The 57,671-nt window shown below is 33.5% G+C and carries 58 protein-coding genes (2 of these 58 cut by a window edge); 36 read left to right on the top strand and 22 right to left on the bottom strand.

Annotation, left to right across the window (positions count from 1 at the left end; translation table 11 throughout):
* A protein-coding gene (locus tag ACTU6T_RS05670; RefSeq protein WP_460220288.1) for a UvrD-helicase domain-containing protein crosses the window boundary here: on the bottom strand, positions 1-2,612 show its 5' portion. It extends 541 nt beyond the left edge of the window; the window shows 2,612 of its 3,153 coding nt (coding positions 1-2,612); it begins with the start codon at positions 2,610-2,612; its stop codon lies beyond the left edge, outside the window.
* Positions 2,613-2,725: 113 nt separating this feature from the next.
* Between ACTU6T_RS05670 and ACTU6T_RS05665 the strand changes: the two genes are divergently transcribed.
* The gene (locus ACTU6T_RS05665; protein ID WP_460220287.1) at positions 2,726-3,334 is read left to right on the top strand and encodes a superoxide dismutase; all 609 of its coding nucleotides are present in this window, start codon (positions 2,726-2,728) and stop codon (positions 3,332-3,334) included.
* A 583-nt stretch (positions 3,335-3,917) separates the two neighbouring features.
* On the opposite strand, the gene ACTU6T_RS05660 is transcribed toward ACTU6T_RS05665, so the two are convergent.
* From ACTU6T_RS05660 to purN, 5 genes are all read right to left on the bottom strand, one after another.
* Complete coding sequence (locus ACTU6T_RS05660; RefSeq protein ID WP_460220286.1) at positions 3,918-5,816, bottom strand: amidophosphoribosyltransferase; 1,899 nt, start codon at positions 5,814-5,816, stop codon at positions 3,918-3,920.
* 88 nt (positions 5,817-5,904) lie between these two features.
* Positions 5,905-6,831 carry a PfkB family carbohydrate kinase gene (locus ACTU6T_RS05655; RefSeq protein ID WP_460220285.1) on the bottom strand — a complete coding sequence of 309 codons (927 nt, stop codon included), beginning with the start codon at positions 6,829-6,831 and terminating at the stop codon, positions 5,905-5,907.
* A gap of 74 nt (positions 6,832-6,905) precedes the next feature.
* The gene (locus ACTU6T_RS05650) at positions 6,906-7,505 is read right to left on the bottom strand and encodes an START domain-containing protein (RefSeq protein ID WP_460220284.1); all 600 of its coding nucleotides are present in this window, start codon (positions 7,503-7,505) and stop codon (positions 6,906-6,908) included.
* 69 nt (positions 7,506-7,574) lie between these two features.
* Positions 7,575-8,216 carry a ribonuclease H1 domain-containing protein gene (locus tag ACTU6T_RS05645; RefSeq protein ID WP_460220283.1) on the bottom strand — a complete coding sequence of 214 codons (642 nt, stop codon included), beginning with the start codon at positions 8,214-8,216 and terminating at the stop codon, positions 7,575-7,577.
* Positions 8,209-8,775: a phosphoribosylglycinamide formyltransferase gene (gene purN / locus ACTU6T_RS05640; RefSeq protein ID WP_460220282.1), complete on the bottom strand. Its 567-nt coding sequence runs from the start codon at positions 8,773-8,775 to the stop codon at positions 8,209-8,211. Before purN ends, ACTU6T_RS05645 begins: the two co-directional genes overlap by 8 nt.
* 186 nt (positions 8,776-8,961) lie before the next feature.
* Between purN and ACTU6T_RS05635 the strand changes: the two genes are divergently transcribed.
* The 9 genes from ACTU6T_RS05635 to ACTU6T_RS05595 all read left to right on the top strand — a co-directional run bounded on the left by ACTU6T_RS05635 (position 8,962) and on the right by ACTU6T_RS05595 (position 17,884).
* Positions 8,962-9,195, top strand: coding sequence for an acyl carrier protein (locus tag ACTU6T_RS05635; RefSeq protein ID WP_013750595.1), 234 nt, complete (start codon positions 8,962-8,964; stop codon positions 9,193-9,195).
* Between the two features lie 14 nt (positions 9,196-9,209).
* On the top strand, positions 9,210-10,460 hold the full coding sequence (gene fabF, locus ACTU6T_RS05630; protein WP_460220281.1) for a beta-ketoacyl-ACP synthase II: 1,251 nt from the start codon (positions 9,210-9,212) through the stop codon (positions 10,458-10,460).
* A 7-nt stretch (positions 10,461-10,467) separates the two neighbouring features.
* Positions 10,468-11,211, top strand: a complete 744-nt coding sequence (gene rnc, locus ACTU6T_RS05625) for a ribonuclease III (RefSeq protein WP_460220280.1) — start codon at positions 10,468-10,470, stop codon at positions 11,209-11,211.
* Between the two features lie 111 nt (positions 11,212-11,322).
* Positions 11,323-11,805: an IPExxxVDY family protein gene (locus ACTU6T_RS05620; RefSeq protein ID WP_460220279.1), complete on the top strand. Its 483-nt coding sequence runs from the start codon at positions 11,323-11,325 to the stop codon at positions 11,803-11,805.
* Complete coding sequence (pyk, locus tag ACTU6T_RS05615; RefSeq protein WP_460220278.1) at positions 11,805-13,247, top strand: pyruvate kinase; 1,443 nt, start codon at positions 11,805-11,807, stop codon at positions 13,245-13,247. The genes ACTU6T_RS05620 and pyk overlap by 1 nt, the downstream gene beginning before the upstream one ends.
* A 358-nt stretch (positions 13,248-13,605) precedes the next feature.
* Positions 13,606-15,873, top strand: a complete 2,268-nt coding sequence (locus tag ACTU6T_RS05610; RefSeq protein ID WP_460220277.1) for an HET-C-related protein — start codon at positions 13,606-13,608, stop codon at positions 15,871-15,873.
* A complete protein-coding gene (locus ACTU6T_RS05605; protein ID WP_460220276.1) occupies positions 15,830-16,504 on the top strand; it encodes a hypothetical protein in 675 nt (224 codons plus the stop codon). Before ACTU6T_RS05610 ends, ACTU6T_RS05605 begins: the two co-directional genes overlap by 44 nt.
* A 22-nt stretch (positions 16,505-16,526) precedes the next feature.
* Positions 16,527-17,186: a hypothetical protein gene (locus tag ACTU6T_RS05600; protein ID WP_460220275.1), complete on the top strand. Its 660-nt coding sequence runs from the start codon at positions 16,527-16,529 to the stop codon at positions 17,184-17,186.
* A gap of 20 nt (positions 17,187-17,206) precedes the next feature.
* Entirely contained in the window at positions 17,207-17,884 is a 678-nt protein-coding gene (locus tag ACTU6T_RS05595; protein ID WP_460220274.1) for a hypothetical protein, read from the top strand.
* On the opposite strand, the gene dinB is transcribed toward ACTU6T_RS05595, so the two are convergent.
* The gene (dinB, locus tag ACTU6T_RS05590) at positions 17,881-18,990 is read right to left on the bottom strand and encodes a DNA polymerase IV (protein WP_460220745.1); all 1,110 of its coding nucleotides are present in this window, start codon (positions 18,988-18,990) and stop codon (positions 17,881-17,883) included. The genes ACTU6T_RS05595 and dinB overlap by 4 nt on opposite strands.
* 33 nt (positions 18,991-19,023) lie before the next feature.
* On the opposite strand from dinB, the gene ACTU6T_RS05585 reads away from it, so the two are divergent.
* Positions 19,024-19,494, top strand: coding sequence for a CYTH domain-containing protein (locus ACTU6T_RS05585; RefSeq protein ID WP_460220273.1), 471 nt, complete (start codon positions 19,024-19,026; stop codon positions 19,492-19,494).
* A gap of 45 nt (positions 19,495-19,539) precedes the next feature.
* Here ACTU6T_RS05585 and ACTU6T_RS05580 read toward each other — a convergent pair whose 3' ends face one another.
* A complete protein-coding gene (locus ACTU6T_RS05580) occupies positions 19,540-20,052 on the bottom strand; it encodes a heavy-metal-associated domain-containing protein (RefSeq protein WP_460220272.1) in 513 nt (170 codons plus the stop codon).
* A gap of 93 nt (positions 20,053-20,145) precedes the next feature.
* Between ACTU6T_RS05580 and ACTU6T_RS05575 the strand changes: the two genes are divergently transcribed.
* Entirely contained in the window at positions 20,146-21,024 is an 879-nt protein-coding gene (locus ACTU6T_RS05575) for a DMT family transporter (protein ID WP_460220271.1), read from the top strand.
* A gap of 57 nt (positions 21,025-21,081) precedes the next feature.
* Here ACTU6T_RS05575 and ACTU6T_RS05570 read toward each other — a convergent pair whose 3' ends face one another.
* Complete coding sequence (locus ACTU6T_RS05570; RefSeq protein ID WP_460220270.1) at positions 21,082-23,160, bottom strand: M16 family metallopeptidase; 2,079 nt, start codon at positions 23,158-23,160, stop codon at positions 21,082-21,084.
* 10 nt (positions 23,161-23,170) lie between these two features.
* Positions 23,171-24,505, bottom strand: a complete 1,335-nt coding sequence (locus ACTU6T_RS05565; RefSeq protein WP_460220269.1) for a M16 family metallopeptidase — start codon at positions 24,503-24,505, stop codon at positions 23,171-23,173.
* 218 nt (positions 24,506-24,723) lie between these two features.
* On the opposite strand from ACTU6T_RS05565, the gene ACTU6T_RS05560 reads away from it, so the two are divergent.
* The 3 genes from ACTU6T_RS05560 to rpmA all read left to right on the top strand — a co-directional run bounded on the left by ACTU6T_RS05560 (position 24,724) and on the right by rpmA (position 26,204).
* Positions 24,724-25,179: a DUF4199 family protein gene (locus ACTU6T_RS05560; RefSeq protein ID WP_460220268.1), complete on the top strand. Its 456-nt coding sequence runs from the start codon at positions 24,724-24,726 to the stop codon at positions 25,177-25,179.
* A gap of 77 nt (positions 25,180-25,256) precedes the next feature.
* The gene (gene rplU, locus ACTU6T_RS05555) at positions 25,257-25,904 is read left to right on the top strand and encodes a 50S ribosomal protein L21 (RefSeq protein ID WP_460220267.1); all 648 of its coding nucleotides are present in this window, start codon (positions 25,257-25,259) and stop codon (positions 25,902-25,904) included.
* Between the two features lie 39 nt (positions 25,905-25,943).
* Positions 25,944-26,204, top strand: a complete 261-nt coding sequence (gene rpmA / locus ACTU6T_RS05550; RefSeq protein ID WP_425076291.1) for a 50S ribosomal protein L27 — start codon at positions 25,944-25,946, stop codon at positions 26,202-26,204.
* Between the two features lie 68 nt (positions 26,205-26,272).
* On the opposite strand, the gene ACTU6T_RS05545 is transcribed toward rpmA, so the two are convergent.
* The 9 genes from ACTU6T_RS05545 to ACTU6T_RS05505 all read right to left on the bottom strand — a co-directional run bounded on the left by ACTU6T_RS05545 (position 26,273) and on the right by ACTU6T_RS05505 (position 38,135).
* Complete coding sequence (locus tag ACTU6T_RS05545; protein WP_460220266.1) at positions 26,273-28,042, bottom strand: MutS-related protein; 1,770 nt, start codon at positions 28,040-28,042, stop codon at positions 26,273-26,275.
* Between the two features lie 70 nt (positions 28,043-28,112).
* Positions 28,113-29,807, bottom strand: a complete 1,695-nt coding sequence (locus ACTU6T_RS05540; protein WP_460220265.1) for a hypothetical protein — start codon at positions 29,805-29,807, stop codon at positions 28,113-28,115.
* Positions 29,808-29,923: 116 nt separating this feature from the next.
* Positions 29,924-30,670 carry a succinate dehydrogenase/fumarate reductase iron-sulfur subunit gene (locus ACTU6T_RS05535; RefSeq protein ID WP_460220264.1) on the bottom strand — a complete coding sequence of 249 codons (747 nt, stop codon included), beginning with the start codon at positions 30,668-30,670 and terminating at the stop codon, positions 29,924-29,926.
* Between the two features lie 12 nt (positions 30,671-30,682).
* Positions 30,683-31,045 (bottom strand): hypothetical protein, encoded by a 363-nt coding sequence (locus tag ACTU6T_RS05530; RefSeq protein WP_460220263.1) that lies wholly within the window; start codon positions 31,043-31,045, stop codon positions 30,683-30,685.
* A gap of 2 nt (positions 31,046-31,047) precedes the next feature.
* Complete coding sequence (locus tag ACTU6T_RS05525) at positions 31,048-31,542, bottom strand: hypothetical protein (RefSeq protein ID WP_460220262.1); 495 nt, start codon at positions 31,540-31,542, stop codon at positions 31,048-31,050.
* A gap of 51 nt (positions 31,543-31,593) precedes the next feature.
* Complete coding sequence (locus ACTU6T_RS05520; RefSeq protein WP_460220261.1) at positions 31,594-33,591, bottom strand: fumarate reductase/succinate dehydrogenase flavoprotein subunit; 1,998 nt, start codon at positions 33,589-33,591, stop codon at positions 31,594-31,596.
* A gap of 14 nt (positions 33,592-33,605) precedes the next feature.
* Positions 33,606-34,292, bottom strand: a complete 687-nt coding sequence (locus ACTU6T_RS05515; RefSeq protein ID WP_460220260.1) for a succinate dehydrogenase cytochrome b subunit — start codon at positions 34,290-34,292, stop codon at positions 33,606-33,608.
* 93 nt (positions 34,293-34,385) lie between these two features.
* The gene (locus ACTU6T_RS05510) at positions 34,386-35,255 is read right to left on the bottom strand and encodes a hypothetical protein (RefSeq protein ID WP_460220259.1); all 870 of its coding nucleotides are present in this window, start codon (positions 35,253-35,255) and stop codon (positions 34,386-34,388) included.
* Between the two features lie 39 nt (positions 35,256-35,294).
* On the bottom strand, positions 35,295-38,135 hold the full coding sequence (locus ACTU6T_RS05505; RefSeq protein ID WP_460220258.1) for a WD40/YVTN/BNR-like repeat-containing protein: 2,841 nt from the start codon (positions 38,133-38,135) through the stop codon (positions 35,295-35,297).
* Positions 38,136-38,322: 187 nt separating this feature from the next.
* On the opposite strand from ACTU6T_RS05505, the gene ACTU6T_RS05500 reads away from it, so the two are divergent.
* From ACTU6T_RS05500 to ACTU6T_RS05490, 3 genes are all read left to right on the top strand, one after another.
* Entirely contained in the window at positions 38,323-38,622 is a 300-nt protein-coding gene (locus tag ACTU6T_RS05500; protein WP_321233721.1) for a hypothetical protein, read from the top strand.
* Positions 38,623-38,716: 94 nt separating this feature from the next.
* Entirely contained in the window at positions 38,717-39,301 is a 585-nt protein-coding gene (locus tag ACTU6T_RS05495) for a Crp/Fnr family transcriptional regulator (RefSeq protein ID WP_460220257.1), read from the top strand.
* A gap of 76 nt (positions 39,302-39,377) precedes the next feature.
* The gene (locus tag ACTU6T_RS05490; RefSeq protein WP_460220256.1) at positions 39,378-40,670 is read left to right on the top strand and encodes an aminopeptidase P family protein; all 1,293 of its coding nucleotides are present in this window, start codon (positions 39,378-39,380) and stop codon (positions 40,668-40,670) included.
* A 40-nt stretch (positions 40,671-40,710) separates the two neighbouring features.
* Here the strand turns inward: ACTU6T_RS05490 and brnQ are convergent, their stop codons facing one another.
* Positions 40,711-42,006 carry a branched-chain amino acid transport system II carrier protein gene (gene brnQ, locus ACTU6T_RS05485; protein WP_460220255.1) on the bottom strand — a complete coding sequence of 432 codons (1,296 nt, stop codon included), beginning with the start codon at positions 42,004-42,006 and terminating at the stop codon, positions 40,711-40,713.
* Between the two features lie 89 nt (positions 42,007-42,095).
* On the opposite strand from brnQ, the gene ACTU6T_RS05480 reads away from it, so the two are divergent.
* From ACTU6T_RS05480 to ACTU6T_RS05470, 3 genes are all read left to right on the top strand, one after another.
* Positions 42,096-42,869, top strand: coding sequence for an alpha/beta fold hydrolase (locus ACTU6T_RS05480; RefSeq protein ID WP_460220254.1), 774 nt, complete (start codon positions 42,096-42,098; stop codon positions 42,867-42,869).
* Positions 42,870-42,933: 64 nt separating this feature from the next.
* Positions 42,934-43,200, top strand: a complete 267-nt coding sequence (locus ACTU6T_RS05475; protein ID WP_460220253.1) for a hypothetical protein — start codon at positions 42,934-42,936, stop codon at positions 43,198-43,200.
* A 79-nt stretch (positions 43,201-43,279) separates the two neighbouring features.
* The gene (locus tag ACTU6T_RS05470) at positions 43,280-43,552 is read left to right on the top strand and encodes a hypothetical protein (protein ID WP_460220252.1); all 273 of its coding nucleotides are present in this window, start codon (positions 43,280-43,282) and stop codon (positions 43,550-43,552) included.
* Here the strand turns inward: ACTU6T_RS05470 and thiL are convergent.
* Complete coding sequence (thiL, locus tag ACTU6T_RS05465; RefSeq protein ID WP_460220251.1) at positions 43,533-44,585, bottom strand: thiamine-phosphate kinase; 1,053 nt, start codon at positions 44,583-44,585, stop codon at positions 43,533-43,535. The two genes, ACTU6T_RS05470 and thiL, sit on opposite strands and share 20 nt — an antisense overlap.
* 167 nt (positions 44,586-44,752) lie before the next feature.
* Between thiL and ACTU6T_RS05460 the strand changes: the two genes are divergently transcribed.
* The 13 genes from ACTU6T_RS05460 to ACTU6T_RS05400 all read left to right on the top strand — a co-directional run bounded on the left by ACTU6T_RS05460 (position 44,753) and on the right by ACTU6T_RS05400 (position 54,942).
* On the top strand, positions 44,753-44,986 hold the full coding sequence (locus ACTU6T_RS05460; RefSeq protein WP_460220250.1) for a hypothetical protein: 234 nt from the start codon (positions 44,753-44,755) through the stop codon (positions 44,984-44,986).
* 158 nt (positions 44,987-45,144) lie between these two features.
* Positions 45,145-45,474, top strand: a complete 330-nt coding sequence (locus tag ACTU6T_RS05455) for a HesB/IscA family protein (protein WP_460220249.1) — start codon at positions 45,145-45,147, stop codon at positions 45,472-45,474.
* A gap of 9 nt (positions 45,475-45,483) precedes the next feature.
* Entirely contained in the window at positions 45,484-46,935 is a 1,452-nt protein-coding gene (sufB, locus tag ACTU6T_RS05450) for a Fe-S cluster assembly protein SufB (protein WP_460220248.1), read from the top strand.
* A 13-nt stretch (positions 46,936-46,948) separates the two neighbouring features.
* The gene (locus tag ACTU6T_RS05445; RefSeq protein ID WP_460220247.1) at positions 46,949-47,380 is read left to right on the top strand and encodes a hypothetical protein; all 432 of its coding nucleotides are present in this window, start codon (positions 46,949-46,951) and stop codon (positions 47,378-47,380) included.
* A 1-nt stretch (position 47,381) separates the two neighbouring features.
* Positions 47,382-48,134, top strand: a complete 753-nt coding sequence (gene sufC, locus ACTU6T_RS05440) for a Fe-S cluster assembly ATPase SufC (protein ID WP_460220246.1) — start codon at positions 47,382-47,384, stop codon at positions 48,132-48,134.
* A 5-nt stretch (positions 48,135-48,139) separates the two neighbouring features.
* A complete protein-coding gene (gene sufD, locus ACTU6T_RS05435; RefSeq protein WP_460220245.1) occupies positions 48,140-49,453 on the top strand; it encodes a Fe-S cluster assembly protein SufD in 1,314 nt (437 codons plus the stop codon).
* 20 nt (positions 49,454-49,473) lie between these two features.
* Positions 49,474-50,691, top strand: a complete 1,218-nt coding sequence (locus ACTU6T_RS05430) for an aminotransferase class V-fold PLP-dependent enzyme (RefSeq protein WP_460220244.1) — start codon at positions 49,474-49,476, stop codon at positions 50,689-50,691.
* A 161-nt stretch (positions 50,692-50,852) separates the two neighbouring features.
* Positions 50,853-51,923, top strand: coding sequence for a zinc metalloprotease (locus ACTU6T_RS05425; RefSeq protein WP_460220243.1), 1,071 nt, complete (start codon positions 50,853-50,855; stop codon positions 51,921-51,923).
* Positions 51,924-52,044: 121 nt separating this feature from the next.
* Positions 52,045-52,524, top strand: coding sequence for a hypothetical protein (locus ACTU6T_RS05420; RefSeq protein WP_460220242.1), 480 nt, complete (start codon positions 52,045-52,047; stop codon positions 52,522-52,524).
* A 66-nt stretch (positions 52,525-52,590) separates the two neighbouring features.
* A complete protein-coding gene (locus ACTU6T_RS05415) occupies positions 52,591-53,013 on the top strand; it encodes a SufE family protein (RefSeq protein ID WP_460220241.1) in 423 nt (140 codons plus the stop codon).
* A gap of 6 nt (positions 53,014-53,019) precedes the next feature.
* Entirely contained in the window at positions 53,020-53,346 is a 327-nt protein-coding gene (locus ACTU6T_RS05410; protein ID WP_460220240.1) for a DUF59 domain-containing protein, read from the top strand.
* Between the two features lies 1 nt (position 53,347).
* Positions 53,348-53,857 carry a DUF2480 family protein gene (locus ACTU6T_RS05405; RefSeq protein ID WP_460220239.1) on the top strand — a complete coding sequence of 170 codons (510 nt, stop codon included), beginning with the start codon at positions 53,348-53,350 and terminating at the stop codon, positions 53,855-53,857.
* Between the two features lie 146 nt (positions 53,858-54,003).
* The gene (locus ACTU6T_RS05400) at positions 54,004-54,942 is read left to right on the top strand and encodes a DUF3078 domain-containing protein (RefSeq protein ID WP_460220238.1); all 939 of its coding nucleotides are present in this window, start codon (positions 54,004-54,006) and stop codon (positions 54,940-54,942) included.
* A gap of 51 nt (positions 54,943-54,993) precedes the next feature.
* On the opposite strand, the gene hflX is transcribed toward ACTU6T_RS05400, so the two are convergent.
* On the bottom strand, positions 54,994-56,208 hold the full coding sequence (hflX, locus tag ACTU6T_RS05395) for a GTPase HflX (protein WP_460220237.1): 1,215 nt from the start codon (positions 56,206-56,208) through the stop codon (positions 54,994-54,996).
* 92 nt (positions 56,209-56,300) lie between these two features.
* Here hflX and ACTU6T_RS05390 point away from each other — a divergent pair, with 92 nt between their 5' ends.
* Both ACTU6T_RS05390 and ACTU6T_RS05385 read left to right on the top strand, forming a co-directional pair.
* The gene (locus ACTU6T_RS05390) at positions 56,301-57,245 is read left to right on the top strand and encodes an endonuclease/exonuclease/phosphatase family protein (protein ID WP_460220236.1); all 945 of its coding nucleotides are present in this window, start codon (positions 56,301-56,303) and stop codon (positions 57,243-57,245) included.
* Positions 57,246-57,458: 213 nt separating this feature from the next.
* Positions 57,459-57,671, top strand: partial view of a T9SS type B sorting domain-containing protein gene (locus ACTU6T_RS05385; protein ID WP_460220235.1) — the beginning only. Its footprint extends 4,395 nt past the window's final position; the window shows 213 of its 4,608 coding nt (coding positions 1-213); its start codon is at positions 57,459-57,461; its stop codon lies off the right edge, out of view.

Here is a 57,671-nt window from a genome sequence, read left to right as displayed (position 1 = left end):
GTATTTTCGGAAGGTCTTCTAAGAGTTCCAAAATTATAGGTCATAGTGTTGTCGTCCCATTCTCCGAGTGACTTTAGATAGCTTATGAGTAAACCTGAATAACGGTTAGGTTTTTCATTTTTAGTTTTTTTGTCGATATCATATTCTGAAATCACATATAGCTGCGTAATTGCTCTAGTTAACACAACATATAATAAATTAATACTATCTAATTCTAACTGTGATTTATATTCATTATAAATTTCGGCTCCTTTCTCATTAAACACTTCAAGATCTTTATTTATATTTAGATATAAATATGAAAACCCATTAAATTGTGTTTCATCTACAGGAAACCAAACTTTCGGATTTATATCTGCATAAATATCTTGATTGGCATAAGGAAATATAACCACTGGAAATTCTAAGCCTTTCGATTTGTGAATGGTCATTATTTGAATGGCATCTTTATCTGTAGGAGATACAATACTTAGTTTGTCTTTTTTGCGATCCCAATACTCTAAAAATCCTGAAAAACTCGCATTGTATTTTTGTGAGTAATCAAATACTTCGTCTAAATAAAACTGAATATATGCATTGGAAGTCTTATTTAATTGGAAGCCTCTAATAATACTTTCAACAGCCTCATAAATAGGGATTTGTAAAAACGCTCTGTAGTTAAAATTGAAACCATAAGTGTTTAGAGTTTCGAAAATAGCATGTGGTTTTTTATGAACCATTTGCTTAAAAAATGCATGAGTATCGGTAAGCTGTAATTTATGTTCAGCAATAAAAGTCAGTAAATGTATTTTGACCTCATCATTTTCAGGTTGCAGGCTTAAGGTAATGAGTTGATTTATAAATTGTACTTCAGGAGCATTTTTGAGTAATAGAGTTTCCGAAGAAATAATATCTATATCCAATGCACTTAAGTATTCGGCAATAGCGATACCTTCTTTTGTTTTTCTAACAATGATACAGATGTCTTTTCTCTTGTAACCCAGTTGTTTTACTTTTTTTATGATCTTTAATACGGCATCACAATGCAGCATGTTTTTATCCTCATTTTCAGTATTTAGAAAAGACAATTCTACATAGCCTGATGTATCAATAGTAACAGTTTGTTTGGCATTTTTATAGATGAGTTTGTGTTCTGGATTACTAAAGGCAAAATCGGCTATATGGTGAAAAAGCATATTATTAAAGTTGACAATAGTTTTGTGACTTCTGTAATTTGCTGGAAGATCTTTGACTGTTTTCTCTGTGTGAAATGGGTTTCCATCAGAATATAGGTCTATAAATTGTTCTGCACGTCCACCACGCCATCTGTAAATAGCTTGTTTTGCATCGCCAACTAGCATAGCAGTGCCATGTTCTCCCTTTAAATTTTCTCCAGAAACAGCATTACTAATTAATGGGATTAAATTCTGCCATTGCAACTCAGAGGTATCTTGAAACTCATCGATGAAGTAATGTTTAAATTTTTCACCAATTCGCTCATAGATAAAAGGTGCAGGCTGCGCTTTGATTTCGTTGTGAATAATAGAGTTAAACTCTGAAATAAGTAATATATCATCTTCGTCTTTGATGTCTTGAAGACTTTTTGCTAGGGCACTTAAAATTGACAAAGGTGTTACATTTTTCAAAACATTTTTCAAAAATTTTGAAGTGTAAACCAATCGTTTTACGGATAAATAACTAGTTTCTATTTCTGGTAACATAGAATCAATTGTTGCCGCTTTAATAGGATCTAATGTCTTGTTGTAAATTGATGTTCCGTTTGCTAGATTTTCTTGTAATTTATTATCGTAAAGTTTATTTAAATCTAAATGGCTTACCTTTTTAAAATGTTTAGGTAATGTTTGTCTGGTAAAGTCTTCAAAGTCTAAACCATTTAATCTGATTAAATTCAATGTTGATTGTGCTAAATCAACAATTTGTTCTTCAACGTCTTTTAGTTGCTTTTTTAGGTTACTCTTGAGTCCTTTGAAATCTTCAAGTGATTTGTCCTTTAATGTATTTAGATAAGGAATCTCATTTTCGTGAACTAGTAATTGTGCAATAGCATTAAAGTCATATGAAATATCCCAACTTTTATCGTCATCTGTTTTTTCAATGGCAAAATCGACGAGTACTTTTGTAAGCTCTTTATCTTCTCCTGTCTTATCTATTAGCTTATCTACAGCTTTACCTAATATGGTTGTGGTATCTAATTCGACTTCAAAATTCATAGGAAGCTTTAGATCATAAGCAAAGGTCCTTATGAGTTTGTGGTTAAACTTATCTATGGTTGAAATATCAAAAGCAGCATAATTATGAACGATGGTTTGTAGTACAACTTTTGAGCGTAGATGTAGCTGTCGAGGTTCAATATCTAGTTCTTTACTTAAAGTCTCAAACATTGGGTTTGGATGTTCTAGTATATGAACTTCGGAAAATGCCTTAAGCATTTCAATAACACGAATTTTCATTTCACCGACAGCCTTGTTAGTGAAGGTAAGTGCTAAAACATTTCTAAAAGCAAGCTTACTACTAGATTTAAATAAAATTTTAAGATATTCTTTAACCAATGTAAAGGTTTTTCCACTTCCAGCAGAGGCATTATAAATTGTAAATGGCGATTGGTTTTGCACGCTTAAAATTATAAAAACTATCTATGAGTTCATAGGTATTTAATATTTTTAATTGCGCTGTTTTATACGTAATTTTGGTATCATTACATATTAACATTAAAAAACAAAATATTATGGCTTTCGAATTACCGAAATTAAAATATGCATATGACGCATTAGAACCACATATTGATGCGCGAACAATGGAAATACATCACTCTAAACATCATAATGGGTATACAACAAAATTAAATGCTGCGATTGAAGGAACAGATTTAGAAGGACAATCGATTGAGTCTATCTTAGGAAACTTAGACATGAACAATAAAGGTGTGAGAAATAATGGAGGAGGATTTTATAACCATTCTTTGTTTTGGGATGTCATGAACCCAGAAGATAGAGGTTATTTATCTGGTGATTTAAAAGATGCTATTGAGGCAGAGTTCGGATCTAAAGAGGCTTTTATTGAAGCTTTTAGTAAAGCAGCTGCAACTCAATTTGGATCTGGATGGGCTTGGCTATGTGTTCATAAAGGAGGAAAAGTTGAAGTATGCTCAACACCAAATCAGGATAACCCATTAATGCCAGGCGTAACTTGTGGAGGGACTCCAATTTTAGGTCTAGATGTTTGGGAACACGCCTATTACTTAAACTATCAAAACAGAAGACCTGATTACATTGATGCATTTTTTAAAGTAATCAATTGGAACGAAGTAGAACGACGTTACGCAGAAGCTAAGTAATAAGCTGTTTATATAAAATAAAGAAGCAAACTATATTAGGTTTGCTTTTTTTTGTGCTTCGGAAATAGATTATGAATGTTGTAGGATGAATTAAAAATGAAAAAAGGTGAACGAGAGTTCACCTTTTTTGCCCCAAATCTACCATAAACTTAACCTACTTATGTTATGGTGAAACAAATATAACAGCACTTTTATTTAATATGTTAATTTTTTAGACCAACGACGAATAAATTGGCTTAAACGGAAAAATCAGTGTTTCTGAGTGTTTAATAGCTTGAAATAAACTTCAACTATAAGTAACCTTACAAATGGTTTGATAATCAAAGGGTTGCTTAGAATCGAAAAAAAAACATGAATGTTTGGGTTTAAGTTGCTGAAGATGTTGACATTAAAGAAATAAAAAAAGGTGAACGAGAGTTCACCTTTTTTTGCCCCAAATCTACCATGAACTTAACCTACTTATGTTATGGTGATACCAATGTATGTGATTATTGGATAAGAGTTATTAAATATTAGACGAAATGCATTTTTTTCAGATAAAAAGCCTTTTTTTAGGATAAAATACCAAATATAAACCGTTTATCTAGTACGCTCTTTCTTTGTTTCCTTCATAAAAATTAACAAAAGCCCTGTTAACCACACGATTACCTCCAGCAGTAGGATAGTTACCAGTGAAATACCAATCTCCTAAATTTTTTGGACAGGCCTCATGCAAGTTTTCTATAGGTTGAAAAATAGTTTTTACTTTAGCCTTTACAGTATCATCAGAAATCAATTCAGCAATCTTATCTGAAATTTCGTCTGCTGTGAATTGACTATATAAATCTTTAACAAAATTCTTTACCTCTGTGTCTTTTAACTCAAGTTGAGCTTTACATTTTTGATATACCTCTTCTACCATATGGTATTTATTATGTTCTTTTAATAATTCGAGCATGGCTCTAAATGCGATAAGACTCTCAAGGTTTGCCATATCAATACCATAACAATCTGGGTAACGAATTTGAGGAGCAGAGGATACTACTATGATTTGTTTAGGGTTTAAACGATCCATCATTTTAATAATACTCTTTTTAAGTGTTGTGCCTCTTACAATACTATCGTCAATTATTACCAAATTATCTTCAGGTTGAATTACACCATAGGTAACGTCATAAACGTGGGCTACTAAATCATCACGACTGCTATCTTCTGTAATAAAGGTTCTAAGTTTGACATCTTTAATCGCGATTTTTTCAATCCTAGGTCGTTCTGAGAGAATATCAGTCACATGTTGTGCTGAAAGTTTTCCATTACCATTTAAGATAGCTTTTGTTTTTCGTTCGTTGAGGTGTTGTTCAACGGTTTCTATCATTCCGAAGAAAGAAGTCTCTGCCGTATTTGGAATATAAGAAAACACAGTGTTTTTAGTGTCTTCATCTATAGCCTCCAGTACCTTAGGCATTAACAATTTACCAAGATTTTTTCGTTCTTGATAAATTTCAGCATCACTTCCTCGAGAAAAATAAATACGTTCAAAAGAACATGCTTTACGTTCTAGAGGTTCAATAATTTCTTCAATAAAGACATCACCAGACTTTTTGGTAATTATAGCATGACCAGGATCTAACTCTTTAACATCATCAAAGTTAACATTGAATACAGTTTGTATTACAGGGCGCTCAGAAGCGACCACAACAATTTCATCGTCGTCGTAATAATAAGCTGGACGAATACCAGAAGGGTCACGCAATACAAATGAATCACCATGACCTAATAAACCTGCCATGGCATAACCTCCATCCCAGTTTTTAGAAGCCTTCTTTAAAATTTTTGCCACATTTAAGCGCTCAGCAATTAAAGGAGAGCATTCATTTTTATTATACCCTTCTTTTTTTAATTTCTTATAAATTTTTGCTACCGCATCGTCAAGAAAGTGACCAATCTTTTCCATTATTGTGATAGTATCGGCTTTTTCTTTTGGATGCTGACCAAGTCTTACCAATCCGTCAAATAGTTGATTTACATTGGTCATATTAAAGTTCCCTGCAACAATAAGGTTTCTGTGCATCCAATTATTTTGCCTTAAAAAAGGATGAACACTTTCGACACTATTTTTGCCAAATGTGCCGTAACGCACGTGACCTAATAATAATTCGCCAACATAAGGAATATGTCTTTTTTGTAGGGCTACATCATTTTGATATTCTGGATGTTCTGTTAATTCATCATTAATACGTGCATTTATTTGTGCAAAAATGTCTTGTATGGGTTGTTGAGCTATAGAACGCACGCGGCTTATATAACGTTCGCCAGGTTTTGTGTCTAACTTAATGCTTGCAAAACCAGCACCATCTTGACCACGATTGTGCTGCTTTTCCATCATGAGATACATTTTGTTTACGCCATAAAATGCACTTCCATATTTTTCTTTGTAATACTCTAATGGTTTTTTAAGTCTTATAAGTGCAATTCCGCACTCATGTTTTAAAGCATCGCTCATTATTGTGTTGTTGTTTTAAGTCTACCAAAATTATAAATTTTGGGTTTAGTATTAAATAAAAAACGCGCTCAATTTTGAGCGCGTTGGTTTATGATAATTCAATGTTAAACTGCGTGAGTTGTTTAAATTGCTGCATACGTTTATGAACTTCTTCGTTTTCTAAGTTAACCATTCGTTCGGTTCCAAATTTCTCAACACAAAACGAAGCTAATGTGGATCCGTATATAACTGCATTTTTCATATTTTCAAAAGAATAGTCTTCAGTTTTTGCTAAGTAACCTGCAAAGCCACCAGCAAAAGTGTCACCTGCTCCAGTTGGATCAAAAACTTCTTCTAAAGGTAATGCTGGCGCATAGAACATATAATCATTGTGAAATAACAAAGCACCATGTTCTCCTTTTTTAATGACTACATATTTAGGACCCATTTCATGAATCTTTCTTGCAGCAACGACAAGTGAATACTCTCCTGTTAATTGTCTTGCTTCTTCATCATTAATTGTAATGACATCAATTTTCTTAATAACATTATGTAAATCGTCAAGTGCACAATCCATCCAGAAATTCATAGTATCTAGAATAACTAGTTTAGGTTTGGTTGTCATTTGTTCTAAAACACTCATTTGCACTATAGGGTGTAAGTTTCCTAACATCACAACTTCAGCGTTTTTGTATGCTTCTGGAACAACAGGATTAAAGTCAGCCAAAACGTTTAACTCTGTAGCAAGAGTATCACGAGAATTCATATCATTATGGTATCGACCGCTCCAGAAAAATGTTTTGCCTTCTTTTACAATTTCAATACCATCAATATTGATGTTTTTACTTTCTAGTAAATCTAAATACTCTTTAGGAAAATCTCCACCTACTACAGAAACAGCTGCTGCATCAATGTTAAAATGCGAAGCTGCTAGGCCAATAAAAGTAGCTGCGCCACCTAGAATTTTATCGGTCTTTCCAAAAGGGGTTTCGATAGCATCAAAAGCTACGGTCCCAACAATAACTAATTTGCTCATAAAGCGTTTTAAAAATTTGCTGCAAATATACAGCGATTAATTACAAACTCAATGTTTTTTGTAAGGAATAGAATCTATTTGGTTTTGCTCACAGATTCTTGAAGGTTTTTAAATGTTTTATAAGGCCCTTTTATGAGTAAATTATTAACCACAAATGAAGGGAGATTACCTTCTGGATCGAGAAATAATTGTTGTGTTACCTTGGTGTTATTATCCATTTCTTCTAAGAGCCAATATCCCATCAGTGTTTTGACTCGTATTGTTTTATCTTTTTTTGGTAGTTCATTTGGAAGACTCTCTAAAGTCAATCTTGTTGTTTTTTTGTCAATAATTTCTACAGATAATAATGTCACAATATCACGATCTTTGATGGGCCATGGTAAATCTTTATAGGCATAAAATACATGCTGATTGTTACCTATTTTTTTAACATAATAGCTAATGTTAGATGGACAGTCCTCATAATATTTGGGTGCTTCTAGAAGTTCTTTTAGTATAACTTTTGAAGGTGTGTTGATGGTAGTTACAGCCTTGAATTCTTTTAAATTTGAATTTGAAGTATTTCTCGTATATATTTTAATTTGATGACTTTCTTTTTTAAGATTCCAATACTCTTGTGATAATCCAAAAAACGGGAGACATAAAAAAAGCCGCAGTAAAATTCTCGTGCACATAGCTATTTCAATTTTAACTTTAGTAGTTGAAACCTCTATAGCATTACATATGAGATATAAAATTTTAGGCTATTTTCTACCAAAATCTGCAGGGATTTCACCCCAAGCTTTAGTTTCCCATTTAACAATGGTGGTATTGTAAGTATTATTTTTAAGCCAGATTACGGCTCGATCAACGAGTTCAAAAAGTGCTTTGTTTTTTTTATTGCGCTCTAGTTTTGTATTGCAATTTTTTTTTCTCACCCAACTTATAGCTGTTTTCGAATCGGTATAAATGATTAGATCGCTATTTTTTTTCTTGAGAAAGGCCAATCCATGTACAATTGCTAGAAATTCACCAATATTGTTTGTGCCTTCCTCAAAAGGGCCTTGAATGAAGAGTTGCTTTTTGGTTTTAGTGTCTACACCTCTATATTCCATTTTTCCAGGATTACCAGAAGAAGCTGCATCAACAGATATAGATTTATAATTGGGTTGACCAATTTTTTTAAGCTGAGCTTCGGAAAGTTCACTCTTGAATTTTTTTTGTTTGCCAATATAATCTTTGTAGTTGCCTTTGTAGGCCTTTTTTGCAGCATCAAATGTTGTAAAAGATTTATATTGAGCGCCTTGAAAATCTTTAATTTGAGCTTTACAATCGTCCCAAGATTCAAAAACGCCTGTGTGGTGTCCTTTCCAAACCGTATAGTATTTTTTCTTTTTTTTACTCATTTAGTAGTTGGTTAACAACTTTAGGAAAGTGTTCCATTTCCAATTTGTGAATCTTTTTTGCAACATCTTCAGCGGTATCAGATTTATTGACAGCACATTTCACCTGAAAGATAATAGCTCCTTCATCATAATGTTCATTAACATAATGAATTGTAATTCCCGTTTCGGTTTCATTATTCGCCACAACAGCTTTATGAACATGCATACCATACATGCCTTTTCCTCCATATTTTGGTAAAAGCGCAGGATGTACATTAATAACCTTATTCGGAAATTCGTTTAAAATATGTTGAGGAAACTTCCAAAGGAAGCCAGCTAAGACAATAAGATCTGGCTGCGACGATTTCAGAAGATGTAATACATCATCAGAGTTTGAAAAAGCTATTTTATTGAATGAGAGCGCACTAACTTTGAGAGTTTTGGCACGATCTAAAACTTTGGCATGAGGATTGTTAGTCAATACTTGAATAACAGAAGCATTTTCTCTGTTGTGAAAAAACTTAATTAAATTTTCAGCATTGGTTCCACTTCCGGACGCAAAGATTACAATACGTTTCATTTACAGACAAAATAGGTTAGATTATTCGAAACAAAAAAAAGAATAATAATTAACAATTAGTGCGTAAAAGATAAATTCTTCAAAGTAATTTTAGTAAATTACAAACACATTTTTAAAGTAAAGGTGTGTATTGAAATAAAGTTTTTTTATTTTTGCGACCTAATTAAAACTTAAAATTAAAAAATTATGTCAGACATTGCATCAAGAGTAAAAGCGATTATCGTAGACAAATTAGGAGTTGATGAAAACGAAGTTGTAACTGAAGCAAGCTTCACAAACGATTTAGGAGCAGATTCATTAGACACTGTTGAATTAATCATGGAGTTCGAAAAGGAGTTCGATATCCAAATTCCAGACGATCAAGCTGAAAATATCGCAACAGTTGGTCAAGCTGTATCTTATATAGAAGAAGCAAAATAATCCAATAAATTTTTATGGAATTAAAGCGAGTTGTAGTTACTGGTTTAGGCGCACTTACACCTATTGGCAATACCAAAGATGAATATTGGGATGCATTAGTTAGTGGGAAGAGTGGTGCTGCTCCTATAACATATTTTGATACTGAGAAGTTCAAAACTAAATTCGCTTGCGAATTAAAAAACTTTAACGCTGAGGATTTTCTTAATAGAAAAGACGCTCGTAAAATGGATAGATTTACACAGTATGCTATGGTGGCTTCAGATGAAGCCATCGCAGATGCTAAGTTAGATCTAGATAAAGTAAATAAATTACGAGTAGGTGTTATTTGGGGAGCAGGAATAGGAGGTTTAGAAACGTTTCAAGATGAAGTATTAAACTTTGCTAATGGAGATGGTTCACCTAGATTTAATCCGTTCTTTATTCCTAAAATGATAGCAGACATTGCGCCAGGGAACATATCTATTAAAAATGGATTTATGGGTCCTAATTATACTACAGTATCTGCTTGTGCATCTTCTGCAAACGCAATGATTGATGCTCTAAATTATATACGTTTAGGACATTGTGATGTTGTTGTAACAGGTGGAAGTGAAGCAGCTGTGACTATAGCTGGAATGGGTGGTTTTAATGCCATGCATGCCTTATCAACAAGAAATGAAAGCCCAGAAACAGCATCTAGACCATTTGATGCAACCAGAGATGGTTTTGTATTAGGTGAAGGTGCAGGAGCTATCATTCTTGAAGACTATGAACACGCTAAAGCAAGAGGTGCTAAAATTTATGCTGAAGTGATCGGAGGAGGATTATCCTCTGACGCACATCATATGACAGCCCCTCATCCTGATGGTATAGGTGTTATGGCTGTAATGAGAAATTGTTTAGAAAATGCAGGAATCAAACCTGAAGAAGTTGATCATATCAACACGCACGGAACGTCAACACCTCTTGGAGATGTTGCCGAACTTAAAGCGATTTCAGAAGTGTTTGGAGATCATGCAAAACATATTAATATCAATTCAACGAAGTCCATGACTGGACATTTATTAGGAGCTGCTGGAGCTATTGAATCTATTGCATCAATTTTAGCAATGGAACATGGAATGGTGCCTCCAACCATAAACCACAACGTTGTAGATGAAAATATTGATTCTAGTCTCAATTTAACATTAAACAAAGCACAAAAAAGAGACGTTAAAGTTGCTATGAGTAATACGTTTGGATTTGGCGGTCATAACGCTTGTGTATTATTCAAAAAAATAGACTAAATCCCGAATGAGCTTCATTCGTAACATATTAAAAAATTCCCGTTCTGATAATGACGGGAATTTTTTTTTATTACTGAACGATATTTTAGGCTATAAAGTCAAAAACAAATCCCTATATATTAAAGCATTTACCCATCGTTCTATGAATATAAAGGACATCAAAGGAAATGCGATTAATTATGAGCGTTTAGAGTTTGTAGGTGATGCAATGCTAAGCTCTGTAATTGCAGCATATTTATTTGAAAAAGTACCGCATGGAGATGAAGGATACCTTACTAAAATGCGATCTAAAATCGTAAGTAGAGAGCATCTGAACGAATTGGGCAAAGAGCTAAACCTTATTGATTTAGTAGAAAGTAAAATTCCTAAATCAAACTTTGGAAATAATATTCATGGAAACCTTTTTGAAGCTCTAGTTGGAGCTATTTACTTAGATAAAGGCTATAAATACTGTGAAAAATTTATCTACAAACGTGTCATTAAACCTCATGTAGATATTGAAACTCTTGAAGGGCGTGTAATAAGTTATAAAAGCCTATTAATAGAGTGGTGCCAAAAAGAAAAGAAGACCTTTGATTATAACGTCTATGAGGATACAGGTAATGATGACCTTAAACATTTTTCAGTAAAATTATCTATTGATGAAAAAGTGATCGCAAAAGCCAGAGCAACTTCAAAAAAGAAAGCCGAAGAAAAAGCGTCCAAACGCGCATTTTTTGCATTTCAAAGAGAAATAAGTAAAGCATTTTAAAGCCTTTAAATTTATAGTTGCTAACTATAACGTTTTCGTTGCTATAGTTGATAAACTTTGGCTATAACTTGGTTTTTTTGTGTTATATTTACAATTCGTAGTTGACTAATTATGGCATTACACAAGTTACTTGTTGACGATTTTTATGATGCTTCTTTTTCACTTCTGGCTATACATTGTAGACTAGAAGATTATCGATTGGCTTATCTTCTCAATAAACATTTAGGACTCAATTTAGAACGTAAACCACAAGATTTAGACTACAATTATTTTGCTGCTTCCTTTTCTATTTTTGAATGGGAAAACACAAAGTTTGATACTGTTTGGAATTTGGTATCTAATATTTGTAAAAAAGAAGAAGCGGCATTGCAAAGTTCTGGATCTTTATTTGATAATTCAACTACTGTAACCCGAACGTTTAATCTACTACCAGAATTAAAGACCGTAGATTACCTTCTTAAGGTTTCGAATGAACATCGAAATTTTAATGAGAAACTTATTTTAAGCAAAATTCAATCGATACCTCAAGTCATTACGACTTATAGCGTAAATATCGATCAAATAAAATCTAAAGACCACCTAATTTTTGATTAATGTTAAGAACTAAAAAAACCAAAATAGTAGCAACCCTCGGACCGGCTACAAGCACTAAGGATGTCCTTAAGGGGATGTTAGAAGAAGGCGTAAATGTGTTTAGGATTAATTTCTCTCATGCCGATTATAAAGATGTAGAGGAACGTGTGAAAATGATTAGAGATCTCAATGATGAATTTGATTACAATGCGTCCATACTTGCCGATCTACAAGGCCCAAAATTAAGAGTAGGTGTAATGAAGGGAGAGGTTGTTGTTAGCGAAGGTGATGAAATTATTTTTGCTACTGGAGAACGTTTTGAAGGCACTAAAGAGCGTGTCTATATGACTTATGATAATTTCCCCCAAGATGCCAAAGCAGGTGAGCGTATTCTTCTTGATGATGGTAAATTGATTTTTGAAGTGCTGTCTACCGATAAAAAATCAGAGGTAAAAGCTCGAGTTATTCAAGGTGGTCCCTTACGGTCTAAAAAAGGGGTTAACTTGCCTAATACAAATATTTCACAACCTGCATTAACCGAAAAAGATATTGATGATGCAATTTTTGCTTGTCAATTAAAAGTGGATTGGATTGCTTTATCTTTTGTGCGTCACGCTGAAGATTTAATGCAACTCGAAGAATTAATCAAAAAACATAGTGACCATAAAATTCCAATAATTGCTAAAATTGAAAAACCAGAAGCCGTAGAGAATATCGATAAGATTGTGGCCTATTGCGATGGTTTAATGGTGGCTCGTGGTGATTTAGGAGTTGAAATTCCTGCTGAAGAGGTTCCATTAATCCAAAAGAAATTGGTATTAAGAGCCAAGCGAGCAAGAATTCCTGTAATTATTGCTACCCAAATGATGGAAACAATGATTACGAGTTTGACTCCAACGCGAGCAGAAGTAAATGATGTCGCTAACTCTGTTATGGATGGAGCTGACGCAGTAATGTTATCTGGAGAAACATCTGTAGGTAATTACCCTGTACAAGTAATTAAACAAATGGCAGGAATTATAAGAAGTGTTGAGGACTCTGATTTGATTAAAGTCCCGCAGTCTCCACCACATATTCGTACTAAACGATACATTACCAAATCTATTTGTTATCATGCAGCTAATATGGCCAATGAAATTAGTGCCAAAGCCATTTCTACCTTGACCAACTCAGGATATACCGCTTTTCAAATTTCGGCTTGGAGACCAAGTGCACATATTCTTGTATTTACGTCTAACAAACGTATTTTAACGCAACTTAGTTTACTTTGGGGTGTCGAGGCCTTTTATTATGACAAGTTTGTAAGTACTGATGAAACTATAGAAGACGTGAATGCCATAGCTTGTAAAAAAGGCTATCTTGATGTAGGCGATATGTTAATTAGCTTAGCTGCGATGCCTATACAAGATAAAGGAATGGTAAATACTTTAAGAGTGACCGAAATTACAAGTTGTAGTTTTTAGAATTTGGGCGTTACCCAAAGGGTCGCGCTTTCCGTAGTCGCTCTCTTTGAAGAGCTCCAACAGTACTTCAATCGCTAACGCAAAAACCTTGCTAATTAATTTTAGTGAGGATTTTTTTTATTAAAACTACCTCTGTAAAACAAATGTTTAAAATAATTTTGCTATATTACAAAATAGTTGTATTTTTGTATTCCTATTGAAATGTTCTAGACATTTTAATTCTTTCCGTGTGGTGAATAAATACTTTATGTATTTGGTATTCATCAAAAATTCAAATCAAACATAATCATAAGTTGCATTTAGTAATATGTTATTGTTACAGACATACTTATGCTTAAAATTTAAAACCCATAATATAATGACACAAGAAGAATACAATAAATTAATAGAGCAATGTCAACCTCACCCAGTTTTTAATAGAACATGGAAAAGTTATAGTTCTGTAGATTATGCCGCTACTTTTTTATTTAAAATAGAAGGTCAAATTGACAAAAACACCTATGTTTTTGATGGCGCAAATTTGTTTACAAAACTATCTATAACAAAAAACAAAGTTTTAACTTTTGGGAATTTTCCTGAAGTACTTAATGTGAAGTTCTATTCATATCCGAAAGGAGTTGAAGCAGATACAAAAAGTCAATTAGTTGTACCATTTAAAAATGAAATATGTGTATTTATGAGTACTAATATTGATAATAGCATTTCCTTAAAACTTAAGTTTGGAGACTATTTTAGGATGTTTTTAAAGAATAAAAAGTACAATGCTAATGCTATTGAAAACAAAAGCTTTCCATTTACGATAAACGAAGTACAAGAGAACTTAGAGCCAGAGTTATCACATGATTCTCTAATGCGATTTGTATTAAAAGCGATAGGTGTTAAAGAGACTTATAATTTAAAAGAAAAACTATTACAAGGGCTAAGAGATGCTTTTGATGTAATAAAATTAAAATTCCCAGCAGGTTTTAATCATAGTAAAAAGCATCCCAATGCATTTGGTCATGGCGATATAGAACTAAAAGCATTAACCAAAGCAGGTTATAGTAAAAAGCAAATTTACCAAGTTTATTATGGCAATTGGTTACGTGACTATTCTCAAGTTATTTTGCCTGCTGCTGTTGGTTTAAATCAAAAAGATAGAGCCTATTTAATAAAGAAATACCCTGGAGACACTAGAATTTTAGAAATAATAAATCAAATGTCTAAAAAACCTTCCCAACAAAAATGGGTAGAAGTATTACATATTTTGGCTGTAAAAGAATTTGTCTACAATCTTAAGATGAAGAAAGGTAAGGTTCTTACTCAAAAATTTAGCACTTATAAAGATGAATTTAAAAGACTTTATGGTAATTTCAATCAAGATGTTTTAGGGCTTTACCGTCCAGAGGAACACTTAGATAATCCAAAAGGACTCGACGATTATAGAATTTTTAGTGATGAAAACTTAGAGAATCCTATTGTTTATAAGTACGAATACCCAAAAGGAAAATTCAATACTAAAAAACTATATGCGGGTACAAACCCTATATCTTTGGGGATAGACAACATGAGTCAAATGAAGCGTTACCTTTTAGAGGACTTAGATAATGGCTTGCGACCATCGGCTTTTACCTATTTTGAGCAACAATTACGTTTGGCAAGACGAAAAGGTACAAATAGAGAAGGCTTTCGTCATTTTGGAGCAGCTTTACATGTATTAGAAGATTATTTTGCACACAGTAACTTTATTGAAGTTGCATTAATTAAAAATGGTTATACTAAAGTATTTCCTTGGGTGCAATTGCCTCAAGAGATTGTCGATATAGAAAAAGGAAAAGATAGAGCTCCTAAAATACCTGTAGTTACAGGATTATTCGGAACAGATGATACTTTGGCTAGTATTGCGCCTAAATTAGCAGACGAATTATTTCCAAAAGATTTTGAAGCGTATTATAGTATAAAGCCCTTAGAACGTACTTTTTTTGATGCCTTATTCACAACGTTGTTAGAGGGTATTGCCGAAAATCAAAAGAATGTCCCAGAAAAAGATAAGTTAAGGTATTTGGGATTGAGTGTTCAAAATATTTTAGATATGTATAACAACTATTTAGGATGGCGAGATAAATGGGCGAAACAAAAAGAGAACCCATATTACGGTTGGATTATAGAGGGAATTAGTCGTGCACTTCATTTTCTTGGTCAGTCGATTCAATTCTACAATAATATTTTATTTAATATTATTTTAAGTACAGTTGAAGATGGAATAAAGGAAGAACAAACAAGAACTCATCAAAATTTTGGAACAGATCCAACACACACGCAAATCGCAAAAGATGCTTTTGACCACCCATTAAACCCTTTGGCAGGTAATTTGGCAGTGATGGCTGTTTATGATATTGGAAGGAGAATGAAAACAGGAATGCCAATAGATAGCTTGGTGAAGTATGCAAAAAAAACGTATTTTAACCATCCAAGCAGAGTAACATGGATGGACTCAGCAATAAGATCTTGGGCAAAAGAAAACGCTAGAGCTGTTAAAGAAGCAGAAAGTAAAACTAAAGTATATCATCATGAAAAACAGGTTAAACGAACTCTTGAACAATTTGAAAAAGAACTCGAAGAACTTAAAAACCCTCCTAAAAATTAGTGCTTTAACATTAATAATTGTATTCAATTTTTCATGTGAAGACTCTTGCGATGAAAAATTTATTGAAGTCATTAAAGATGCTGAAGAAAATAATCAAGGTAAGGTTTTAGAATTTTTAGAGAATGGGGGTAGTGCTGTTGAGGCGTGTTATAATTACAAATCAGGAAAACTTGGTAATTATATTACGCTTTTAGATAAGAGTATTCTTCTCAAGAATTTAGATTTATTACATATGATCTTAGATCATGAAGATGATATTTCAGATTATGGATTGAGTAGAATATTAAGATTAGCTTTAGAACAAAAAGATGTCTCATTAACAAAAAAACTTATTGAAAAAGAGGCACACCTTTCTCATATAGAAAAATGTGATATTTTAGAATTAGTAGATATACAACTACTAAGTAAACTTAAATATGAATTTAATTACCAAGATTCATACTTAAATAACACTCTTTTAATGAATATTGTTCAGTGTAATGCGACTGATGAAAATGATATATTATTTTATTCTGTAAAATATTTAGTTGAAGAAGTCAATGTGAAAACAGATATAAAAAACAAAGATGGTAAAACAGCTGAAGAACTTGCAGTAAACCCTAAGATTAAGACCTATTTAGAAAGTTTGTAATCAATAAATAATAAAAACCTCGATGAACTTAAAAACCCTCCTAAAAATTAGTCTTGTAATTATTGTATTGTTTTTTTCTTCTTGCGATAAAAGGTGTAATAGAGAAGAATTAAAAGTTTATAAAGCAGCTGAAGAAGGTAATTTGGAAGTAGTAAAAAATTATCTTGAAAATGGAGGAAATGTGCTTTTAGATTGTTATGATGGCACTTCAGGAGGAAAGTTTAATGTTTATGGCGTAGAATTATATTTTCCAATATGTAAATCAGGTTCAAAGGAATTAGTAAGATATTATTTAGAACAAGATATACCTCAACATATAAAAAATGATATGCTTCATTTTTTTCTAGCTGATAAAAATGAAGCATTATTAAGAGTAATGATAGAAAATAAAGGGCGGTTAGTCTATGGTAAAGAATGTTATGCAATGAGCCCGTCGGAGGAATTATTACCTCTTACTAAAACAGATTATGACTTCAATTGGATAGATTCAAATGGAAACACTATTCTTATGAATTATGCTTTATGTGAAAAGGTTTTTGAAGGGAATGATGCATTTTTAGAGACGATAAAGTTTTTAGTTGAAAATGCTGGAGTAAGAACAGATATAAAAAACAAAGATGGTAAAACGGCTAAAGAGCTTGCTGTAAACCCTAAGATTAAAGCCTATTTGGAAAGTTTGTAATCAGTAAATAATAAAATAATTTGAAAAAAACCTCGAAGAACTTAAAAACCCTCCTAAAAATTAGTCTTGTAATTATTGTATTGTTTTTTTCTTCTTGCGATAAAAGGTGTAATAGAGAAGAATTAAAAATTTATAAAGCAGCCGAAGAAGGTAATTTGGAAGTAGTGAAAAATTATCTTGAAAATGGAGGAAATCTACTTTTAGATTGTTATGATGGTACTTCCGGAGGATTTAATCCTTATGGAGCTGGGTTGTATTTCTCCATTTGTAAATCGAACTCTAAAGAATTAATAACATTTTATCTAAAGCAGGATTTGCCTCAAGAGGTTAAAAATGAAATGTTTCATTATTTTTTAGCGGATAAGAATGAAGCATTATTAAGGCTTGTTATAAAAAATAATGGGCATGCTTTTTTTGGAAAAAAATGTTTTGGATTTGATCTTACAGAACAATTAGTTCCGCTTAAAAAAGCCGGTTACGACTTTAATTGGATCGACCCTTCAGACGGGAATAATATAGTTATGAATTATGCTTTATGTGAAGCAACATATGAAGGCGCAGACGATGAGATTTTAAAAACAATTAAGTTTTTGGTTGAAGAAGTTGGTGTAAGAACAGATATAAAAAACAAAGATGGTAAAACGGCTAAAGAGCTTGCTGTAAACCCTAAGATTAAAGCCTATTTGGAAAGTCTTTAAAACTCAAATTTCAACTGTACACTCACTGGCTTTTCTTTTACTTTTGAAACTTTCTTTTTTGAAGTCTCTGTGTTTAGATTGGACAAAGAAATTCCCAATAATCTTACCGAGTTGTTTAATGTTTCTTGATAGAGTAAGTCTTTAGCTGTGTCCAGAATGATACTTTTATCACTTATAAAATAAGGTAAGGTCTTACTTCGGGTTTGAAGTGTAAAATCACTGTATTTAATCTTAAGTGTAACTGTTTTTCCAGACACTTTGCTTTTAGAGAGACGTTTGGCAACCTCTTCAGCGATATGATCTAGCTTTTCTAGCATAAAAATTTCCGAAGATAAATTTTCACTAAACGTGCGTTCTGCAGCTAATGATTTTCGAATACGATTGGGTTTGACCTCACTGTTATGAACACCACGAACTACATAGTAATAGTATCGTCCAGACTTTCCAAAATTTTCATCAAGGTATTCCAGCGTTTTTGATTTTAGATCCTTACCAGTAAAGATGCCCTTTTGATACATTTTTTCGGCAGTCACTTTTCCAACACCATAAAATTTCCGAATATCTAAATCCTCTAAAAATTGTAAAACCTCTTCAGGATTAACTGTTTTTTGTCCATTAGGTTTGTTATAATCACTGGCGACTTTAGCAATGAATTTGTTGATAGAAATTCCTGCAGATGCTGTTAAACCTACTTCATTAAAAATACGTGTCCTAATTTCCTGAGCAATAAGTGAAGCACTCGGATTTCCTTTTTTATTTTCGGTGACATCCAGATATGCTTCATCTAGTGATAATGGTTCGACCAAATCAGTGTAGTCATAAAAAATACGACGTACTTTTTTGGAGATTTCTGTGTAACGAGCAAAGTCGGTTCTTACAAAAATAAGTTCAGGACACAACTTGATAGCTAACCGTCCAGACATGGCGCTTTTAACACCAAATTTTCGAGCTTCGTAACTAGCAGCACTTATTACACCTCTAGGACCTCCACCACCAACAGCAATGGCTTTACCACGAAGTTCAGGATTATCCATTTGTGCTACAGATGCATAAAAAGCGTCCATATCAACATGAATAATTTTTCGTATTGGTAAATCGTTTAACATCATGTAAATTTAGACATTAAATGTCTTTTTTTCATGATAGAAATAGAACGTAAATTTTTAGTTACTTCAAATGCTTTTAAAAGGGAATCTTACAAGCAAACTAGAATCACACAAGGGTTTTTAAATACTAATCCTGAACGAACTGTAAGAGTGCGTGTTAAAGGAGATAAAGGCTATTTAACGGTTAAAGGTTTATCTTCAAATGATGGTTTGTCTCGTTTTGAATGGGAAAAAGAGATTTCTATAACAGATGCAGATGCACTTTTGCTATTGTGTGAACCAGGTATAATTGATAAGACAAGATATCAGATTGAAGTTGGTAAACACATTTTTGAAGTTGATGTATTTGCGCTAAGTAATGAAGGATTAATTATTGCTGAAGTTGAACTAAGTCATGAAAATGAAGCCTTTGAAAAACCAGAGTGGTTAGGGGAAGAGGTTACAGGAGATCAACGGTATTATAATTCGCAATTAAGCAAATATCCATTTCAAAATTGGGTATAAAAAAACCACTCATTGAGTGGCTTTTTTATACAAGTTTACTATTAATTAAGCTTTCTTAGCGCAACAATCTTTTTTACAATCATCTGCACAAGCCATCTTTTTAGCATCTTTAGATTTGTCTGTACAACACGCTTTTTTACAATCGGCTTTGCACTCATGTTTTTCTGCAGAAAAAGAGTCTACAGTCTTCATGTCTTTAACTTTGTAGGTGTCTCCAGCTTTTGCAACCGCCTCTTCTAATGTTTGAGGTGTTACTTTAGCTTCATCATACTCTACCATTGCTATTTCTTTATCAAAATCAACTTTAGCCGATTTTACACCGTCCATTTTAGCAATCTTTTTTTCGATAGTTTTGGCACAACCCATAGCGCAAGTCATTCCTTCAATACCAAATTCTGCCTTAGCATACGTGGCATTTGGATCTAATTGCTTAGCAGCATTGGTGTTTATTTCAGTTTTAGTTTCTACTGTTTTTACCTCAGGTTCTTTTTCGCTTTTACAAGCAATCACAGACATTGAGATAAACGCAACAACTAATATATTTTGTAATGTCTTCATAGAATTTATTAATAATAATTTGAACAAACTTAAGGAATATTGATGTTCCTTGCGTGAAAATTAACGAATTTTGTGAATTAGTTGAGGAGTTGTATGGGAAAAATTAACATAAAATGGATGTACCTGCTGATTTTATCGATAATCTGGGGGAGTTCCTTCATTTTAATTAAAAAGTCACTACTTGGATTAACACCTTATCAGTTAGGGGCTTTACGAACAATAATATCGGGGTTGTTTTTATTTGTGGTGGGTTATAAAAGTGTCAAATCCATACATAAGAGCGAATGGAAATGGGTAATACTTTCTGGATTTTTAGGATCTTTCATTCCTGCATTTTTCTTTGCTATTGCAGAAACTGAAATTGACAGCGCCATAACATCTATTTTAAATTCTTTAGTACCTCTAAATGCAATTTTATTGGGCTTTGCAATATTTAAAATTGGGTTTACTAAACGACAACTCTTAGGAGTAATTATTGGTTTTATTGGAACGAGTATTTTAATTTTAAGAGGAGCCGATTTAAATCCAAGCCAAAACTATTGGTATGCAGGATTTGTAATTGCTTCAACTGTAATGTATGCGCTTAATGTGAATATTATTAAAAAATATCTTCAGAATACCAAACCTCTCAGTATTGCTACTGGAAATTATGTAGCGATTATGATTCCAGCAATTGTGGTATTGTTATTTACTGACTTCTTTTCTGAAGCGACCTACAATCATCCTGATTTTAAAATGTCTTTGGTATATGTGACAATTTTATCACTGGTAGGAACCGCTATTGCAAAAGTGTTATTTAATACTTTAGTTCAAATATCTACACCTGTATTTGCCTCTTCGGTGACCTATTTAATGCCTGTTGTTGCTCTTATTTGGGGATTGCTTGATGATGAAGAATTTGGGTTTATTCAAATTATAGCAAGTAGTATTATTTTAATAGGCGTGTATTTAGCCAATAAAAGAAAAACATAAAAAAACCCGAAGCACTAATGCACTTCGGATTTCTTTTTTTAATAGTATTTTAGATGATTAATTAAAATCGGCATCAGTAACACCTTCATTAAATTTAACATCTGTAGAATTTAAAGTAACAATTTGTGGGCCAGCAGTTATTTTTTGAGTAAACGGAATCATAACACCATCTACTTCTTTATAGTTAGACAACTCTTCAATAGTTGTTATACTTTGACCACCTTGGTCTTTTGTAGATTCAGACCGAATTAATAACCCTGTATCTGTGCTATAAAATCTGTAAGACACTTCATCACCTTTAGTAACTTTTACTTTATAAGCATCAGTACCATTAATAGGAACAATCGCTTCTAAACTTAAAGTTGAGATGTCCATATATAACTCAGGGAATAATCCTTTTTCAGCTTGTTTGTCTGACACTTCTTTTTCAGACATAGGAATTTTCATTCCTTGTTGCTCTTGGTATCCAGAGGCTCCATCAAACTTTTGCTTCATAACTGTACCCATACCTTCGATAACCATTTCCATAGAAATTTTATTAGGAGCCATGGCTTTAATAACTGCTTTAGGTTTAAAAGGAGCACCTTCAATAGTGACATCTGCATTAGTAAGTACAGTATTTATTTTCTCGAGATTTGTCTTTCCACCAACAGCTTTGATATAATTATTAATGATGGTTTGAGCATCCATTCCTGCAGGAATTTCTTTTGAGAATACTGGTTTTTCTGTTGCGTTTGCATAGGTGTCGTAGTACTTGATTGGAATTCCTGTTTTCTCAAGATTTTCAATAACCTCACTTCCTTTTCCAACAACTATAATTCGTGCATTATCTGTACTAAAATATTCATTTGCAACTCTTGTTACATCATCAGTAGTTACGGCATTAATTTTTTGTAAATATGTGGTGTAAAAATCTTCAGGAAGATCATTCAATTTTACATTTAAAGCATAGTTTGCTATTGTTTGTGGACTTTCTAAATCCATAACAAAATCACCAACATATTTAGCTTTTGTTAGTTTCAAAGCTTCAGGATCTACTGGTTCAGTTTTAATACGTTTTATCTCTTTCATTAATTCTACTACAGAACTATCTGTTACTTCATTTCTTACTTGAGCTACAGCACTAAAACGAGAAGCACCATATCTGCTTGTTCCAATTCCTGAATAAGCACCATAAGTATATCCTTTATCTGAGCGTAAATTTTGGTATACATAACCTTCACGACCACCTCCTAAAATAGAATTTGCAATAAGCGCAGCATGATAGTTGTCATCATTCATTTTCAGATTTACATTATTAGTCACTCTAATGTCAGATTGTACTGCGTTAGGCATATCTACAAAATTAATCTGAGTGTATTGCGCATTAGGGTTAACCTCAGGTATAGTAGAACTTACGTTAGCCGAAGTTTCCCACTTACCGAAATGTGATTCAACAAGTTTTTTAATTGACTTAAAATCTACATCACCAACAATAACGAGATAGGCGTTAGACGGGTTAAAATACTGTTCGTGGAATGCAATAACATCAGTTAAGCTAATGTTATTTATGGTCTTTTCAGTAGTAATTTCACCAGAAGGATGGTTAAGTCCATAAGACAGTGCAGAACCTACTCTAGATGAAATGGCAGCCACACTTTTTTCGTTTGCTTTTAAGCCTTCAGTAAGCTGTTCTTTCTGTTTATCAAACTCCTCTTGAGTTAATAACGGATTAATTGCAGCATCGGCCATTAACTCAAGAATTCTATCAGAATATTTTGATAATGATTGTGCAAATGCACTCTGAGAACCAAAGTTGATTCTCGCTCCTAAAAAGTCTACTTCTTCGTTAAAATCGTCTTTAGGAATACTTGTTGTTCCGTTTCCTAACATACCAGATAGGATACTCTTTATTCCTCCTTTGTCTCCTTCAAAAATAGGTGTGTTATCTATATTTAGAGAAAAAGACACTCTAGGTAATTTATGATTTTCAACAACAAGAACTTTTAATCCATTTTTTAATTCAAACTCATTAGGTTTATCAATAGATATCTTTGGAGCAGGTCCTTGTTTAGGTTGTTGTGATCTATCAAGTTGCGCATTAACGCTTATTGACATTAAAAACAACACAATTAATACAGATATTTTTGTTTTCATTTTCATTTTATTAGTTGTTTGTTTTTTCTTTAGGTAAATATTCTAATTCAACACGTTGATTTGGATTCAAGTACTTTTTAACAACATCCTGAATCTCTTGTCTCGTAATGGATCTGTAAATGTCTATCTCACTATTTATTAGATTGGTATTACCATATAATAAATAATTTCGCACCAAACTATTTGCAATTCCTTCGATGCTTGAGTTTGAGCTTACAAAACGATTTTCAAATTTATTTTGAAGTTTTTGGTAATCTTTTTCAGAAATAAGCTCGGTTTGCATTTTTACAATTTCCTCATCCATTTCGGCTAATAATGATTCCATGGAATTATCACCTAATGGCAAGCCAAAAATAGCATAGATGCTATAGTCTTTTTGAGGAATATTTATAGCTCCTGCTTGTAAAGCCATTTTTTTGTCATCGACTAACTTTTTGTACAATTTAGATGTTGGTCCATCACTTAAATACGCAGAAATCATATTCAATACATAAGCATCACGCTCAGCAAAACCTGGTGTTCTGTAGGCTGTAATGATCGCTGGTATCTGAATATTAGGATCATAGAATTTAGCTTTTTTTGTTTCAGTGATTGGTGCTTCTTTTGAGAAATTTCTTTCAGGAACTGGTCTACTCTTAATTTCACTAAAATAGGTTTCAACTAAAGATTTTGCGTTCTTACTATCAATATCACCTGCAACAACTAACACAGCATTGTTTGGGCCATACCAATCTTTGAAATATTGGTTGAACTCTTCTAATGTAGATGCATCTAAATCTGCCATTTCGCCTATATTTTTGTTTTTATATGGATGAACATCAAATAGATTTTCACTTAAAGCAAATAAAAACTGTCCATAAGGAGAGTTGTCATAACGCATGCGTTTTTCCTCTTTAACGACCTCATTTTGAGTGTCAACAGCAGCCTGGTCAATGATAGGGTGTAACATTCTTTCAGATTCTAACCAGAGTCCTAATTCAAGATTGTTAGAAGGGAATACTTCATAGTAATAAGTACGATCTAATGATGTGTTGGCATTATTCTTTCCTCCATTGGCTGAGATAATGGTAGAATATTCTCCTCTACCAATGTTTTTTGTTCCTGTGAATAAAAGGTGCTCAAAAAAGTGAGCAAAACCAGTTCGAGGTGCTTCTGGGCTACCTCCTAAATCTTTTCCTCCAACATCATACATGACTCCTATTGTAATCACTGGAGCAGTGTTATCTTGGTGTAAGATAACGTGAAGTCCGTTATCTAAATCAAATTCTTCAAATTCAACTTTTTGAGCATGGGCCGTCACACCAACAAGCATCAAACAAGTTAAAAATAATAAGCATTTTTTCATTGCGATTCGTTTTAAATTAATTGTGAGTTTGTTTTAATAATAGTCAACTTGTGTCATAAGTGTAATAAATAACATTATTGTTACACCTTATTCTGCAAAAATAAGGATTAGAAAGCCTTTTATCATAAATTTTGATGTGAAATAAATCCTAAAAAGGAGTGGGAATTGACTTTTTTTTACGAACTTAAGAGTGTTTTGTAATTAAAAACCAGATAGTTATGAATACTTCACTTTCGGTTGCTTTAAAATACGGACTATTTACTGCTATAAGTTTGGTTGCTTATTTTTTAATTCTAAGGTTATTCGATTTACATGAAAATCCTTGGTTGCGTTTATTTAATGGTATAGCTATGTGTATAGGAATTTATTTCGCTATCAAGTATTATAAGCTTATTTCCGAAGAGAATTTCTCTTATATCAATGGGATAAAGACAGCCTTACTTACAGGGTTTATCGCTACTATTATATTTACAGTGTTCATGTCTGTATATATGTTCCATTTAGACTCGGCTTTTACAGAAAAAATACTAGGCGAATGGTTTGAAAACTATGGAACAGGTGCTGGAATTTTGGTGTTTATTATCTTAATTGAAGGGTTAGCGTCGACGGTTGTATTATCTTTAGCGTTTATGCAAATCTTCAAAAAAAGCTACAATCCCTCTCAAAATGCATAAAACGTTTGTAGATTAAGAATTTAGGCGTATATTTGCACTCATTTTTTGAACAAATTAATTAATAAAAACGTTACGCTATGTACGCAATTGTAGAGATAGCAGGGCATCAATTTAAAGTTGAAAAAGACCAAAAAGTTTTTGTTAACCGTTTAGCAACAGAAGAAGGTAAGAAAGTTTCTTTCGATAATGTTCTTTTAATTGGAGATGGTAACAATGTAACTTTAGGCGCCCCAGCTATAGACGGAGCACAAGTTAGTGCTAAAGTCTTAAAGCACCTTAAAGGTGATAAAGTAATAGTCTTCAAAAAGAAAAGAAGAAAAGGTTACCGTGTTAAAAATGGACACAGACAAGCCTTATCAGAAATCGTAATTGAAGGGATTACTGCTTCTGGAGCTAAAAAAGCGGCTCCAAAAAAAGAAACTAAAAAAGCTGAACCAAAAACTGTAGCACCAAAGACTGCTGCTAAGAAAGCAACAGGAAAAGCTGACGATTTAAAGAAAATCGAAGGTATTGGACCAAAAATTGCATCAACATTAGTTGAAGCAGGAATTGCAACGTTTGCAGATTTAGCTAAAGCAAAACCAGCTAAAATTTCTGAAATCATCGAAGGAGTTCGTGGAAATCACGTGACTGATACATGGCCAGAGCAAGCTAAATTAGCTGCTGAAGGTAAGTGGGATGAGTTAAAGAAATGGCAAGATGAATTAGATGGTGGTAAAGCTTAATTGCTCCACTTAAGTATAACAATATAAAACCTTAAGACAATGGCTCATAAAAAAGGAGTAGGTAGTTCTAAAAACGGTAGAGAATCAGAATCGAAACGCTTAGGTGTTAAGATATTTGGTGGACAAGCAGCAATTGCTGGAAACATTATCGTAAGACAAAGAGGTAATACACATCACCCAGGTGAAAATGTGTATGGCGGAAAAGACCACACTTTACATGCTAAAGTTGATGGTATTGTAAAATTCACAAAGAAAAAAGACGGTAAGTCTTTTGTATCTATTGAGCCTTTTGAAGCTTAATCGACAAGTTCTTCAAGAATTTTCAAAAACATTAAGAACCCATTCTATTAAAGAATGGGTTTTTTGTTTTATATGATTTCCATTTTCTTCAAAAGAAAGCTCGCATTCATATTCTGACACACCCCTTTTTTTAACTTATAATCAAAATAAAGCTCATTATTAACGATTTCAGCATCAAAATAATAGTTCTTTACTTCTCTAAGTTCTTCCGAAATTTCACAAAGACTTAAATCGTGAGTTGCAATAATACCTGTGGCATTTCCAGCAACTAATTTTTCTACAAATTTTCGAGAACCAATGGCTTTATCTGTACTATTAGTTCCTTTTAGAATTTCATCTAAAATGATAAAATATGGTTCCTGATCTATAGCATCTACAATAAATTTTAAGCGTTTCAATTCTGAAAAGAAGTAACTGCTATCATCTGATAAGGAATCACTAGTTCTCATACTAGTAATTAATCTTACAGGAGAATAGCTACTTGATTGGGCACAAACAGGTAAGCCAACATTAGCCATAACAATATGTAAAGAGATCGTTCTTAAAAACGTACTTTTTCCCGCCATATTAGCTCCGGTTACAATAAAGAATTGCTGATTATCAATTGTTATATCACTACTAATACGCTTATTTTTGTCCAATAATGGATGACCCAATGCTTTGGCTTTTATAATTGAATTCTCTTTAGAGATATGTGGAAATACATGATCTTGATGATTGAAAGCGTAAGTGCCCAGACTATTATAGGCGTCAAAGAAGGATACGACTTCAAACCAATCTTCTACTTTATGAGCATACTTAGAAATCCACCGTTCTACTTTATATGCGTTTTTAATATCGGTTAATGCATAACCATTTCCGAAGATGGCATAGATGAGGTTATTGCGATTGTCTAAAGCATCTAAATACTTGGAAAATTGAGAAAAAATAACGGAAGCTTTTTTGTGCTCAGATTGGATTTGTAATTGTTTTTCTTGAAGGAGTTTAGATTTAAAAGTTTCGTTTTCAATTTGAAGCAATAATGCCGCATATTGTTTAAAAGTATCTTTAGTTTTATCAGAATTTATAGCTAAACTATTGATGCTCTTTAAATAAGTTCCAGTAATTGCTAAACCCGCAAATAACCAATAGCCAAAAAAACCGATAGACAGAATCTCAAATATGGCTAGAAGGAGTAGGCTTAAAGAAATTAGTGCAAACACCCAACTTACCCAAATCATATGTTTTGGAATACAAGATTGGTGATTTTTAAGCCATTTAATAATAGTTGGCGCAGGTGTTTCGGTATTGATTAAACTTGCGGTTGCCGCATATAATTGTGTCCATTTTGGTTTTTCTGAGAGCTCTTTAATAGCATCTTGCCGTTGTATTATTTGTGATATGTTATTGGCTTTTAAATCTTTAGCTAATTTAATTTGTCCTTCGGTAGAACAGGTTCTATTGATATATTGAAAAAATGACCCTTTTCCGAAGAGGTCAATATCTAAACTATAAAAGTGTTTTGGGTTTTGAAATTGAGATCCAGAATTTCTGTGACTAAAATCACCAGCTGCAATTTTTAATTCTTCTTTGTTGATATGAGTCAAAGCTTTATGAAGGGCTCGTTTTGCTTTTGTATCTGTATATTTTGATAATAAAAACAAAAAAACACCTAAGCCTATAACTCCAATTAGTATTGCCGTTTGCCAGCTTTGACGTGCAAGATAAATAGCTGTAATAATAGTAATAAAAATTAAAAGGCGTAGCATACTAAGTAAAAACATCCGCTTTTGAAGCCCATTGGCATCTGCTAGATGTTTATTTAGTTGTTGCTTATAAAATAGGTCTGGGTTTTTCATTTTGTATTATCAGAGTATAAAGAAACAAAAAACCCAAGATTTGAAATGTGTTTTATAGAATAATTAAGTTTTAAAACCGTAAAAGGATTTTGTTATGCTGATTATTTTTTAGTTGTGGGATTTGGGCATTCTTGATAGGATAGTATGAAATACTTATTTCTTTATCGTTTCTTATAACCGTAAATTCAGCTTCATGTTCAATAGAATCATAATAGTAGCTTCGACTAATTAATTGGTCTCCAGAGCGAAGTCCAGCCTTGTATGCTTCAGAGTTTTTGTCAATAGATACAATTCTTTTTTTGTCTTCTGAAAATGTAAAACCTAAGTCGAAAACTTTTGCCGTTGGAGTATATTCAAAATTAAAGTCTGTAAATATCTGATTTAGATCATATAGCTTTCCTTGTTCAATATGAGTATCGAAAAAGGGTTTAAAATTAGCGTTTAGATATGTATTTACAGTATTTATGAAGTAAGGATGTGTGATTTTTTGATTTGAATTTAAAGCATCATTTTTAATGTCTAATAATACATTGTCAAGGCTAAACTTACCTTTGCTATCTAGTTTTATTTTTTGATCTAAATAAAATGCTAAAATAGCACCTCTTCGGTAAGGTAATTTTTGAATTCCTTCTTTTCCACTCCAGAAATTATCATAGTTCATTTCGCTATTTGGCATTTCTCTAACAGGAGATGTATAAAGTGATTTAATAAAACCATTAAATTCATCTATAAAATAGCCTTCATCTAAATTGTAAATATTTCCTTTGGCTATATTTTTAAGTGTATAATAGTCTGTGAAACCTTCACTAAACCAATACTGCTCTTCCTCATTGTCATTTTGTATAATATGTCCGGTCCAGTTATGTTGTAGTTCGTGATTAAACAAATACACTAAGCCTTCAATTTCTAAATATTTGTTGTTGGTAGCGTTAGTTGCAAATGAATTGCTAAGACCAGAGCCTTGAAAACTACTCCCTCTTTCTTGAAAAGTTGGTATCATGGTTACGGCAAAATAATCTTGACTATGGTCTTGCCAAAAATCGCGTTGTGCTGTAACTGTTTTCTCTAATATCTTCACCATAGTTGAGTCGTTTAAAACTTCCCATTCTCCTCTAATAATAAAAGCAACTTTATTGGTGTCTATATTCATCTCATGAATTCTAAAATCGCCTCCAACAAAAACGGCAGTGTGAAATTTTTCTTCGGAAATGTTCTCTATAATCTGATAACGTTCATTACTAGCAAAACTATTCGCAATGGTATAGTCTTCAGGAAAATCTGTCCATTGTATAACTACATTAAAATTGTCATTTGAAGCTTCTATGACAGCTTTAGGCAACATGAAGAAGTTATGAGAAAATAAATGGAAATATTCAGGCTGGACAATTGGTCTATAAGTATCCCATGTTGTTAACTCTCCTTTTCTATCTTGCTTTATAGTATAAGATAGCTCTAACTGTTTTGTGTCTTTTGGATGAGTAATTTTAAACCATCCACTATCGCTATGAGAAGTTACTATTCCTTTCTCAGAAAGTAATTTAATGTTATGAATTACATTGTGCAGGCTATCTTGTCCCCAAGCTTTGTTTTGATAGAGAAGAATACTTTGTCCAGTATTTTCTACAGGAAAAGTCATTTTGATGTTTAGAAAATGCTCACCATTTTTTTCTATTGGCGAAATGGTATAGTTTATTGTTGGATTATTTTCTTGTGTACAAGAAAGTAGTAAGCTAGTAATGAAAAGAGAGATGATTAGCTGTTTCATTTTGATTGATAATGGTTGATATTAAAAAGACGAATAAAATTATATAACGTTACATAGAATAAAAAAACCCAAGCAATTAGCTTGGGTTTAAAATGTATTTAGAATTGTTGGTTAGTTTAACCTTTGAGTGAAGCTTTTAAATATTCTTGGTTCATTCGAGCAATGTTTTCTAATGAAATACCTTTAGGACATTCCACTTCACAAGCTCCAGTATTGGTACAGTTACCAAAGCCTTCTTCATCCATTTGCTTTACCATATTTAATACACGATCTGTAGCTTCAACTTGACCTTGTGGTAATAAAGCAAACTGAGATACTTTAGCTCCAACGAATAGCATTGCACTTGAGTTTTTACAAGTCGCCACACATGCACCACAACCAATACAAGTAGCTGCACTAAAAGCATCGTCTGCGTCGTGTTTGTTTATTGGAATAGCATTAGCATCTATAGTATTACCTGAGGTATTAACAGAAATAAACCCTCCAGCATGTTGAATGCGATCAAAGGCACCTCTATCGACAATTAAATCTTTGATTACTGGAAAAGCTTTAGCCCTAAAAGGTTCGATATAAATGGTGTCACCATCTTTGAATTTTCGCATGTGAAGTTGACACGTTGTAATACCACGATCTGGCCCATGAGCTTCACCATTGATATATAATGAGCACATGCCGCAAATACCTTCACGACAATCATGGTCAAAAGCAACAGGTTCTTCGTCTTTAGCGACTAAGCTTTCATTAAGGACGTCTAACATCTCAAGAAAAGACATGTCAGGTGAGACATCGCTAATGGTATAGTCAACCATTTTACCTTTATCGTTAGCGTTTTTCTGACGCCATATTTTTAATGTTAAGTTCATAACAAATATTTTTTATTGTTCAATTCTGCGGTCACCACCAATTTGAGAAATTTCCAATCCAGTTTTCTCAAAATCGATATCTAGTCCACCTGTTTTCTTTAAAATCCAATTTAAAAGAGAAGTTGATATAAGTGTTAATATAAATACTATAACACCATAAATAATAGGAACGAGAAGTATCATAAATATACTTCCACCAAAAATAGCAGCACCTTCACCAAAACCAGAAGCAGCACCTGCACCAGCTATAGAAAATAACAACATAAATGGTACAAATACAATAAGCATTATTAAAGCTGTAAGTATAGCAGCAATAGTTGCATATTTAACCGGATCGATTCGTTTTAGTTTTAATTTTAAAATATCGTTGTTCATAGTTAGTTTGTTTTAAAATACATATGTGATTCTAGCTTTTTAATTTTTGAATAACTATCGTTCTTTATTTTATTATAGGCCTTTAGCGCTTTTTCAATATTTTCTTTTTTTTCTAGAGTTCTACTACTGTCTGTTACTATAGCATTTACATGTTTTTTAATAACCTTATTAATACGTTTAATATGTTTTCTGTTGTTTGGTGAATATGGTTCAACACCAACAGCCGTTATGAAGACACCTATTTTTGCTCTAAGATCAATAACATAGGCTCTATTGGCCTCTAGGTTTGCTTCAACAAAATCTCTGTTTTCAGAAGCAGCCCAAAACAAATGTTCTCCTGGCTCACACTCGTAAGTAAAATATGCTCGAGAAGGCAAAACTCCAAGAAATTTATCGTTGTCATAAACCCTAAAGTTAAAGCCGCCACCAAGGCCATTACTTCGCATAATATACACCAAAGCTTTTCCTTCTTGGGGAGTCTTCAGTGTTTGGCTCATACCATGAAAAGTAAAAAAGCATAAGAATATTGAAAAAAATATTGTTCTCATTTATTTATAGCTTCTTTCTTTCACTTGAATGTTCTCGTATACTAAGTCTTCCTTATGTAATACAGCATCTTTTGGCTCTCCTTTATATTCCCAAGCCGATACATATTGGAATTCTTTACGACGCATAGCTTCTCCTTCAGCAGTTTGATACTCCTCTCTAAAGTGTCCACCAGCAGATTCTTCTCTCAATAATGCATCTTTTGCAAACAATTCTCCTAACTCTAAGAAATCTGCCACACGTAATGCTTTTGCTAATTCTTCATTATATTCTTGATCTGTTCCAGGGATTTTTACATTTTTCCAGAATTCAGCTCGAAGTTCTGCAATTTCAGAAATAGCCGATTTCAAGTCTTTTTCATTACGAGCCATTCCACATTTATTCCACATAATTTTTCCTAAGCGTTTATGGAAATGATCTACAGAATGCGTCCCATTGTTATTAATCAAATGCCTGATATTGTCTACGACGTTCTTTTCAGCTTCATCAAATTCGGCAGAATCAGTAGGAATAGGTCCTGTTCTAATATCATTAGCTAAGAAATCTCCTATTGTATATGGTAAAACAAAATAGCCATCAGCTAAACCTTGCATCAATGCAGAAGCTCCTAAACGGTTTGCACCATGATCGGAGAAGTTGGCTTCACCAATACAGTATAGACCAGGTACAGTTGTTTGTAGGTTGTAATCAACCCAAACACCTCCCATGGTATAGTGAACAGCTGGATAAATCATCATTGGTGTTTCATAAGGATTTTGATCTACAATTTTTTCGTACATCTGGAATAAATTTCCATATTTTTCCTTAACAATGTCCTGACCAAGTTTTTTAACTAAAGCACCATCATTTTCATCGAGTCCTTTAACATGAGCCTGTTCTTTTCCGTAGCGCATAAATGCAGATGCAAAATCTAAGTACACTGCTTCTCCTGTAGCATTCACACCATAGCCAGCATCACAACGTTCTTTTGCTGCTCGAGAAGCCACATCACGAGGCACCAAGTTTCCAAAGGCAGGATAACGTCGTTCTAAATAGTAATCTCTATCTTCTTCTGCGAGTTGGGTTGGTTTTAATTGACCAGCACGAATGGCTTCAACATCTTTTTTATGTTTAGGCACCCAAATTCTACCATCATTTCGCAGTGATTCTGACATTAATGTTAATTTAGATTGGTGATCTCCAGAAACAGGAATACAAGTTGGGTGAATTTGTGTATAACAAGGGTTTGCAAAATAGGCACCACGCTTGTGTGCTTTCCATGCTGCAGTAACGTTACTTCCCATCGCATTGGTTGATAAGAAAAACACATTTCCATAACCACCTGTCCCTAAAACAACAGCATGAGCTGAATGGCGTTGAATTTCACCAGTCACTAAATTACGAGCGATGATTCCTCTGGCTTTTCCATCAACAATAACAACATCGAGCATTTCGTGACGATTATACATTTTAATTTTACCACGACCTATTTGACGATTCATTGCAGAATAGGCGCCAAGTAATAATTGCTGACCCGTTTGTCCTGCAGCATAAAATGTTCTTGAGACTAGTACACCACCAAAAGAACGGTTGTCAAGTAGACCTCCATATTCACGAGCAAAAGGCACACCTTGAGCGACACATTGGTCAATGATGTTTGCTGAAACTTCTGCCAAACGATATACGTTAGCTTCTCGAGAACGATAATCACCACCTTTTACAGTATCGTAAAACAATCGGTAAGTCGAATCACCATCACCTTGATAGTTTTTTGCAGCGTTGATACCTCCTTGAGCCGCAATAGAGTGCGCACGTCTTGGTGAATCTTGAAAACAAAACGCTTTAACGTTGTAACCTAATTCTGCTAAGGTTGCAGCAGCTGATCCACCTGCTAATCCAGTACCAACAACAATAACATCGATGTTACGTTTATTTGCAGGATTGACTAGATCGATTGAGTTTTTATGATTGGTCCACTTATCTGCAAGTGGGCCATTAGGTATTTTAGAATCTAAAGCCATATTTAGATGTGTTTTTAGTGATTAAAATGATGGAATAACGCAATGAATATAAACCCTAATGGTAATCCAATAGCATAGACTTTCGCAAATCCTTTTAACCCTTTTGTGTATTTATTGTTTGCTCCAACCGATTGAAATGCTGAATTAAAACCATGCAATAAATGAAGTGCTAGGAAAATAAAACCAATACAATATAAAGCAACTCTCCAAATAGGTTGAAATTTATGAACTAATTCCTCATAGTATCTATAACCGCTATCAGCTACATTTGGATCTACTAATCCAGACATATCTCCTACAACATATTTTGTGTTAATTTCTGGAATCCAAAAATCAATAAAGTGAATGACTAAGAAGATTAGTATAAAGCCTCCACTCCAAATCATGTTTCTGCTCATCCAAGTAGAATTAGCTCCTCCATTGTTTTTGGCATAACTAATTGCTCTAGCTTTGTTGTTTTGAATTTCAAGAATGAATCCCATAACGAAGTGAAAAATCACCCCTAAGATGAGTATCGGTTGCAACAAATATTGAACTGCCCAAAATGTTCCCATAAAATGAGATGCTTCATTGAACACATGTTCACTAAAGACAGATAGAATATTTATTGCAAAATGTTGTAAAATGAAAAACATGAGGAAGAGTGCCGAAAGTGCCATGGCAAACTTTCTTCCTATCGACGAACTAAAAATTCCGCTCATTATAATTGTAGTTAATTATTGTGTACCACAAAGATAAGGCTCAGAGGGTTGTACTACAAATTTTAACTCCTATTTTGATAATTTAGAATGGGTTTAATTAGATACGCTAGGAATGAGTCCTCTAAGACCCATATCTACAACTTGTTCACCAGCCTCAGGCTCGAATTTTCCATCAGTAATAACTTCGGTCCATTCAAAACTATTATTTATTGAAAACGATAAGGTAACAGTAACATCTTGAGTTTCATTTCCTGATACGGTAAATGCATCTTCAAATTGACCTGTGACTACACATGAACCTTGAGGAATTGGAGATGAATCAAATAATGGGTTAGGAACAGTTATTGATCCATTTGGAGCTTGGCCTTGACTAGTAAAGCCTAAAGCTTCAAAAACCCAAAAGCCTTGGGCTCTATTGCCATTAATATCAATCGTGTTTCCGTTTAGATCGAATGATGTGATATAAGAATTGTAACCTACAAAGCTTGCCAAAGTTCCAGTAATATCTTGATTGTTCACCAATACGTTTATTGCACCTTCTTGATAAGCTAATGACACACGAACCCATTCATAATCTCCAATAGAAATTTGGTTAAGAGGTACTGTTACAAAGGTTTCGTTGTTGCCTGCAAAAAGGGCATTTTGAAAATCAATTGCCAACGCACCTCCTATAGAAGTGCCTTCACCTTCGTATATAATTTCTCCCTCACCTAAAGCTGTTGTTGTCGTTGGAGCGAACTCAATATAGTTAGCACTCATTCTATCTATAGATGGTGATTGCGCAGCGTTTCCATTAGCGACGGAAACAGGCTGACCAAGATTTCCAAGGCGTTCTTGATTTGGATCAAACTTTAGTTTGATAATTAAATTTGGCGATGATTGTTGAGATGAGTCGTCACCTTCATTACTACACGACAATATTGATATAGCTACGACTGTTATTAGTATTTTAAATAGTTTCATTGACTTGGAGTTTATAATATAACTCTATAATCAACATATTTATTTTACCTCAAAGTCTGTTTTTTCGTCACCAATTTGTATAGTATATGTTCCTTTAGGGATGTAATATTTTCCATTTTTGGCTTTATTGATATCAATACTAGTATTATCTTTTAATAATGCTTTCCTTCCTTTTTCGGTTAGTGTTAAATCATAAGTGGCATAGTTGAAACCCTTATCGGCTTTCACTGTCATTTCGTTTAATAGAATATCATTTTGAGCAAATACTTTTATTGTTTTATCACCTGAAGTATTTGAATAGAAGGCAATATCAATTTCAGGTTCATAAGGGTCAAACCATTTGCTCCATGAGCTTCCCCAACGACTTGAAAATCTTGTGTCATTTACTTTAAATAAGGTCACAGCTTTTGATTTCATGTCGTTATTCATTTTCTGAAGCGGCCCAATGTTGGTTAGATAAATACTTCTTCCGTGCGTTCCTAATAACAGATGTTTAGCATCGGGTTGCACAACAATATCGTGAAATGCTACATTAGGTAATCCATTACTGAAGGCTTCCCAATATTGTCCTTGGTTAAAGGAGATATAAGCTCCATTATCTGTCCCTAAGTATAAAATGTTTTCATTTTCAGGATCCTCTTTAATGACATTCACGGGAGAAGCAGGAATATTCGAACTTATACTTTTCCATGTATTTCCGTAGTCATCACTCATATAAGCGTATGCTTTAAAATCATCCCAACGATAACCATTAAGTGTGACATAAACACGTTCTTTTTTATGCTGTGAAGCGATAACACGACTTACCCAAAGATCTTTTGGTAAACCATTTGAAATATTTGTCCAACTTCCACCCGAATTTTTGGTGACCTGAACTAAGCCATCGTCACTCCCAGTGTAAATCAATCCAAACTGAAATGGGGATTCGCTAATTGATGTTAAAGTTCCGTAGGCTACATTTCCTTGTTTTCCACCATTAGTAAGATCGCTACTTATGGCAGTCCAATCTTTACCTTGATTCATAGAACGCATCAATTTATTACCTCCTAAATACAATATGTCTTGATTATGTGGAGATAACAAAATAGGCGTTTGCCAATTAAAACGATAAGGGTTTTCTCCTAATTCATGTTTAGGTTGAATGTAAGTTTGCTCGTCGGTTTCTAGGTTGAGTCTAAAGTAATTTCCAAATTGAAAACCAGTATAAACAACATTGTTGTCTCGATTATCAATTTGAATTTGCATACCATCGCCTCCCATAATACTTTCCCAAGGGTATTGGCCACTTTGATGCCAACTTTTATCTTCACGAGCATTATGAGCGCCAACCCATACCCCATTATCTTGTAAGCCACCATAAACGTTATATGGTTGAGCGTTATCTACATTAATAGCATAAAATTGACCTACAGAAGGTGAATTGTTTTTAATCCAATTGCCACCATCGTCATAGGTGATATTAACGCCACCATCATTTCCGTTTATAAGGTGATCTGGGTTTTTAGGGTTAATCCATAATGCATGGTGATCGGCATGTACATTTTCTGCACTAATTGATGTGAATGTTTGCCCGCCATCTTTTGATTTTACAATCGGAACGCCATAAATATAGATATTGTCGGCATTGTTTGGTGCTACGTATATATGACCAAAGTAATACCCATAGCTGTAGTAAATATCGTCTAGATAATCATCGTGAGTTTTATTCCAAGTGATTCCCCCATCTACACTTTTGTAAACTTCAGTGCCAATAACCGGTGTGTCAAATAGCATAGAATTAGCATCTTCCAAATATTTTGCTAAGTCTATAGGCTTTACATTTCCACTTCTTACCATTTGTTTTACATTATCGGCTCTATATTTTTCCTGAAAACCATTCATTTTTAAATAGTCATTCAATTTTTTATTATCCAATTTCAAAAAAGTTTCGGTTGTCATCGATTTGAAATCGTCTTTATTTAAGATATTAGATTCTGAATCTTTTTTTCCTTCTGAAGGTCTTCGAAATTGGCTATCATGAATAGCATAAACAATATTGTTATCAAAAACAGCTAAGCCTATTCGCCCTACACCTTTACCTGTTGGGAAACCACTTTTTTCAGTAGATACTTTAGCCCAAGTATTTCCTGCATCTGTACTTTTGAAAATGGCTGAATTATTTCCACTACCATCAAAATTCCATGCTTTGCGATCTTTAGTCCAAGAAGATGCAAACATCAAGTTGAAGTTGTTTGGATTGGTTTGTACATCAATAATACCACTCATATCATCAACAAAAAGAGTTTGAGACCAAGTGTTTCCACCATCTATAGTTTTATAAATACCACGTTCTTGATTTGGTGAATATAAGTGACCAGTAACACCAACAACTACTTCATCAGGATTATTAGGATTGATTAAAATGCGACCAATATGGTGTGAATCTTTAAGCCCCATATTTTGCCATGTTTTGCCGTTGTCTGTAGATTTTAAAATTCCAATTCCAGCATAACTTGAACGCGAACTGTTATTTTCACCAGTACCAACCCAAATGGTTCTTGTGTTCCAATCTACAGCAATATCTCCTACATTCTGTGTGTCAGAGGTGTCAAGAATAGGAGTAAACGTGGTGCCATTATTAGTCGTATGCCAAACACCTCCTGAGGCGTAACCAACATAAAACTCAATTGGGTTTTCAGGATTAACTGCCAAATCGGTCACGCGGCCACTCATTACTGTTGGACCAATATTTTTAAAGGCTACATTTTTAACTAAAGATGTTTTAGTTAATTGTGCTTTCTTATTTAAAGCGTCATCGATTGTTTGTAGTGAAGTTGCTGGTTGTTGAGCATTTATAAAAAGAGAAGTTCCTAAGAAGAAATAACAAATTTTTTTAAACATGATGAGATGGTTTTTTTAGTGGTCTAAAGGTAAGAAATATTGATGAGGGTTATGATTTAAAAGGATAGTAATCATATTTTGAAATATGAAAATTTTACATAAAATGTTAAATAAAATGAATGATATTTATTTTTTTAACTAAAAAATTCAGTACTTTTCAAAATATTAACTAATAACTTTATTGAAAATGGAAGAGTATTTACCCTTAATTATCCAATTAGTCAGTGGTGCTGTTGGTGGAAACCTAGCAGGATCATTAATGAAGAAGTTTTCTTTAGGAACGCTTGGGAATTCAATTTTAGGAATCTTAGGTGGTGGTCTTGGAGGTCAGCTTTTAGGCATGTTAGGATTAGGAGGAGCTGAAGCTGCTGCTGCCTCAACAAGTATGGACTTGTCTAGTATTCTTGGTAGTGTAGCCGGAGGTGGAGTTGGTGGCGGTGTTGTCATGGCTATCGTAGGAATGATAAAAAATGCTATGAGTAAATAACTCTTAGTAATGACACTTAAAATGAAGCGTTCAATTTAAATTGAACGCTTTTTTTATTATAATCTAATTACATTTAGACCTCAATTAAGTGTATATGGAAAGTGTTAATACCAAGTTTGAGGATTATTTAAAGGTTGTTATCAATGATAAAAGCCTTCATATGCTTGTTCCCGAAATTTTGAATATATTCCACTGTAAAGAGTTAAATAGAAATGATGTCTTGGTTAAGAAAGGCATGGTTTGTCGTTATTTCTGTTACATTGAATCTGGTGTGTTACAGCACGCTATTGATGTTTTAGATGAAGAGAAAACCACTTACTTAGCTATGAAAAATTCGTGTACTTCTGCACTTAAAAGTTTTATTAATAGAACACCTTCTCGAAAACATATCAAAGCCATAAGTGATTGTCGACTTTGGGTAATAGAAATAGATGCATTTAAAACATTACTAAGTAACAATAAAGCATTTAATAGATTCTATTATAATCTTATTGAAAATCAAATTTATCTTATTGATGATTATCGTATAGACTTGTTAACATTGAGTCCAGAAGCTCGCTATAAGAAACTATTAAGTAATGATCTTGAACTACTTCAAGAAGTGCCATTACACTATCTTGCTTCTTTTTTGGGGATTTCGTCACGACATATGAGTCGTATTCGAAAAAACATAAATTAACGCCATTTGGCTACATAAATCTAGATTTGTTTTAATTATTTTTGAAGACATTAAAGTTTTTAAAATATACATACTCATGAAATATCACAGAATAGACCGTAATCTTTTTATCAAAAACCGTAAGAACTTCATGTCTAAAATGAAACCAAGTAGTTTGGCGGTTTTCAATTCTAACGATATTTATCCTATAAGCGCTGATAGTACAATGCCTTTTGAGCAACATCGTGATATTTTTTATTTAAGTGGTGTTGATCAAGAAGAAAGTATCTTGGTATTGTTCCCTGATTGTCCAAAAGAAAACCATCGCGAGATTTTATTTTTAAAAGAAACTAATGAGCATATTGCGGTTTGGGAAGGAGAGAAACTAACCAAAGCAGCAGCATTAGAGACAAGTGGGATTAAGACTGTGTATTGGTTACAAGACATGGAGAAAATTATGTTTGAATTAATGTCGCAATGTGATACGGTTTATATCAATACAAATGAGCATTACAGAGCTTCGGTAGAAACAGAAACTCGAGAAGATCGTTACACCAAATGGTTAAAAAATAAATATCCAGCACATAGCGTGGCAAAGAGCAATCCTATTTTACAACGTTTACGCTCGGTAAAAGATTCTATTGAATTAGAACTGTTACAGAAGGCATGCGATATTACCGAAAAAGGATTCCGTCGTGTATTAGGTTTTGTTCAGCCTGATGTTTGGGAATTTGAAATTGAAGCAGAGTTCATGCACGAATTTTTACGAAATCGCTCAAAGAAATTTGCGTATACGCCTATCGTTGCTAGTGGAAATAATGCCAACGTTTTACATTATATAGAGAATAACCAGCAATGCAAAGCTGGAGATCTAATCCTTATGGATGTAGGTGCAGAATATGCTAATTATGCAAGTGATATGACTAGAACAATCCCTGTATCTGGGCGATTTACTGACCGACAAAAAGCCGTGTACAATGCTGTTAATCGTGTGAAAAATGAAGCTACAAAACTATTAGTTCCAGGAACTATTTGGGCAGATTATCATGTTGAGGTTGGTAAGTTGATGACTTCAGAATTATTAGGGCTTGGTTTATTAGATAAAGCCGATGTTCAAAATGAAAATGCAGACTGGCCAGCGTATAAGAAATATTTTATGCATGGTACATCGCATCATATGGGATTAGACACTCACGATTATGGGATTTTAACAGAACCTATGCAAGCTAATATGGTTTTTACAGTAGAGCCTGGAATCTATATTCCTGATGAAGGATTTGGAATTCGTTTGGAAGATGATATCGTGATTCAGGAGTCTGGTGAACCATTTAATCTTATGCGTAATATTCCGATTGAGGTAGAAGAGATTGAGGATATTATGAATGATTAGAAATTCAAATTTATAGTTAATAAGCCTAGTACTTTTAGTGTTAGACTTTTTTTGTTTCAGAAGATAAAAACCCAACCCCTAAACAAGTCAACAAAGCAGGCAAAACCCAACCTAATTGATGTTTTGCTAAGGGAATATAGGCGATGATGTCATTTAAACCTTTTGACGGACTTAAAAAGCCTACAACATCAGGAATACTAAATATAAAAGTCACGATTACAACTGCTCTAAAAACTAAAGGTGTTGAGAATTGTTTTGGTAATACATTGAGTAAGATAAGCACAATGGTAATGGGATAAATAAAATAGAGAACTGGAATAGCTACAACTATTATGGAATGAAAATCGAGCTGTCCAACAACAATACCTAATACACAGGATATAATGGATGTTATAATATAAACGGTTTGAGAGTTGCTCATTATTCCTTTAAAATAATCGGCTGTTCCTGCAATAATACCTACTGCAGTTGTAAAACAAGCTAAAGAAATTAAGATACTTAATACTGTATTTCCAAAATTACCTAAGGCAGATATACTGATTCCTCTTAATAAATTTGCGCGCTGCATATCACTACTTAATGCGGCATCAATATCAATTTGAGAGCCATAATAAGCACCAACAGAAATCAAACCTGCATAAATGATAAATAGACCAAAACCAGCAATCCAACCCGATTTAGCTATCAATACTTTTCGGTCTTCAAAACTTCCTTTATGTCTTAAGTTGATGGAGATAATGATAACAGCTCCCACTACAACAGCACCAATAGCATCAAAGGTTTGGTAGCCTTCTAAAATTCCGGCAACAATTGGTGTTTCGAATTGAGATGGGTTTGTAGCCATTTCCGAAGAAAACAAACCAATACCAATAACCATTAAAAGAATAATGACTATTAATGGTGTTAGAAATTTGCCGATAAAACTTAAAATTTTCGAACGATTTAAGACAAACACTAAAACTAAAGCAAAGTAGATAGTGCTAGTTAATAATGGACTTGTACCAAAGGCTGGATGAATTGCAATTTCATGTGTAGCTGCTGCAGTTCTGGGTGAGGGAATAGCGATGGCAATGATATAAATTAGAATGCAATAAATTAGACTAAATTGAGGAGATACTTTTTTTCCAAAATCATAGAGTGTGCCTTGTAATTTTGCATGTGCTAAAATTCCAATAATAGGAATTACTACTGCAGTAATCATAAAACCAACGGCAACCCAAAACCAATGTTCACCTGCGTTATAACCTAAAAGCGGTGGAAGTAATAGATTTCCTGCACCAAAAAACAGAGAGAATAAAGCAAAACTGGTGATAAAAAGCTCTTTTCTAGAATTCAAATTGATAGATCTATTTGTTTGCTCAAATATAGTAAATACTTATGCATTTGTTTAGGTAGTTGCATAATTCAAATAGTATCTTTGCAGTGATGATTATAGAATACAAAGGCATACCAATTTTTTATGAAGATGAGGGCAAAGGAAGGCCTATAGTTTTACTTCATGGATTTTTAGAAAACACAACAATGTGGGCTGGTATAAAAAAGGAGCTACTAGATAAGTGTCGCGTGATTTGTGTTGATTTATTGGGCCATGGTCAAACAGGTTGTTTGGGATATGTTCATACTATGAGTACAATGTCTGAAGCTGTGTTGGCAGTTATAAAGGATTTAAAACTAAAAACCTTTATGCTTATTGGGCATTCTATGGGAGGTTATGTGGCTTTAAATTTAGCTAAGAAAATTCCTGCTTCAATTACGGGTTTATGTTTAATGAATTCTACTTACGAAGCCGATGATATAGAAAGACGAACTATCCGAGAACGAGCTAATATAATGGCTCAAACCAATTATGCTAATTTAGTTCGCTTATCGTTTATGAATTTATTTTCCGAAGAGAGTCGGATGCGCTACAAAGTTGAAATGGAATTAGCTTTACAAGAGGCACTTAATACACCTGTACAGGGTTATATTGCTGCACAAAAAGGAATGATGATAAGATCTGATATGTTTGAATTTTTTAAAAACTTGTCTGCAAAAAAACTTATTATAATTGGAGCCAATGATCCGGTTGTAAACAGTGAACAAATATTAAATCAAACTAATAACACAAATATAAACTGTGAGGTATTATCTAATGGACATATGAGTTATATTGAAGATAAATCAGAATTAACTTACATTTTATTGCAATTCATCGAATAATAATACTTTTAAGCGTATTTAATAAGTTTTTTTTCTATGTTTACTGTCCCCAAATCAATCAGCCATGAGAAAAGCTACTACAAAGACTTCGAGCCCGTTAAGACTCTACTGTGACATTTTTGGTCATAATTATGAGATGACTAAAAAAGTAACCTCGCACGTTAAAGAGTATACCTGTAAGTGTTGTAAGCGTCAATTAACGACTAACGGTAATGGGAAACTCACCGAGTTAACACCAAAGTATCAAGAGATAAATGAAATTCTTGAAAAGATTTACACACGTCGAATGGTGCGTTTAAAGAATAAAACGCTCACTTCATCGATATGTTAGTGTAAAATTCTCACCTTACAAGAAGGTTTTTATATATTTAGTCATCCTCTAATTTAATATCTAAAAAAACCCTATCAAGGTGAAAAGTCTCTATTGTTCAATTTTTGGGCATCATTATGAAGTCTCAAAAAACATTACGTATCACGTTAAAGAATACAAATGTTCGCATTGTAAATCGGAAGTCACGACAAGTGGCAGTGGTGGTTTAACGTTGTTAACTCCAAAATACAAAGAAATCAACTCTGTTTTAGAACGAATCCATAATAGGCGTTTATCAAGAATGAAGCAAAAATCTGCTGCCTCTAAAGTAGTAGAAGAGACCTTGCTAGATTTTACTCCTCATTTTTCATAGCATTCCAACCTTTTGCAATGATAGGTACAGCTTGTTCTCCTCTTGTGATTAATAGTTTACCTCTATCTTTGTCAGTTATATATCCAATAACCGTCAAATTGGGGTTGCCTTTTATCTTAGTGAAATCGTCTTGAGAAATCGTCATCAATAATTCATAATCCTCACCTCCATTTAAAGCAATGGTCGTACTATCAATATTAAATTCTTCGCAAGTTGATATAACTTGAGGGTCTAAAGGAATTTTGTTCTCATAAATTTCAACACCTACATCACTATGCTTACAAAGGTGTAAAACTTCTGAAGATAAGCCATCACTTATATCAATCATAGATGTTGGCAAGACATCTAATTGTTTTAATAATTCAATGATGTCTTTTCTCGCTTCTGGTTTTAATTGGCGCTCAATGATATAAGAATATGGGTCTAAATCGGGTTGATTTTGTGGGTTTACTTTAAACACTTCTTTTTCACGTTCTAGAACTTGAAGACCCATGTAAGCTGCACCAATATCACCAGTTACAACTAATAAGTCATTTTGTTTTGCACCTTTTCTATAAACGATATTATCTTTATCTGCCTCTCCAATAGCCGTAATTGAAATTATGAGCCCAGTAGTTGAAGATGTTGTATCTCCACCAATTACATCAATATTATAAAGTTTAGCTGCGGTTTCTATTCCCGCATACAATTCCTCAAGAGCTTCTAATGGAAATCTATTAGATACTGCTATAGATACTGTAATTTGAGTGGCATTAGCGTTCATGGCATAGACATCACTTAAATTCACAATAACTGCCTTGTAGCCTAAATGTTTTAGTGGAACATAACTTAAATCGAAATGAACGTTTTCAACTAATAAATCGGTAGTGACCACAATTTGTTTAGTGTCGTGATTTAGTACTGCAGCATCGTCACCAATACTTTTAATTGTTGATGTGTGGGATATGCCAAAATTTTTGGTTAAATGTTCAATAAGACCAAATTCTCCTAATGCTTCTAAGGAGGTACGCTGCGGATTTTTATCTTCTATCATGCTGCAAAAATAATCGCTTTTTTTAAAGCTAAGCCTTCATTTAAGGGATTTTTAAGGGCTTCGGAAATTTTAAAACACGTATTTCATCGAAAAAACAAGTGTTTAGTCGGTGTATTGCATTTAAATACCTAAGTTAGTTATCCCAAATGTTTTAACCTACTATGCAAATGATAACCACCAACGAACTGTCGTGTTCGGTATTTGGACATAATCTAGAGCGCTCACCGATGTCGACTGGAAATGCACATCAGTTGATATGTAAGACCTGTCAATCTAGAGTCCCAGTTGATAATCAAGGAGAATTTGAGAGCACATCATTTAACAATAAAAATCTACAAAAGACGCTTAGGCAATTGTTTATCTTGAAACATCAGTATTCTAGAGAGCGCATTTCAGCATAAAAGGGAAAAGGTGAAATATTTCTCTAGTCCATATAAAACCCTATTATCTTTATAACCAGATTCTATGTCATTATTTACTAATATAATGTTAGGAAATATGAATAAACCCTACTTATGTCTTATATTTGCACTCTATTTAGATAAAATCTATATAAGACATGATTAAAGTATCAGATACAGCTAAAAAGAAAGTCTTAGAGCTCATGACCGATGATGGCTTTAGCGCTACAACGGACTTCATTAGGGTTGGTGTTAAAAGTGGCGGATGTTCTGGTTTATCATATGACTTAAAATTTGATAAAGAACAAAAAGAAGATGATAAAGTTTTTGAAGATAATGGTGTTAAAATTATTGTCGACAAAAAGAGTTTTCTTTATTTAATAGGAACAACTTTAGAATATTCAGGCGGATTAAATGGAGCTGGATTTGTATTTAACAATCCAAATGCCAATAGAACCTGTGGTTGTGGAGAGTCTTTCTCACTTTAAAAACGATTTATGAGTAATAAATATACAGAAGATGATCTTCGAGAAGAATTAAAAACCAAAGAATACGAATACGGTTTTTATACAGATATCGAATCTGAAACGTTTCCAAACGGATTAAACGAGGACATTGTTCGTGCTATTTCTAAGAAAAAAGAAGAACCAGCATGGATGACAGAATGGCGTCTAGAAGCGTTCAAAGTTTGGAAAAATATGGTAGAGCCTGAATGGGCTAATGTACACTATGAAAAACCAGATTTTCAAGCTATATCTTATTATTCTGCTCCCAATAGCAAACCAAAATATGACAGTTTGGATGAGGTTGATCCTGAGCTGTTGGCGACATTTGAAAAGCTTGGTATTTCACTTGATGAACAAAAGAAATTAGCAGGAGTTGCTATGGATGTTGTTGTAGATTCAGTATCAGTAGCAACTACATTTAAAAAGACTTTGGCCGAAAAAGGAATCATTTTTATGAGTATTTCTGAGGCGATACAAGAGTATCCAGAATTGGTGAAAAAATATATTGGGACTGTCGTTCCGCAGAAAGATAATTTTTATGCTGCTCTTAATAGTGCAGTGTTTAGTGATGGTAGTTTCTGTTACATTCCTAAAGGAGTGCGTTGCCCTATGGAATTATCAACTTACTTTAGAATTAATCAAGCAGGAACAGGTCAGTTTGAAAGAACGCTAGTTATTGCTGATGAAGGCAGTTACGTAAGTTATCTTGAAGGCTGTACAGCTCCTAGTCGAGATGAAAATCAATTACATGCTGCTGTGGTAGAGCTCATTGCTCTAGATGATGCTGAAATAAAATATTCTACAGTGCAAAATTGGTATCCTGGTAATGCTGAAGGTAAAGGTGGAGTATTCAATTTTGTTACAAAAAGAGGTTTGTGTGAAACCAATGCGAAAATATCTTGGACTCAAGTGGAAACAGGAAGTGCTGTAACTTGGAAATATCCTTCTTGTGTATTAAAAGGTGACAATTCGGTAGGAGAATTTTATTCCATTGCAGTGACAAATAATTACCAGCAAGCCGATACTGGCACTAAGATGATTCACTTAGGCAAGAATACTAAATCTACTATCATTTCCAAAGGAATTTCGGCTGGGAAATCTCAAAATTCCTACAGAGGATTAGTGCAAATTAGTTCTAGAGCTGATAATGCTCGTAACTTCTCACAATGTGATAGTCTATTAATGGGTAACGAGTGTGGAGCTCATACATTTCCCTATATAGAAGCTAAAAACAAGTCGGCTCAAATTGAACACGAAGCTACTACGAGTAAAATTGGTGAAGATCAGATTTTCTATTGCAATCAACGTGGTATTGATACAGAAAAAGCGATTGCACTTATTGTAAATGGATTTAGTAAAGAAGTTCTAAACAAGTTGCCAATGGAGTTTGCTGTTGAAGCTCAAAAATTATTAGAAATTAGTTTAGAAGGATCAGTAGGTTAAATAAAAGTAAAGCATGAAAAAAGTATTGATGATTATGATGGTGTTTACGGTATTAATGAGCTGTAAAACAGAAAAAAAATCTGAAGTAGAAATTACTCCAGAAGATAAAACAATTGTTGCTGAAGAGGGAAAAACAATAAAGCAAAGTGATGGTCTAATTGCCATTCAAGGAGAATTTATTTACTATGCTGATGCAGCTGTATTAAAAACACCGACACAAATGTATGGTATTGTGATTAATGAGAAAATGCATGAGTTAGATAAGCAAGCACAACAATACAAAAAAGAAGATACAGATATGGTTCCAGTAACCATTCGCGGACGCTTATTTAAAAAAGAACCAGAGGCTGAAGGCTGGGATAATATAATTGAAATTAAAGAAATATTGAAAGTTTCTGAACCAACACCAGAAACTAACGACGTTATAAAACTTGGAAGTAATTAAGATGTTAAAAATAAAAGATTTACACGCAAGTGTTGAAGATAAAGCGATTTTAAGAGGTATTAATTTAGAGGTAAAACCTGGAGAAGTACATGCTATAATGGGACCAAATGGTTCTGGGAAAAGTACATTAGCATCAGTAATTGCTGGTAAAGAAGAGTATGAAGTTGACAAGGGTGAAATTATCCTTGATGGTGAAGATATTGAAGAGTTGGCTGCAGAAGAACGCGCACATAAAGGTGTGTTTTTATCCTTTCAATATCCTGTGGAGATTCCTGGAGTTAGTGTAACTAACTTTATGAAAACGGCAATTAACGAAACTAGAAAAGCTAAAGGTTTAGAGGATATGCCTGCAAATCAAATGCTGAAATTAATTCGTGAAAAATCTGAGCTTTTAGAAATCGATAGAAAGTTTTTATCCCGATCACTAAACGAAGGATTTTCTGGAGGAGAGAAAAAGCGAAATGAAATATTCCAGATGGCAATGCTCGAACCTAAATTAGCAATTCTTGATGAAACGGATTCTGGATTAGATATCGATGCATTAAGAATTGTAGCTAATGGTGTTAATAAACTAAAAAGCAAAGATAACGCTGTTATAGTCATTACACATTACCAGCGCTTATTAGACTACATAGTACCAGACTTTGTTCATGTATTATACAATGGACGTATTGTAAAATCAGGAACTAAAGAATTGGCACACGAGTTAGAAGAAAAAGGATACGACTGGATTAAAGAAGAGGTGAACGCATAATAAGTATGGATTTAAAAGATAAATTAGTATCGTCTTTTATGGCATTTGAGAACTCGGTAGACATTGATGCTCCAGTTCATGATATTCGTAGTGAAGCGATAAAGTCATTTGAAGATCAAGGGTTTCCGTCTAAACGTGATGAAGCTTGGAAGTATACATCGTTAAATGGTGTTTTGAAACACGATTATAGTGTATTTCCAAAGCAAGAAAATGCACTTGATTATAAGGATGTTAAGAAGTATTTTATCTATGATATCGATTCTTATAAGATTGTATTTATAGACGGGAAATATTCCTCTCATTTAAGTCAGACTACTCATGATGGTATAGATGTATGTTTGATGTCTGCAGCTTTAACGAAGCCAAAATATAGATTAATTATTGAAAATTATTTCAATAAAGCGGCTACAAAAGATAGCCTATCTTCATTAAATACGGCATTTTCTCAAGAAGGGGCTTACATTCATATTCCGAAGAATAAAGTGGTAGAAAAGCCTATTCAGATTATTCATTTTTCAACAGGAAGCGAGTCAGCATTGCTATTACAACCTCGAAATTTGATTGTAGTAGATGAAAATTCTCATGTTCAAATTATGGAGCGTCACCAAAGTTTGACAGATAACCCAGTACTAACTAATAGTGTTACCGAAATTTTTGCAAATAAACGTGCGATTGTAGATTATTATAAGCTTCAAAATGATAAACCTAAAGCATCTTTAGTGGATCATACGTTTATCAAGCAGAAACGCGAAAGCCATGCTTCTGTGCATACCTTTTCATTTGGAGGACAGCTCATCCGTAATAATCTTAATTTTTATCAGGAAGGCGAACGAATTGATTCAACTTTGAAAGGCGTTACTATTATAGGAGATAAACAACATGTTGACCACAATACATTAGTGCATCATATTGAACCTAACTGTGAAAGCCATCAAGATTATAAAGGTATTTTTTCTGATAAATCAACAGGTGTATTCAATGGTAAAGTTGTTGTAGATAAAATAGCTCAAAAAACTAATGCATTTCAAGCCAACAATAATATCTTATTAAGTGATAAAGCTTCAATAAATACTAAACCTCAATTAGAGATTTTTGCAGATGATGTCAAATGCTCTCATGGTTGTACTATTGGGCAATTAGATGATAGTGCTATGTTCTATATGCGTTCACGAGGAATTCCTGAAAAAGAGGCTAAAGCTTTACTGATGTTTGCGTTTAGTAATAATGTTTTAGATTCTGTAAAAATTCCTGAAATTAAACATCGTATTACAAAAATTATTGCCAACAAACTAGGCGTCAATATTGGGTTTGATTTGTAATGAAAAACACTAACAATCATATGGTGTTCAACGTTGATACTATTAGACAAGATTTTCCAATTCTCAATAGAGAGGTTAATGGAAAACCATTAATCTATTTTGACAACGCGGCCACTTCACAAACACCACAACAGGTGATTGATGTGATTGTAGAGTATTACTCAAATTACAATGCTAATATTCATAGAGGTGTACATACTTTGAGCCAAGAAGCTACCGATTTGTATGAAGCAGCTCGACTCAAAATACAGCAACATTTTAATGCCAAGCATTCTTTCGAAATCATTCTAACATCTGGAACTACCCATGGTATCAATCTTGTTGCTAATGGGTTTTCAAGTCTTCTTAATAAAGACGATGAAGTCTTAGTGTCTGCGTTAGAACATCATAGCAATATTGTGCCATGGCAAATGTTATGTGAGCGTACAGGTGCTCGTTTGAAAGTAATCCCTATGAATGAGAATGGGGAATTGATTCTTTCTGAATATGAAGCATTGTTATCTCATAAAACTAAACTAGTGTTTGTCAACCATATCTCAAATGCTCTAGGGACTATTAATCCTATTTCTGAAATCATAAACAAGGCGCATCAAGTTGGTGCAGCAGTATTGGTTGATGGTGCACAATCGTGTCCGCATATCAAACCAGATCTTCAAGAATTAGATGTAGATTTCTATGTGGCTTCTGCGCATAAAATGTGTGGCCCAACTGGTGTTGGTGTACTCTATGGAAAAGAAGCTTGGTTAGAGAAATTACCACCTTATCAAGGTGGAGGTGAAATGATTGACCAAGTAACTTTTGAGCAAACAACGTATGCAGGATTGCCTCATAAATTTGAAGCTGGAACACCAAACATTTGTGGAGGTATTGCTTTTGGTGCTGCTGTAGACTATATGAATGCTATAGGTTTTGATACTATTGCAACTTATGAGCATGAGCTTTTAGAGTATGCAACCGAGCAACTATCAACCATAGAAGGTTTAAAAATTTACGGAACGGCTAAAGAAAAAACCTCAGTAATTTCATTTAATATTGATGGTATTCATCCTTATGATATTGGAACCATTTTAGATAAACTTGGCATTGCTGTTAGAACTGGCCATCATTGTGCTCAACCCATTATGGATTTCTTCAAAATTCCTGGTACAGTGAGAACTTCTTTCGCATTTTATAATACAAAGACTGAAATTGATGCCTTAGTTGAAGGTGTTAAGAAAGCAAAATTGATGTTAAGTTAACAATCTGTACGAAATCCCTTCGGCTTAATTACGGGTTTTCCGTAATATCTTATTTGTGAATTGCATTTTATCGAAAACTCTACAATATTTTTGCTTATTATTCATTTTTTACATCAAAAAAATATATATTCAGCAAATTTTTAACCAAAAACTATTATATAATGAGAAAAATGTTATTGAGCTTTGCGGCTCTAGCCCTGATTTTTACGTCATGTGATTCTGACAAAAATGAAATTTCTGAAGAACAAACTAAAGTCGATATGAGTGACTTTTTTGTGTACACAGAATCTGATACTAATGGTGCTCAAGGGAGACAAGGAATTACACCATGTCACAGTATGGCAAACCTAAACCGATTATTAGATGAAGACCCAAAGTTGTATAAAAAAATGTATGACATTGAGTATCATACAAGAGCCAATTCTATTGCCTTTAAACCTGGAAACGGAAATGGGAATGGAAATGGAAACAACGGCGGCGGTGACGGTGGCGATGGAGGTGATGGCGGATCAGGTGACAACTTAGGTGTTATTACGATTCCAGTATATGTACATGTTATTTATAGCAATTCACAACAAAATATTAGTTCTGGACAAATTCAATCACAAATTGATATATTAAATGAAGATTTTAGAGCAACAAATAGTGATGCCAATCAAGTGCCAGGAGAATTTTCTGGCTTGGTAGCAGATAGCGAAATTGAATTTACACTAGCAGACACATTTAGACATGCTGATTCAAGAAGTTCTTGGGGAACAAATGATGCAATGAAACAAGCCTATCCACCAATAACCCCTCAAACACATTTAAATATTTGGGTGTGTAACATCGGAGGAGGAATTTTAGGATACGCACAATTCCCAGGAGGACCAGCTTCAACAGATGGTGTGGTTGTGTCTCCACAATATTTTGGTAATACAGGTTTTGTATCAGCTCCTTTTGATGGTGGTAGAACAACAACACACGAAGTTGGGCATTACTTAAACTTACGCCATATTTGGGGTGATGGAAGATGTAATAGAGATGATTTTGTATCTGATACACCTAAGTCTGATGCACCTAACTATGGTTGCCCATCTTACCCTACAGTTAATTGTCGATCAAATGATATGACAATGAACTATATGGACTATGTTAATGATGACTGTATGTATATGTTTTCTGAAGGACAAAAAACTCGTATGAGAACTATTTTCCAAGCTGGAGGACCTAGAGCAGCAATGGCGAACTAAAAATTTAATTATAGATTATAAAGGGGTGTCAATTTGACGCCCTTTTTTGTTTACATTTTGAAGTCAAAAACTTTGGCTTCTTTTTTGTAATATTACTATAAACAACTAAAAACATAAGACTATGAAACTTATACTATGCGTTCTCATGATGTTAATTTCAGCAAAAGAATGCGATCAACATACAACTCAGGCATCTAATGAAACGACTTCAGAGTCATCTGAAAGGCAAATTCAAGAAGGTATGAAAGTAACTTACCAAGCTGCTACTAGAGGGTTTTTTATGCGGATTTGGTTTGAAGGCGATTCGATTATGATATCTAGTGATTATTCATTAGAAAAAATTGATACTTACCCATTTCCGAAGGATCAACGGGAAACTTTTTTAAACCTTTTGAGTGATGTTGATAAAAATAATCTCCCAGATTTAGAAGCACCTTCGAACACATCACAATTTGATGCAGCTCAAATGGCATGGTTAGAAATATCTGAAGGAGAAGAAAGTTATAAAACTATGATTTTTGATCATGGTAATCCACCTAGTGCTATTAAGGCTTTGGTAGAAAAAATACTATCTCTTAAAACTATGGTTGAGAAACAATAGAGATGTCGTATCTTTGCAACTGTAATTTAGACCACTTTTGTTGAGCTAAAAAACGTGAAGAATACTATGACTATAACCGAAATACAAAATGAAATTATTGATGAGTTCTCAATGTTTGAAGATTGGGAAGAACGGTATCAATATATGATTGACTTAGGGAAAACCTTGCCTTTAATTGACGAACAATATAAAACGGAAGAGCATATTATAAAAGGTTGTCAAAGTAAAGTATGGGTACATGCCGAAATGAATAATGACAAAGTAGAGTTCACTGCAGATAGCGATGCAATTATTACTAAAGGGATTATTGCAATTTTAATTCGTGTGTTTTCTAACCAACACCCGAAAGATATTATTGAAAGTAACACCGATTTTATCGACCAAATAGGTTTGAAGGAGCATTTGTCACCAACACGTGCTAATGGCTTGGTAAGTATGATTAAACAAATTAAAATGTATGCGATTGCATACCAAACACAATTAAACTAGTTCATTATGAGCGAATCAACAATAGATACTAACTTGTTAGGAGAAAAAATAGTTAGAGTTTTAAAGACTATTTATGACCCAGAAATTCCTGTAGATATATACGAATTAGGATTAATTTATGATGTGTTTGTTAATGAAGATTATGATGTTAAAATCTTAATGACTTTAACAACGCCTAACTGCCCTGTGGCCGAAACACTTCCGCTTGAGGTTGAAGAAAAAGTGAAATCATTAAATGATGTGAAATCTGCTGAAGTAGAAATCACATTTGATCCACCTTGGAGCCAAGATTTAATGAGTGAAGAAGCTAAATTAGAATTAGGGATGCTATAATATGGCAGATGAAATTATAAATAGAGTAGCACAGAGTCAATTAATGGTTGTCGATTTAGAAGATTTCTATCCTGAAGGCAAACGAGTAATTTTTGATATCAAAGACTGGCTGTTTGAAGGTTTTGTATTACGGGAAAAAGACTTTAGAAAACAGATCAAAGCGTATGACTGGACTATTCACCAAGACCAGTTTATTGCGTTAACCTGCTCTACCGACGCTATTATTCCAGCTTGGGCATATATGCTGTTAACTTTAGAATTGCAACCTTATGCTAAAAAAATTATTATTGGTGATTTAGAAGTATTAGAAACTTCTATTTATCAGGATGTCATTAATACACTTAATGTTGATGACTTTCAAGATAAGCCATTAATTATAAAAGGTTGTGCTAATAAACCAGTACCAGTTAACGCCTATAGTATGCTTGCAACTAGATTAAAACCAGTAGCAAAATCAATTATGTATGGTGAAGCTTGTTCATCGGTACCTCTATTCAAAAGAAAAAAATAAATTAAAACTCGTGACTTATGTTGCGTAAAAGCGTCTAATACTCAAACCTAAATAACTAAACTTTAATTTAAATAATTGGTGTTCAAATAACTAATGAATTATATTTGCGCTTTGATTATTTAATTGAAACCCTTAAAATTAAAATTATGACTAAAAAATTACTTTTAACTGCAGTATTGATGCTATCAGTCATGTTTAGCTTTTCGCAAACTAAAGAAGAATTAGAAGCTCAAAAAGCTGAAAAACAAGCTGCTGCTGATGCTGCGCAAGCTGAAGCTGATGCATTACAAGCTCAAATTGATGCTCTTCCTGGATGGAGAGTTGGTGCTTTTGGTGTGATTGGTGGAAGTTTATCTAACTTTAATAATTGGTACGCACAAGGTGCTCCAAACAATGCTTCTGGTAACATTGGCTTTACAGTAAATGGATTTGCAAATTTAATTCAGGATAAATTTTTCTGGAGAAATGCATTAACTACAAATTTAAACTGGACAAAATTAGATAATAAAGACACTGATTTGGATAGTGACGATTTCGAACCAACTACTGATGTATTTAATATTTCATCATTATATGGAAGAAATATCACTGATAAACTTGCTGCATCTGCGTTAATGGAATACAGAACAACCATTTTAAATAACTTCAACGATCCAGGATATTTAGATATAGGTATTGGTGCCACTTGGACACCAATCGATAATTTAATCGTGGTTATTCATCCATTAAACTACAATTTTGTATTTGCTGATAACGATAATGTTTTTGAGTCGTCTTTAGGTGCAAAAATTGTTGCAGATTATACTCGTCAAATAGGCGCTGTTGGATTTAAATCTAATTTGTCTGCATTTCAAAGTTATAAAAGTGGAGATTTGTCAAACTGGACTTGGACCAACTCATTTAGCTATACTTTATGGAAAATGATTGGTGTTGGTTTTGACTTCGGATTAAGAAACAATAAACAAGAAGCATTAAACTTTGCTTTGGCTAATTTTGATGGAGATGTTGCAGATACTCCAACTTTTGATAGCGTAGATAACGACTTGCAAACTTATTATACATTAGGATTAACTTACAAGTTCTAAAACACATAGTTCACAATTCAAAAAAAGCACCTCATTGAGGTGCTTTTTTATTTACTCTATTTCTTCTGAATAATCCGGATATAAAAAATGATTATATGGAAAACGAGTCACATGAATGTCTCTTACTTCATCATATACTCGTTTTTTAAAGGTGTCTAAATTTTTCTTATTTAATGCAGAAATGAATAAAGCATTATTACCTACACGATGCATCCAAGTGTTTTTCCATTCTTCAAGAGAATAATGAGATGAGGTTCTTTCAGTAACTAAATCATCCTCTTCTAAAGGTTCAGCTTTATAAGCATCGATTTTATTAAACACCATAATCGTAGGCTTATCTGAACTATTAATTTCACCTAGAATTTTATTAACAGACTCTATATGTTCTTCAAAGTTAGGATGAGAAATATCTACAACATGCAATAACAAATCTGCTTCTCTAACTTCGTCAAGCGTGCTTTTAAAAGATTCTACTAATTGGGTTGGTAATTTTCTAATAAACCCAACGGTGTCAGTTAATAAAAAGGGTAGGTTTTGGATGACTACTTTTCTAACCGTAGTATCTAAAGTTGCAAATAATTTGTTTTCAGCAAATACATCACTTTTACTCACGACGTTCATGAGTGTTGATTTTCCAACATTAGTGTATCCAACTAAAGCCACTCGAACCATCTTACCTCTGTTGCCTCGCTGTACAGCCATCTGTTTATCAATGGTTTTGATTTTGGCTTTAAGTAATGCAATTTTATCACGTACTATACGTCTATCCGTCTCAATTTCTGTTTCACCAGGGCCACGCATTCCAATACCTCCTTTTTGCCGTTCAAGGTGGGTCCACATTCCTTTTAATCGCGGAAGTAAATATTCGCATTGTGCCAATTCTACTTGTGTACGCGCATAACTTGTAGTGGCTCTTTGAGCAAAAATATCTAGAATAAGATTAGTTCTATCTAAAACCTTTACACCCAATATTTTGCTAATGTTTCGCTCTTGGGCTGCGGATAGTTCGTCATCAAAAATAGCAGTTCCAACATGGTTATCTTCTATAAACTCTTGAACGGCTTTCATTTTACCTGACCCTATAAATGTTTTAGGGTTAGGCATATCCATTTTTTGAGTAAAACGTTTTAAAACTTCACCACCAGCAGTATAGGTTAAAAACTCTAACTCATCCAAATATTCTTTCGATTGTTCTTCATTTTGCTCACGAGTAACAACACCTATTAGAACCGTTTTTTCTAAACTTATATTCTTTTTTTCAATCATAGACTCAAATAAAAAACAAAGTTACATAATTGAATCTTCGTCTATTGCATTTTAAAACCTAAATTTGTGATGTGAGTTCCCAAGATTTCAATATGACAACATATACGATTGCTTTTTATAATCTCGAAAATCTATTCGATATTTATAATGATGCTTCAAAACATGATGACGATTTTTTACCAGGTAAAGATAAACGCTGGACCAAGAAGCGCTATGATCGAAAACTCTACAAACTTGGTCAAGTTATTTCAAAGATTGGTTTTGAGGAATCTCAAAAACCTCCCGCTATTGTAGGTTTAGCCGAAGTTGAAAATAAGAATGTACTACGAGAACTTCTACAAAGTAAAGATTTAGAAGCTTATAATTATGGGATAATTCATTATAATTCTCAAGATGAACGAGGCATTGATGTCGCTATGATCTATGACACGACTGTTTTTAAAGTTCTACGTTCTAAAACATATTCAATTTACATAGAAGACGAGATTGGTGATCAAGATTATACCAGAGATATCTTACTAGTGTCTGGAATACTGCATTCAGAAAAAGTGCATTGCATTATTAATCATTGGCCTTCAAGAAGGGAGGGGGAAAATGAGTCAATGCATAAGCGTATTAAAGCAGCTCAAAAAGTTTTAGATATTTTGCAAGAAATTAGATATGAAGATGCCAACGCTAAGATTTTTGTTATGGGTGATTTTAATGATAACCCTAGTAACGAAAGTATTAAACTTTTAGTGAATGAAGGTGGTCTTTATAATCCAATGGAAACCATGCTGTCTTATACAAGAGGAAGTTTAAACCATAATTTCAAATGGAATTTATTTGATCAAATATTGTTTACTACAAACTTTTTTGATACAAAAAAAGGTACATTGAAGTTTGATGAAGCTGATATCTTTGATGAGAAGTTCTTAACCCAATACAAAGGGAAGTTTAAAGGTCAGCCATTTAGAACCTACGTAGGGAAAAAATATAAAGGTGGTTACAGCGATCATTTCCCAGTTTTTGTGCAATTAAATGTATCTGAAAACTAAGTTCTTAACGTCTTTTTCTTTTTGTCGATAATAATTGCGTTTTGTCTATTATAACAATGTTAACGGTTTGTTAACTGTCATTTTTTTTATCTTCGGTTACTTATTACGAGTCTTTAAATTCGCTCGTTTTGTCTAAAACTCACAATTCACCCCCAATGGATATGTTTAAGGCGCTAATAGTCAGTTGATTAATAATTAATAGCTTTCATTAATATGAAAAAAATTTTACTCTCGTTATCATTCCTTTTTGCGATTTCAATTTGGTGTGCTGATGCACAAATTACATCATATCCTTATACAGAAGACTTTGAGTCAGGAGATGGTGGATGGACAGTTGATGGTGCCAACCCTGGAACATGGGCTTTAGGTGCACCTGCAGCAACGGTTATTAATAGCGCCGATTCAGGTGCTAATGCTTGGGTGACA

The organism is Psychroserpens citreus (assembly GCF_055686305.1).
Note: the sequence above shows the minus strand (reverse complement) of the source record. Positions and strands in the feature narration are given on the sequence as shown.

Coding starts and splice junctions, on each gene's coding strand:
- ACTU6T_RS05520 (WP_460220261.1), bottom strand. CDS start 33,591: ATGGCTTTAGATTCTAAAATACCTAATGGCCCACTTGCAGATAAGTGG.
- sufB (WP_460220248.1), top strand. CDS start 45,484: ATGAGTAATAAATATACAGAAGATGATCTTCGAGAAGAATTAAAAACC.
- purN (WP_460220282.1), bottom strand. CDS start 8,775: ATGAAACGTATTGTAATCTTTGCGTCCGGAAGTGGAACCAATGCTGAA.
- ACTU6T_RS05480 (WP_460220254.1), top strand. CDS start 42,096: ATGATTATAGAATACAAAGGCATACCAATTTTTTATGAAGATGAGGGC.
- ACTU6T_RS05600 (WP_460220275.1), top strand. CDS start 16,527: ATGAACTTAAAAACCCTCCTAAAAATTAGTCTTGTAATTATTGTATTG.
- ACTU6T_RS05645 (WP_460220283.1), bottom strand. CDS start 8,216: ATGAGTAAAAAAAAGAAAAAATACTATACGGTTTGGAAAGGACACCAC.
- ACTU6T_RS05540 (WP_460220265.1), bottom strand. CDS start 29,807: ATGAAACAGCTAATCATCTCTCTTTTCATTACTAGCTTACTACTTTCT.
- dinB (WP_460220745.1), bottom strand. CDS start 18,990: ATGTTAAACGATTTACCAATACGAAAAATTATTCATGTTGATATGGAC.
- ACTU6T_RS05585 (WP_460220273.1), top strand. CDS start 19,024: ATGATAGAAATAGAACGTAAATTTTTAGTTACTTCAAATGCTTTTAAA.
- ACTU6T_RS05390 (WP_460220236.1), top strand. CDS start 56,301: ATGACAACATATACGATTGCTTTTTATAATCTCGAAAATCTATTCGAT.
- ACTU6T_RS05410 (WP_460220240.1), top strand. CDS start 53,020: ATGAGCGAATCAACAATAGATACTAACTTGTTAGGAGAAAAAATAGTT.
- ACTU6T_RS05510 (WP_460220259.1), bottom strand. CDS start 35,255: ATGAAACTATTTAAAATACTAATAACAGTCGTAGCTATATCAATATTG.
- ACTU6T_RS05545 (WP_460220266.1), bottom strand. CDS start 28,042: ATGAAAAACCCAGACCTATTTTATAAGCAACAACTAAATAAACATCTA.
- ACTU6T_RS05570 (WP_460220270.1), bottom strand. CDS start 23,160: ATGAAAACAAAAATATCTGTATTAATTGTGTTGTTTTTAATGTCAATA.
- ACTU6T_RS05425 (WP_460220243.1), top strand. CDS start 50,853: ATGAGAAAAATGTTATTGAGCTTTGCGGCTCTAGCCCTGATTTTTACG.
- ACTU6T_RS05565 (WP_460220269.1), bottom strand. CDS start 24,505: ATGAAAAAATGCTTATTATTTTTAACTTGTTTGATGCTTGTTGGTGTG.
- ACTU6T_RS05445 (WP_460220247.1), top strand. CDS start 46,949: ATGAAAAAAGTATTGATGATTATGATGGTGTTTACGGTATTAATGAGC.
- ACTU6T_RS05500 (WP_321233721.1), top strand. CDS start 38,323: ATGGAAGAGTATTTACCCTTAATTATCCAATTAGTCAGTGGTGCTGTT.
- ACTU6T_RS05660 (WP_460220286.1), bottom strand. CDS start 5,816: ATGAGCGATGCTTTAAAACATGAGTGCGGAATTGCACTTATAAGACTT.
- ACTU6T_RS05665 (WP_460220287.1), top strand. CDS start 2,726: ATGGCTTTCGAATTACCGAAATTAAAATATGCATATGACGCATTAGAA.
- ACTU6T_RS05535 (WP_460220264.1), bottom strand. CDS start 30,670: ATGAACTTAACATTAAAAATATGGCGTCAGAAAAACGCTAACGATAAA.
- ACTU6T_RS05515 (WP_460220260.1), bottom strand. CDS start 34,292: ATGAGCGGAATTTTTAGTTCGTCGATAGGAAGAAAGTTTGCCATGGCA.
- ACTU6T_RS05655 (WP_460220285.1), bottom strand. CDS start 6,831: ATGAGCAAATTAGTTATTGTTGGGACCGTAGCTTTTGATGCTATCGAA.
- rplU (WP_460220267.1), top strand. CDS start 25,257: ATGTACGCAATTGTAGAGATAGCAGGGCATCAATTTAAAGTTGAAAAA.
- sufD (WP_460220245.1), top strand. CDS start 48,140: ATGGATTTAAAAGATAAATTAGTATCGTCTTTTATGGCATTTGAGAAC.
- ACTU6T_RS05580 (WP_460220272.1), bottom strand. CDS start 20,052: ATGAAGACATTACAAAATATATTAGTTGTTGCGTTTATCTCAATGTCT.
- fabF (WP_460220281.1), top strand. CDS start 9,210: ATGGAATTAAAGCGAGTTGTAGTTACTGGTTTAGGCGCACTTACACCT.
- rnc (WP_460220280.1), top strand. CDS start 10,468: ATGAGCTTCATTCGTAACATATTAAAAAATTCCCGTTCTGATAATGAC.
- ACTU6T_RS05400 (WP_460220238.1), top strand. CDS start 54,004: ATGACTAAAAAATTACTTTTAACTGCAGTATTGATGCTATCAGTCATG.
- ACTU6T_RS05420 (WP_460220242.1), top strand. CDS start 52,045: ATGAAACTTATACTATGCGTTCTCATGATGTTAATTTCAGCAAAAGAA.
- ACTU6T_RS05620 (WP_460220279.1), top strand. CDS start 11,323: ATGGCATTACACAAGTTACTTGTTGACGATTTTTATGATGCTTCTTTT.
- ACTU6T_RS05525 (WP_460220262.1), bottom strand. CDS start 31,542: ATGAGCCAAACACTGAAGACTCCCCAAGAAGGAAAAGCTTTGGTGTAT.
- ACTU6T_RS05530 (WP_460220263.1), bottom strand. CDS start 31,045: ATGAACAACGATATTTTAAAATTAAAACTAAAACGAATCGATCCGGTT.
- pyk (WP_460220278.1), top strand. CDS start 11,805: ATGTTAAGAACTAAAAAAACCAAAATAGTAGCAACCCTCGGACCGGCT.
- ACTU6T_RS05430 (WP_460220244.1), top strand. CDS start 49,474: ATGGTGTTCAACGTTGATACTATTAGACAAGATTTTCCAATTCTCAAT.
- ACTU6T_RS05490 (WP_460220256.1), top strand. CDS start 39,378: ATGAAATATCACAGAATAGACCGTAATCTTTTTATCAAAAACCGTAAG.
- ACTU6T_RS05455 (WP_460220249.1), top strand. CDS start 45,145: ATGATTAAAGTATCAGATACAGCTAAAAAGAAAGTCTTAGAGCTCATG.
- rpmA (WP_425076291.1), top strand. CDS start 25,944: ATGGCTCATAAAAAAGGAGTAGGTAGTTCTAAAAACGGTAGAGAATCA.
- sufC (WP_460220246.1), top strand. CDS start 47,382: ATGTTAAAAATAAAAGATTTACACGCAAGTGTTGAAGATAAAGCGATT.
- ACTU6T_RS05495 (WP_460220257.1), top strand. CDS start 38,717: ATGGAAAGTGTTAATACCAAGTTTGAGGATTATTTAAAGGTTGTTATC.
- ACTU6T_RS05575 (WP_460220271.1), top strand. CDS start 20,146: ATGGGAAAAATTAACATAAAATGGATGTACCTGCTGATTTTATCGATA.
- hflX (WP_460220237.1), bottom strand. CDS start 56,208: ATGATTGAAAAAAAGAATATAAGTTTAGAAAAAACGGTTCTAATAGGT.
- ACTU6T_RS05650 (WP_460220284.1), bottom strand. CDS start 7,505: ATGTGCACGAGAATTTTACTGCGGCTTTTTTTATGTCTCCCGTTTTTT.
- ACTU6T_RS05610 (WP_460220277.1), top strand. CDS start 13,606: ATGACACAAGAAGAATACAATAAATTAATAGAGCAATGTCAACCTCAC.
- ACTU6T_RS05560 (WP_460220268.1), top strand. CDS start 24,724: ATGAATACTTCACTTTCGGTTGCTTTAAAATACGGACTATTTACTGCT.
- thiL (WP_460220251.1), bottom strand. CDS start 44,585: ATGATAGAAGATAAAAATCCGCAGCGTACCTCCTTAGAAGCATTAGGA.
- ACTU6T_RS05415 (WP_460220241.1), top strand. CDS start 52,591: ATGACTATAACCGAAATACAAAATGAAATTATTGATGAGTTCTCAATG.
- ACTU6T_RS05405 (WP_460220239.1), top strand. CDS start 53,348: ATGGCAGATGAAATTATAAATAGAGTAGCACAGAGTCAATTAATGGTT.
- ACTU6T_RS05475 (WP_460220253.1), top strand. CDS start 42,934: ATGAGAAAAGCTACTACAAAGACTTCGAGCCCGTTAAGACTCTACTGT.
- ACTU6T_RS05635 (WP_013750595.1), top strand. CDS start 8,962: ATGTCAGACATTGCATCAAGAGTAAAAGCGATTATCGTAGACAAATTA.
- ACTU6T_RS05460 (WP_460220250.1), top strand. CDS start 44,753: ATGATAACCACCAACGAACTGTCGTGTTCGGTATTTGGACATAATCTA.
- ACTU6T_RS05505 (WP_460220258.1), bottom strand. CDS start 38,135: ATGTTTAAAAAAATTTGTTATTTCTTCTTAGGAACTTCTCTTTTTATA.